This is a genomic window from Kitasatospora sp. NPDC059146 (genome assembly GCF_042786665.1).
Taxonomy (GTDB): domain Bacteria; phylum Actinomycetota; class Actinomycetes; order Streptomycetales; family Streptomycetaceae; genus Kitasatospora.
Map to the genome: position 1 here is coordinate 1 of NZ_JBHZCY010000034.1, position 56,920 is coordinate 56,920.

Below are 56,920 nucleotides of genomic sequence, written 5' to 3' on the forward strand. Positions count from 1 at the left end.
GTCCACCCGAGGGACCGTCAGCGCTCCCCCGACGGCGTCGGCGGAGCCGAGCAGGGCGAGCTCCCCGGCGCAGCCGTCGGTCACCGCCACCCGGCCCGGCGCGTCGCGGACGACCGCCGCCCCGTCCCGCCCGGCGGCCCCGGTCGAGCCGTCCGCACCCCAGCCCGCGCAGCCCACCGCGGCGCCGCCCACCCGGCCCGCGCCCGGCCCGACCGCGCCCACGCCGACGCCGACCTCCACGCCGACACCGTCCTGCAAGCCGGTCCTGTTCTGGTGCGCCTGAGCCTTCGGGCCCGGTCGGCGGCCATCACGGCGGAGCGGGCCCGCCCCCGGACCGGACGGGCGGCCTGGTGCGCCCGGCCGGTCCGGCCCCACTGCCCCGTACGCCTCCCCGGGAGCCGGAATCCGTGATCGGCCCGCTCGCCGGTTCACGTGCCCCCGCTATAGTGCGAGCACCCCCGTATCCCTCCCGCCCGGGAAAGCTCCGGCGCGCAGGGATGACTTTCGTCATCTCGGGCCGGTGACACGGCGGCACTGCCGCGCGCGGTCACCGGACGGGAGTCTGGTGACCATGGCAACGACACAGGCGGTGCTGACGGCCGAAGGGCTGCGGTACCGGTACGGAGAGACGCTCGCGCTGGACGGCGTGGACCTGCGGGTCGGTCCGGGCGAGTGCGTCGCACTGCTCGGCCCCAACGGCGCCGGGAAGTCGACCCTGGTGGCACTCACGGTCGGCCTGCTCGCGCCGCAGCAGGGGACGGTGCGGATCATGGGCGGTGACCCGCGCCGCGCGGCGACCCGCCGCCGTCTGGGCGTGGCGCAGCAGACCCTGGGGTTCCCGAACACGCTGACCGTGGACGAGCTGGTGCGCGGCGCCGCCGTCCGCGGCGGGCTGCGGGCGACGGCCGCCGGTCCGGTCCTGGCGGAGCTCGGGCTGACCGAGCTGGCGCGCCGGCGGGTCTCCAAACTCTCCGGCGGCCAGCGGCAGCGGGTCCAGCTGGCGATGGCGCTGGTCACCGAGCCGGCGCTGCTGGTGCTGGACGAACCGACGGTCGGTCTGGACACCCGGGCCCGGCGGCACTTCTGGGAGGTCCTGGCGGAGCGCCGGGCGCAGGGCGCCGCAGTGCTGGTGACCACCCACCTGATCGAGGAGTCCGCGGCCCTGGCGGACCGGGTGGTGGTGCTCGACCGCGGCCGGATCCTGGCGGACGCGCCGCCGCAGGAGCTGGTGGCCCGGCTGCCGGACCGTACGGTGACCGTCCGGACCGGCCTCGACCAGGAGCAGCTGGAGCGGCTGCCGGGCGTGCTCCGGGTCGGCCGGGAGCACGAGCTGGTGACGATCCAGACCCGCTCGCCGGAGGACCTGTTGCGCGTGCTGCTGGATCTCGACCCGGAGCTGTCGGAGCTGCGCGTGCAGGACGCCGGCCTGGCGGAGGCCGTGGTCGCACTCACCGACGGCCGTGATGACGCCTCGGAACGTACTCGGGAAGGCAGGGCGGCGGCGTGAACGTGGTACTGGGGCGGGTCTTCCGGTCCGAGTTGAGGGACGAACTCCGGTCGATCGTGCGGGAGCCCACCTCGTTGTTCTTCGGCATCCTGATGCCGGTCGGCTTCTTCGTCCTGTTCAACCTGCTGTACGGGCAGGGCGCCGTGCAGGGCCTCTCGGCCGGTACGGCGATGGTGGCCACCTTCGGCACCTACGGCGTGATCACCGTCGCCTCCCTGCAACCCGGGGTCGGGGTCGCCCAGGACCGGGACCTCGGCTGGCTGCGGATGAAACGGGTCTCCGCGGTCCCGGTCTGGATCAGCCTGGCCGCCAAGGCCACCGCCGCGCTGCTCTACGGGGTGGGCGTGCTGGCGCTGATGGGGGTGGCGGCCGCAGCCTTCGGCACGCTGCACGCCTCGCCCTGGGCGCTGCTGCGGGTGGCGGTGGTACTGCTGCTGGGCACCGTCCCGTTCACGCTGTTCAGCGTGGCGGTCGGCTTCCGGTTCCGCCCGGGGGCGGCGGTCGCGCTGCTCAACGCGGTGCTGTTCCCGCTGGCGGTGCTGTCCGGGCTGTGGATCCCGATCCGGCTGCTGCCCTCGGTCGTGCGGCAGATCGCCGAGTTCCTGCCCACCTACCACCTCGCCCAGCTCGGGCTCGCCCAACTCGGTGACGGCACCGCGCTGATCCACGTGCTCGCCCTGCTGGTCACCACGGCGGTGGCGGCGGGTGCGGCGGCGCTCTCCTACCGGCACGCGCGGATCTGAGGCGGCGGTGAGCGACTTCGACGGCGCCGCCCCCCGGTCCGTGGCCGAACGGCTGCGGACCTGGGAGTGGGTCTACCTCGGCTACCTGCTGTTCATGCCGGCGCAGCCGTACTTCTCGCCGGCGCCCGACCGGTGGGAGTGGCCGCTGGCGATCACGGTGTGCGCGGCCACGGTGCTGCTGTACGCCTTGGCCCTGCTGCGCGGGCGGTCGGCGTGGAGTGTCTGGGCCTCCGTGGTGCCGATGGCCGTGCTGGGCGCGCTGGCCACGCCGTTCAACGCCGCCGCGAGCGTGCTGTTCATCTACGCGGCGGCGGCCGCGGGCAACGCGCTGCCCTGGCCCGTCGCCCGGCGGTGGTTCGCCGGCCTGACCGTGCTGGACTGCGGCACCGCGCTGCTGTCGCAGGTGCCGCTCCCCTACCGGCTGTTGGGCTTCGCGTCGGCGCTCGTGATGATCTGGGTGGTCGGGCTGCTCGAACTCCGGCAGCGCGACCGGCGGCAGGAGGCGGAGAACCAGCGGCTGCGCACCTCGCAGGTGGAACTGCTCGCCACGCTGGCGGAACGCGAACGGATCGCGCGCGACCTCCACGACCTGCTCGGGCACTCGCTGACCGCGGTGGTGATGCGCGCGCAGCTGACCAAGGAGCTGGTGCTCGCCGACCCGCAACGGGCGCGCGCCGAGGCCGAGGAGATCGAGCGCAACGCCCGGGAGGCGCTGGCCGCGGTGCGCAGTACCGTCACCGGTTGGCGGCGGACCACCGTCCGCGCGGAGCTGGAGGTGGCACGGCGTACGCTGGCCGGGACCGGGGTGACCTTGCGGGTGCGCTGTGCCGAGGAACCGGCCCTGCTCGCGGCGACCGACCACGAACTGGGGCTGGCACTCCGGGAGGCGGTGACGAACGTGGCCCGGCACGCGCGGGCCGCCACCTGCCGCATCGGACTGGACACGGACGAGGAACGGGTGCGCTTGGTGATCGCGGACGACGGCATCGGCGGCGATGCCCCGGAGGGCACCGGGTTGACCGGGCTCCGGGAGCGGATCGCGAAACTCGGCGGCGCGGTGCAGCGCTCCGGCTCGGCCGGTACGACGCTGGTCATCACGGTGCCGGTGGCGGTGAACGGATGATCCGGGTGGTGCTGGCCGAGGACCAGGGCATGGTGCTGGGCGCGTTCGCGTCCCTGCTGGACCTCCAGGCGGACATCACCGTGGTGGCGACGGCGACCAACGGCGACGACGCGCTGGCCGCGGTGCGCGAGCACCGGCCGGACGTGCTGGTGACCGACATCGAGATGCCCGGCCGCACCGGTCTGGACCTGGCCGTGGAGCTGAACCGCCTGGGCGACCCGACCCGGGTGCTGATCGTGACCACCTTCGCGCGCAGCGGCTACCTGCGGCGCGCGGTGGACGCCGGGGTGTCCGGGTACCTGCTCAAGGACGCGCCGATCGGTGAGCTGGCGGCCGCGCTGCGCCGGGTGCACGCGGGCGAGCGGGTGGTCGCGCCGGAGTTGGCGGTGGCCGCGTGGGACGCCGCCGATCCGCTGACGGAGCGGGAGCGGGAGCTGCTGCGGGCGGTCGCGGACGGGGCCGGCAACGCCGCGATCGCGGCGCGCCTGTGCCTGGCCGAGGGGACCGTCCGCAACTACCTGTCCAGTGCGATGGCCAAGTTGGGCGCGCGCAACCGGACCGACGCGGCCAAGATCGCGCGCACCCGCGGCTGGCTCTGACCGGCGCCCGCCACCGGTGGCGGACGCGGTTCCGGCCGTCCCCCTACCGGTCGTCGTCCCTCCGGTCACGCCTCCGGTCGCGGCCACCGCCGTTGGTGGTCACGTACAGGGCGCCGAGCAGCATCCCGCCCACCACGCAGACGCCGACGCCGATCGGGGAGCTGATCATGAAGCCGCCGACCACGAGCGCCGCGTAGACCATCGGCGCGGCGGCCCTGAGGTTCCTGTTCATCCGTCATCCTCCTTGGTTGCCATCTGGTTTCCTACCCCGGGCCGCCTCAGCCGAGCGCCCGGGCCATGAATCCCCTGATCCCGACCGCCACGGTGACCGCCAGGGCGAGCAGCAGCACCGCCAGGTCCGTCCACAGCGGGATCGCCGACGGGGGTCCGGCCTGGGCCGCGGCCCGTAGGCCCTCGCTGACGTAGGTCAGCGGGTTGAGCGCGGAGACCACCTGGAACCACCTCAGCTGGTCGAGGGAGGACCAGGAGTACTGGACGGACCCGGTGAACGTCAGCGGGGCGAGGACGATCGCGAAGGTGACGCCGATGCGGTCCGGCGACACGACCGTGCCGAGCGCCAGGCCGAGGGCGGCACCGGTCGCCGCGCCGAGGACCAGGACCAGCAGCACCCCCGGCCACCTCGTGGGCGGCCAGCCGGTGGTGCCCAGCACCAGGAACCCGACCGGCGCCATGACCAGTCCGGCGAACAGTCCGCACAGCGTGCCGTAGGCCAGCTTGGCGACCGCGACCAGCTCGCCCGGGATCGGTGCGAGCAGCCGGTCCTCGATCTCGCCGGACCACGAGAAGTCCATGATCAGCGGCATCGCGGTGTTCTCCAGGGCGACGAGCAGCGCGTTGAGCGCCATCACCCCGGGCAGCAGCGTCGCCCCGAAGTCGCCTTTGGTGTAACCGGCTTCGCCGAGCACCTTGCCGAAGACGAAGAACAGCAGCAGCGGCTGGACGATCACCTGGAGCAGGAAGGCGGTCGGTCGGCGGGTGGTGGTGTAGACGTCGCGCCAGAGCACCGCCAGGAAGGTCCGCGTCACGGGACCGACGCCGTCCCGGGGAAGCCGGTCGGCGCCTTCGGTCGCAGTGGTCACCGCAGTTCCCTTCCGGTCAGGCTGATGAACACGTCCTGGAGGCTCGGCCGGGCGATCGACAGGTCGACCAGCTCGGCCCCCCGGTCGGCGACCGCGCGCAGCACGTCCGGCAGCAGGGCCGACGGGTCCTTCTCGGTCCGCACCCGGAAGTACTGGCTGCCGCCGCTCCCCTGCGGCGCGTCGTGCTCGACGCCGTCGGCGCCGGGCAGCCCGGTCAGCGCCTCCAGGATCCCGGCGCTCGGCACCTGCTCACCGCGGACCTGCGCGGTGACGGTGGTGCCGCCCGGGAGGGCCCCGGTCAGTGCCCGCGGGGTGTCCAGGGCGAGCAGCCGGCCGTGGTCGACGATGCCGATCCGGTCGGACAGGCTCTCGGCCTCGTCCATGTCGTGGGTGGTGAGCACCACGGTGACGCCCCGCTCGCGCAGGTCGCGGATGCGCTCGTGCAGGAACAGCCGGGACTGCGGGTCCAGGCCGGTCGACGGCTCGTCCAGGAACAGCACCTCGGGCGCGTGCATCAGGGCCCGCGCGATGACGACCCGCTGCGCCTGGCCGCCGGAGAGCCGCTCGACCCGCTGGCCGGCCTGCTCGGTGAGCCCCATCAGGTCGAGCAACTCCTCGGCGCGGCCGGTCCGTTCGTCCCGGCCGACGCCGTGGTAGCGCGCGTGGAAGAGCAGGTTCTGCCGCACGTCGAGGGAGCGGTCCAGGTTCTGCCGCTGCGGTACGACGGCGAGCAGCCGCTTGGCGGCGGCCGGCCGGGCCACCACGTCGGTGCCGAGGACCAGGCACCGACCGGAGGTCGGGCGGATCCGGGTGGTCAGCACGCCGACGATGGTGGACTTCCCGGCCCCGTTCGGGCCGAGCAGGCCGAAGACCTCGCCCCGCTCGACGGTGAAGCTCAGGCCGTCCACGGCCGCCGGGGCGTGCGGGTGGTAGCGCTTGACGAGTTCGCTGACGGTGACGGCGTGCGTCATCGCGTCGTCCTTCCTCGGGTGCCCGGACCGGTCACAGCCGACCGCCGCCGTCGACGAACCCGATCAGGTCCTCGATGCGGTCCATCGCGGTGACTCCGTGGACGTCCTCCACGGCCCGGGAGACCACGTGGCAGATCAGGTTGCGTTCCAGCTCGCCGATGCCGAGCCGGTACATGTTGAGGTACATCCAGTTGAGGACGACCCGGTACCGCTTGAAGGTGTGCCAGCCGCCGAGCTGCTCGGCCGCCGGGCGGTGACCGCCGAGCACCCGGTGGAACGGGCTGCGGTCGGACCAGGCGCTCCAGGTGGCGCCCCAGGCCTCCGGGTCGCCGTTCGGGTCGGTGTCGAGCGCCAGCTCGCCGGTGCCGATCAGCCCGTCGGCCCGGTCGCGGTAGCGCAGCAGGACGTCGAGGAGTTCGCCGAAGCGCACCGCGTCGTGGTGGTCCGCGGCCGCGGTGATCTCGACGACCCGCTGCCGGAAGGCGCCGGCGTTGGCCTCGTAGACCTGGTCGAAGCGGGCGCGCAGGCCGTCGGGGTTCTTCGCCAGGAAGGCGTCGGCGTGTCCGCGGTAGGACATGTACCCGTACGTCACCGGCGGGAGGAAGCGGTGCGCCGCCGCGATGAAGAGGTCCACCGCGAGGGCCGTCTTCGAGCCGCCGTCGCGGATCCGGTCGAGGATCCCGAACACCAGGTCGTTGCTGTCGACGTAGTAGTCGGCGAGCAGGTCGGCGGCGGCCGGTCCGCCGAGCACGTGCTCGCGCCGGTCGTACGGCTCCGTCCCGACGCTGTTGTCGGGCGCCCAGGGGGTCAGCGGGCCGCGTTCGCGCTCCACCGCGGCGAGCCGGACGTGCTCGGCGTGCGAGGCCCGCTCGTCCAGGACCACGGTCGACGGGTGCGCCCGCAGGTAGGGCTCCAGCACGTCGGCCACGGCGGGTGCGACGACGCCGTCGAAGACCTCTGCGCTCGCCTGGACCACGATCCGCACGTGCGGCCCGCGCCGCCAGTGCGGCTGGAAGTACACCCGCCGCGCCGCGGGGGCCACCTCCGCGACGAACGGGCGCACCGCGTCGAGCAGCAGATCGGTGCGGTCGGGCTCGTGGTGGAACACGTTCACCGTGCGCCACACGGTCTCTGTCATTCCCGGTCTCCTCGGCAGTTGAGCTCGATGACGTATTCGGTGACTCTGGGCACCCCCTGGTGGTCGAGGAGCGCGGCCTCGGGCCTCGGCGCGACCTCCTGGAACACCGCCGCGTTCGCCGGGTCCCTGGCCAGTCGCTCGAAGGCCAGGACGAGGGGTGGTGAACCGATGTCGACGTACACCGGCTTGCGGCTGCGGTCGCTCGCGACCGACCCGTCCGCGACGACGCCGGTCGGCAGCACGGACACGAAGAACCTCGGGGGCATTCCGAGTTCGGTCAGCCAGGTGGTCAGCAGGAGCAGGAAGTCCGGGTCGGACTGCCCGGCCGCGCGACACGGCAGCGTCCCCGGCTGGGCCACCCAGGTCGCCCGGCGGAGCACCACCCGGCCGATGCTCAGCCGCGGCGCGTGCAGCACCCGGCCCTGCCCGCTGCCGGCTGCCGCGTCGTGCTGGAGCGGCTGGTCGGGGCGCAGCAGCAGCGGGTTCTCGCCGAACGCCTCGACCAGCAGGGCCATGACCGGCGGGAACTGCCGCTCGTAGGAGAGTCCGCCGTGGACCGGCCTGACGGCCGCGCCGTCGTCGAACAGGGCCGGCAGTCCGTCGCCGTCCAGGCCGACGGTCAGCCGGGCGGGCGGCGGGTAGTCGAGCCGGTCCGGCAGGGCGGGCTCGCGCTGGTTGAGCGAGGTGGCCAGGGTCTGGGTGAACTCCGCGTAGGTCGGCGCGTCCGGGTACACCGCGTCGACCGGGAGCGGGTCGTCCCCGAGGTGGCGCAGCAGCCGGCGCACCTGCGACCGGGCCCGGCCGAAACCGGAGTTGACCGCGTTGACGATCAACTCGTCGGCGTCGCCCTGGGCGTAGACGGCGACCGAGCCGACCGGACGCACCCAGGCGGGCAGCGCGTCGAGCACCTCCTCGATCCGCCGCCGGTCCGGCAGCGCGCGCCGGAGGTCGGCGACCAGGTCCACCAGCCGGCGCACTTCCGCGACCGGGCTGGCGGCCAGGGTCGCGGTCAGCCCGGTCGGGTCGAAGGCGACGGCGGCGGGGTGCAGTCGCCTGGCCTCGTGGCCGTCGCGGAGGAGTTCGGCGTAGAACCGGTCGAACGGCACCGTCGCCCCGTCGCCGAAGCGCTCCCGGATGAACGCGGCGACGGCCAGTTTGAACGGCAGTGCGGAGTCGAAGACGGCGAGCAGTCGGCAGGCGAGCGCCAGGTCGTCCAGGGCCTCCTGCCAGGACGGCAGGCCCGCCTCGACCACGACGCCGGGAATGACCGACTGCTCGGTCAGCACGTCCCGCAGCTTGCCGGTGACGCCGACGCCGCGCAGCCGCTCGTGGAGCGCCTTCCCGAGGACGACCCGGTCGGCTCCCCCGGCATCGCCGTAGGCGCGCAGCTCTTCCCGGAGGGGAGCCAGTGCGGGGACGGTCCCGGCCAACTGCCCCAGCGGGTCGATCCCTTGGTCGTCGAAGTCCGGTTGGAGCAGGAGCAGTCCGCCGGCCACGAGGGAGCGCAGGTATCCGGCCGTCCGCTCCGGCGGCGCGGGGAAGCCCGCCGCCAGCGCGGCGAGGGTCGGGCGGGCGACCGCGGCGCGCAGGCAGTGGCGCAGCGCCGGGGTCAGCGGCAGGGTGAGGAGGTCCTCCGCCGGCGCCGGGCCGAGGAAGCGGACGGTGTCGCCCTCCAGGCGCGCACTGGGGTTGATCCGGACGGTCGGCTCGGTCGCGCCGGCGGCCAGCGGGGTGAGGACCGACAGGTCGAGATCGACGATCGACCGCGCCCGCTCGGTCGCGGCCCAGCGCAGGGCGGGCCCGTCCGGGACGAACCGGCCGAGGCCGCTGGCGGTGAAGGTGCTGAACGGGCTGGTCTTGACGGCGGCGCGGGCCGCGTAGGCGGCCAGCCGGATCAGCTCCTGCCGCCCGGGCCTGCGGCCGAGCACCTGGTGCAGGGTGGGGCTGGCGTGGGCGAGGCCCTGGTCGAAGCGGGGGTCCGCGCCGAGTTCGCGCAGCGCGGCGTCGACGGCTCGGCCCGCCTCGGCGTACACCGTCGGCAGCTGCGCCCGGTCGGCCCGGTAGCGGCCCAGCGCTCGACCGAACTCGGCGATGTCCGAGGCGAGTTCGGGGCCGAGGGCGGCGGCGGTCCGGGGGTCGGCGAGCAGTCGGGCGGGGTCGCGCAGCTGGTGCACGGTGCGGCGCAGCGCGACCAGCCTGGGCTTGGCCGCGGGGTCGCGCAGCTCCCCGATCACGGTGTGGCAGCGCTCGGACAGCGCCCCGGCGCCGCTGCGCAGTTCGGCGGCCGTACGGGAGAGCGCGAGCAGTTCGCGCCGCAGTCGCCGGTCGGCGAGCTGCTCGACCACGTCGGCGGGCAGGCCCGCGACACGTACTCCGAGGGTGGTGGCGTGGGTGGTCACGGGAAGGGGTGGGGGTGGGGGTTGAGGTCGGCCTCGGTCAGCGGGTGCGGGGCGTGGCCGAGCCGGTACGGCACCTCCAGCGGCCGGGACAGCCCGGTGGTGCGGCGGTTGCGGTGGCCGAAGGTCATGGACAGGGCGCCGGGCGCGATCACCTTGACGCAGGTCAGGCCGGCGGCCTCGTGCAGGGGCGAGGTCTGGTCGACGACCACGACGTCCATGCCGCCCGCCAGCATCCGGTCGACGGCCTCGGTGAGGTCGTCCCGCAGGTCGGTGTGGAGCGGCCAGGGGTTGCGGGCGATCACCTCGTCCCAGCCGGTCAGGCGGTCGCCGTCGAGCAGGAAGGACCAGCGGTCGAGGGCCTCGGGCGTCGCGTTGCCCAGCGAGTGGTCGGTCATGATCCGCACCAGTTCGGGATCGGCGGCCATCCGGCGGGCCCGTTCGGCCTCGGCCGGGTACCTGGCCTGCTCCTGTTCGACGATGGGTGCCAGTTCGCCGAGGGCCGTGAGCACGGCGGCGACCGGGTCCAGGGCCGAGCCGCTGGTGCAGACGACCTTCGGCCGGGTGTCGTCGCCGGTGGTGTCCTGGGCGAGCACCCAGAACGCGCGGATCCCCTCGGTCAGGGTGATGTCGAAGGCCCGCACCCGGCAGCCGGTGCGCTCGATGCGTTCCGCGAGGACCCGGATGCGCGGATCGGGCGCCCGGGCGAGGTCCACCTCGGGCACCGGCATCCGGGCGTACCAGGTCATCAGGAAGGCGTCGCGCTCGACGACTTCGAGGATCCCGTGCAGGATCGCCTCCTCGACGCAGCCGCCGAGCGCGCAGCCGTTGGAGATCTCGAAGGTGAAGGGCTTGTCCCTGCGGTCGTCGGGGCGGGCCCTCGGCTGGAACCGCGTCCGGTAGTACGCGTGGGTCTCCGGCACGAGCACCGGGCGGGCCCGGACGAAGGAGTACGCCCACACCCAGTCCACCACCGCGTCCTCGGTGAACGGCTGGTAGGCGCAGTCCGGCTCCCGGTAGCGCTCGGGAGCCAGCAGGCCGAGCGACCGCGGGTCCAGGGCGTCCCCGGCCAGGTCCGCGTAACTGCCGCGCACGGTGGTGCGCTTGCCCCAGGGCCACTGGCCGCCGAGCCGCTCCAGTGCCTCGGCGACGGCGGTGGCCCGGCTGGAGGCGAAGTCACGGGTGCGCCCGAACCCCGCCTCGCCCCGGTAGCCGTACTCGGCCAGGACGGATTCGGTCAGCGGGACCATCGAGTCGCGCATGCCGCGCGGCGGGGCGACCACCCCGGTCTCGGCGTCCACGTAGAGCTCGGTGAGCCGGGCCTCGGAGAGTTCGCCGATCCGGCTGGCGCGGGCCCGCGGCTTGGGCCGGGGGACGGGGGCGATCACGGCCCGTTCCGCGGTGTCCTCGGGCAGCGCGCCGCAGACCGCGCACAGCGGGTCCGGGAGGAACGCGTGCCGGGTCAGCGACAGGTCGCGCAGGTCGAGGTACCAGCAGCGGTCCGTGGCGACGCCCGAGTGCAGCAGCTCGCGCACGGCCTCGGCGGCGAAGCCGGACAGCCAGGCCGACGGGCTGGTCGCGATCCGCCCGTCCGCGCGCAGTTCGGCCGTCCAGGGCGCGCGTTCGGGTGCGACGGAGCGCCAGGTCTCCAGGCACCGGGCGCAGCCGGGTTCGCCGGGCCGCACCAGCGGGCCGATCACGACCCGGTCGAGTTCGGTCCACACCGGCAGCCAGGGCTCGCCCCGTTCGTGCGCCTCGGTCCAGCCGCCGGTGTCCCAGCCGTCGCGCGCCACCACCAGCATCGACGGCGGGCGCCGGGCGATGGCGGCGGCCAACAGGCCCTCGCCCAGTACGGTGTCGCTCACGAGCCGTTCCTCCTCACCAGGTCAGCCGGAACTCGGGGCGCGGCCCGGCCGGGTGCTCGGTGCCCAGCTGCGCCACCAGCAGACTGCGCCTGCGCCCCTCCAGACCGAACCAGGCGTCCAGCAGGTGGGTGAGCACGTCGTTCTGGATCCGGCCGGCCACGCCCACGGACGCGGCGGCCAGGCAGGCCCGGTGCAGGGCGGCGCCGGCCGCGGCCTGCTGCAGGCGGTACCAGCGCGCACCGAAGCGCTCCTCGGCGGCCTCGGCGTCGCCCACCGGCAGCAGCCAGAGGTTCGCCGTGCGGGCGCCCTGCTGGGTCAGGGCTGCCAGCGCGGCCTCGCGGAGCCGCTGCCGGGGGTTGCCCTCGCCGACCAACTCCAGCCGGTGCTCGTCGGGGAGGTAGCGGTAGGCGCCGTCCGGGACTCCGGCCACGTCGGCGACGACGCAGTAGAACTCGACCAGACCGGCCGGCAGGTCCCAGTTCTCCTGCCGCCCGTAGGCGGTGAGGACGGTGGCCAGGGTGCCGATCGCCATGGTGTCGGCCTTGAAGCCGCGCACGGCCGCCCGGCGGTTGCGGGTGCCGGCCCGCAGGTCCGGCTCCGCGTGCGGGAGGCTGATCCACTCGCGCTCGGCCTCGGTCCCGCGCCCACCCTCTCCCTCTGCCTCGGTCCCGCCCTCGCCCCCGCCCTCGCCGGGGGGCGCGGTCAGCAGCGGCTCGGGGGCGGGGCGGCTCTGCCGGAGCACGGACGCGTGCGCGGCGAAGGCGCGTGGGAAGGCCGCCAGCGAGGGGCCCTCGAACGCGGTGGGCACCGGGGCGACCAGCTCGACCACGGCGTGCACCCCCTCCGCCCTCGGGTCCAGCCCCAGCAGCTCGGTGAGGTCGGCGTCGGGGAAGCACAGCCGGGCCGAGGCACCGTCGTCGGCCCCGACCACCAGGGCCTGGGCCACCTGGATGCCCGCCTCCAGGCAGGCGAGGCGGTAGTACATCTCGCCGTACTTGGCGGCCAGCCGCCAGAACACGTTGGTGTGCACCAGGACGGTGCCGGCCGGGCGGGCGGCCACCCAGCCGCGGTAGTCGCCCGAGCGCAGCCGCACCAGGTCGTGCCGGGCCGGGTCGTAGTAGTGGACGCCGGTCGGGACCTCCGAGTCGGGCCCGGCGATCACGTACCACTCGGCGCTGTACCGGGCGCCGCCCGATGGCGTCGGGCGGCGGGTCACCAGCCATTGCAGCGGGTCGTCGTCCGGGATGGCCTCGAAGCTGTCGGTGAAGGGCAGCATGTCCAGCGGGGTCAGCCACTGGGCGCGGGTGATGCCGCCGAGCTCGGCCAGCAGCCGGCCGAGCCGGTGCTCGGACTTCTCGGGCGGCCAGGGCAGCGGATGCCTCGGCGCGCCCGGGTAGCTCTTGACCAGCCGGGGCGGGAACGCCTGCGGGTCCGCCACCTCCGTCGGCGTGTGCACGGTGTCCTGGTAGCGGGTCGCCTCGTCGCTCATGGGCTTCACACCGCGCACAGGTCGAAGGCGGCCCTGGTCAGGAGCAGTCGCAGGTGGGACTCCTGGGCCAGGCTGATGCCGAGCCGGTTGCACATCAGGTGGGTGCAGCGCTCCACGATCAGCTGCGGGACCAGGTGGTTGATGTGCTGGAGCACGTCGGCCGGGGCCTCGAAGTCGGGGTAGGCGTCGAGGCGGCCGAGCAGCTCCAGTTCGACCAGGGTGTCGTTGGCCTCCCGTACGGTCCTGAGCCAGCTGCCGGTCACCGACCCGGCGGGCAGGGCCGTTCCCCTGGTCACGGCCCAGACCGTCTCCAGGGAGGCGCGCAGCTGGGCCTTGTTGGCCTCGAAGTGCTTCTCGAAGTCCGGCGATCCCAGCACCTCCGCCGCTGCTCCGCCGCTCTCCACCAGGAACCGCGCCTGGTAGGCGAGTTCGGGCAGGATGCCGGTGAAGACCGTACGGTTGGCGGCCATCATGGCGAAGGCGTCCATGGCGCGCTGCCCCGCGGTCCGGCCGCGGGCGATCAGTTGGAGCGCCAGCACGCTGGACGCCATGAACTGCTTCTCGACGGCCTCCAGGGAGCGGCCGGTGCCGAACGCCCCGGTCTCGGGCACGTAGTCGACGAACGCGACCGAGTTGTCCGGGTGCAGCACCGTGTCGTGGTCGGCCATCCGCTCCAGGGCGGCGAGTTCGGCCGCGGACTCGGCATAGGCCCGCTCCGTCAGCCCGGAGGTCGACGGCGTCGTCCGGTAGAACTCCGCCGCGGTCTCCTCGACGGCCGAGCGCGCCTCCTGGACGTGCTCCGGCCGGGTCCGCAGCCGCAGCCGCACGTGCGGGCCGCCCTCCCAGTAGCGGAGGAAGAAGAAGCCGTCGACCAGTCCGGCCCGGCCCAGCCGCTCGACGACGGGCTTGACGACACCGGTGATCACGGCGTCCTGGTCGCCGTGGTAGAAGAGGTGGGCGCTGACCCAACGGTGCGCTGAGGTCTCAGACATAAGTGACTCCGGGCTCGTTCAGTTCCACGATGTACTCCGCCACGTGCTCGCCGCGGACCTGGCCGGGGTCCGGCAGCATCTCGCTGATCTGCACGATCGCGTCCGGCTCGGTGAGCCGGCGTTCCAGCCCGAGCAGCAGCAGCATGCTCGCGAAGTCCACGTAGTTCGGTTTGGTGTCGTTCCCCGGCCGCGGGCCGTTCCCGCCCGCCACCAGCGAGGCCGGGTCGAGGACGGTGACGAAGCACCGCTCCGGGATGCCGTGTTCGGCCAGCCAGTCGGCGACCTTCAACATCCAGGCCGCGCCGGTCGCGGCGTCGGCCCGCCGGGGCAGCCGGTCCGCGCGGGTCATCCACATGGCGCGGCGCAGCACCACGTCTCCGACCGTCAACCGGGGCAGGCGCAGGACGCCGTCGTCGGCGCGCGGGTCGGAGGTCATCCTGAGCTCGGTGTGCGCGCCGAACCAGGTGTTGGACTCGCCGAACGCCTCGATCATGAACCGTGCGGCGGGCGGCAGCAGCCGGTCGGCGCCGAGGCCCGGGTGCACCGGGCGGATCCGCCGGCCGAGCCGCCGCGACACCAGCGCGAGCAGCCCGTCGTCGCCGCACTCCACGTGGAGGTCGTTGACCGGCAGCCGGTCGTCGGCCGCGCGCGTGCTGCGGACCCCGGGGTAGTCGACGACCAGTCCGACGCCAGGTCTGCGGACGTTGACGGCGGACCGGGCCACCGCCTCGAACTCGGCGAACAGCACGTCGTCGTGGGACGCCGCCAGGCCCGGTTCGTCCGGGACGTCGGCGCGCAGGTCGAGGACGTCCAGGATCTGCCGCACCCGGTTGCGGCCGCGGCCGAAGCCGCAGGCGATGCTGTTGACCACCAGGGCCGGGCCGTGCTCGGCGTCGGCCAGCTGGCAGTAGACCGCGAGCGAGGTCGGGGTGCGGACCCAGTCCGGCCACTCCTCGGCCAGCTTGCGCACCTCCTCGGGGTCGACCCTGACCACGCCGTCCCGGTCGGGCGTCCGCTCGCCCAGCAGCCGCTTGGCGGCGGTGCGCAGGCGGTACAGCTCGCGCACGGCCGCCACCGGGCTGTCGGCGTCGGCGAACCGGCTGTGCGCCGGACGGGAGCGGCGTCCGGCCGGGCCCGGGGCGGCATCGGCGGACTGCTCGGCCAGGACGTCGCGGTAGAACACCACCAGCGGGACCCGCGCGCCGGCCGGGTACCTGCGCCGGAACCACGAGTCGAGGGTGAGCTTGAACGGCAGGTCGGGGCCGATCAGTCCGAGCAGGGTGCGCACCGCGTCGAGGTCGTCCAGCAGCGGACGCCAGCGCGCGCGGTCCAGCACAGCCGTCGTGCCGGGGTGCACCGCGTTCTCGTAGAAGCTGTACCGGGCGAACTCCTGGGCCAGCTTCGGGCTCTGGACGTGGGCGTGGTCGCCGACCTCGCGCAGCGCGGTGTCCAGCGCGCGGACCACCGTGTCGCGGACGGCGACCCGGTCTGCGGGCTCGGCGACCGCGGGGTAACTCGACAGCGCCTCGGCCATCTCCTGCAAGGTCCGGTCCAGCCGCTCCAGGCCGGGCTGCCGACACCGCTGGAGCCACTCGCGCAGGTCGCCGACCGGGTCCGCGGACTGGTCGGCGAGCGGCGGGACCAGTTCCAGCAGGCCCAGCGTCACCAGGCGGCGCAGGAACACGTCGACCTGGCGCCCGTCGGCCGCGCGGGCCAGGAGGGTGCCCCGCAGCTCGTCGAAGGTGAGGTCGCCCGTGGTCAGCTCCAGCACCCCGCGCAGGGTCGGGGTGAGCGCGAGGCTGTGCACGTACTCGTCCGGCCGACGGCCCAGGAACAGCAGGGCGCCGTCCTGGACGGTGGCGCTGGGGTTGGTCCGGATCCGGCAGCCGCCGAGCAGCTCGGGGCGTTCGCTGACGGCGCGGGCGATCCGGTGCAGCGATCCGACGCTGACCTCGGTGGAGGTCAGCGAGGCGCTCCGCGGCCCGGCCGGCTCGACGATCTCCCGGCCGGTGCCCCAGGCGGCCAGGCCGCTGCTGGTGAAGGTGGAGTACGGGCTGGTCTTGGAAGCGCAACGGGCCAGGTACTGCGCCAGCCGGAGCACGGTCTGGCGCTGCGGTGGGCGGCCGGTGTCGAACCACTTCCGCAGGGCCAGGAACAGGTCCGGATTGGCGTGCACGAGGCCGAGTTGGAAGGCGGGCAGCCGGGCGGCGGCGAGCAGGGCTTCGTAGCTCGCGGCCCAATCCTGGTCGAGGTGCTCCGGCAGGGCCGCCAGCAGGCGGTCGCGTTCGTCGATCCGTGCCGTCCAGGAGCGGACCGGCTCCGCCAGCTCGGCGGGGACCTCGGCCAGCCGGGCCGGGTCGACGTGGCGGCCGCGGTGCACGGCCCGGCGCACCGCGACCAGCCGGGCCTTGAGCTCGCCGTCCCCGGTGGCGCCGATCGCCGCGTGCAGCAACGTCGACAACTCGTCGGCCCCGGCGGCGATCTCGGCGCGCAGTGCCAGCAGGGCGGTGGCGGTGCGCCAGCTCTCCGCGCAGCGCAGCCCGTCCAGCACGGCGACCGGGCTGCCGGCGAGGCGGACCACGGTGGCCGGGCCGGGCAGGTACCGCACCGGCTCGGGGCCGGCCTCCCAGTGTCCGTCCGTCATCTCGTCCGTCGTCCCGTCCGTCACTCCGCCGCCTCCGGCTCCACCGGCACGATCACGCGGCCGCCCGGTCCGGTCCGGGCCAGCAGGATCTGGAAGACCGGGGCGTAGCGCTCCTCGGTCAGTCCGAGCACCGCGCGCACCCCCTCGGCGTGGTAGGCGTTGACGATCCGGCCGGAGAGGCCCTGCGCGGCGGCCGCGACGCAGACCCGGTGGGCGAGCAGGCCCGCCTCCTGGTTGAGCACCCGGTAGCCGCGGTCCCCGAAGGTGTCGAACGCCCAGTCACGGTCGACGACCAGGTGGACGACGGCGTTCATGTGCTGGAAGACCGGTCCGGGGATGGTGACGCGTTCGATCGCGGTGAGGGCGTCCGTGCCGGGGCCCGTCGGGCTTCCCGGGCCGACCGGGTGCAGGGCGCCGGTGGCCGGGTCGAGCCAGTAGCAGCCGGCCGGTACGCCGATGAGGTCGGCGACGGTCAGGTAGACCTCCACCGGCACCGGCGCTCCCGCCGGGACGGCATCGCTGCCGACCCCGGTACGGGTGCGGGCCAGCCGCGCCCACAGTGCGAGGCCGTCGACCCGCGAGGCGACCGGGCGGAAGATGCCGGGGCCGGAATCACGGCTCCGCAGCACCTGTGCCAGGTCCGGGTCCGGGACCTCGGTCGCGGGCAGGGCCAGCGGCTCGCGGCCCGACCCGACGGCCACGGCGGGCCGGACGGGCGGGGCCGGCTCGGCGGCGGCGAAGCCCGCGGTGTCGGTGCGGAAGGAGGCGCGGTTGACGGCCGTGAGCCTCGGGCAGGCCCGCGCCACCGCGAGCCCGCTGCGGACTACCTGCGGCTCGATCGGGTCGACGGTCGCGGACAGGGCCGCCGCCGTCTCCGTCTCCGTGCGGCGGGGGTCTCCGGCGCCCGCACCGGCGAGGTGGAGGGGCAGCACCACGAGGGCCGGCTCCTCGTCGGGGTCGAGTCCGAGCAGCTTGTTGACCGGCTCGTCGAGGAACTGGTGGTGCACCCGGGCCCGCAGTCCCATGGCCCGCGCGACCAGGTCGAGGTTGCCGGTGAGCAGCCCGGCCTCCTGGGTGCACAGCCGGTAGGCGTAGTCGCGGTAGATGTAGGCGGCCTTGGCGAACAGTCCGGAGAGCACGAACACGGCCTCCGGCGGCGCGCCGGCGGTTCCGGTCGCCCTGGCCAGCAGCGGCCGGTGGTCCCCCTCGCGCAGCAGCACCAGCGCGTGGTGCGGGGCGTCGTAGTGGTAGACGCCGTCGGCCAGGCACACGTACAGCTGGACGGCGAACAGGCAGCGGGCGGAGGCGACCATCCGGTGGTAGGGCCAGGTCCCGTTGGTGTCGAACTCCTGCCGGGAGATGCCGTAGCCGTAGCGCAGCAGCGTCGACAGCGCCGGGTCGTCGAGCGCCTCGACCGCGCCGAGCACCCCGGGCACCCGGGTGGTCAGGGGGCGTCGGGGCAGACCCCGGTAGATCTTGAACTTCAACGGCTCGTCCGGGTTGGCGTACTCGGACTGCCGGGTCTCCATCGCCTCGGCGAGGTCCTCCAGGCTGACCCGCAGGAACTCCCGCCCCACGCCGGCCTCCTGCGCGGCCGCGGCCCCCTCGGTCATGGTCTCCTCGTCACTCACGGTCGGATCGGTCACGGCCGGATCGGTCACGGCCGCGTCGCTCACGGGAAGGGATGCGGGTGCGGGTTGCGCACCTCGGGCAGCCGGGGCAGTCCGGTCACCCGCCGGGCCGCGTGCCCGAAGGTCATCGGCACCGAGCCCGGTGCCAGCACCTTGACGCATCTGAATCCTCCCGCTGTGTGTTCCATGGAGGTGGTGTCGACGGCGACGACGTCCATCCCGGCCGCCGCGAAGCGCCGGACGGCCTCGTCGAGGTCCGCGCCGATGTCGGTGTGGCTCGGCCACCGCCAGCGTTCGAGCCCCTGCTGCCAGGTCGACGTGACCGGGTCGTCGAGCAGGAAGGCGTACCGGTCGAACGAGCCCGGATCGGCCGCGCAGAGCAGGTGGTCGGCCATCGACACGACCTCGTCCGGGTGCTCGGCCAGGTGCCGGGCCCGCTCGCCCCACCCCGGGTCGAGCGCGAGGACGCCCACGTACTCGACGGTCTGGCTCAGTTCGTGCAGCGCGGCCAGGATCGCCTCCGCCGGGCTCAGTCCGCTGCCGCCGGTCGACACCGCCCTCGGCCGTCCGGTGCCGCTGACGTCCTCGGCGAGCGTCCAGAACGACGGGATCCCGTGCTCCCGGGTGCTGTCGAGGACGTGCACCCGGTAGCCCTGGCGCTCGATCCGCTCGGCCACCAGCGGGATCCGGCGGTCGGGCACCGTGGCGAGGTCGATCCGGGGCAGCGGCGTCCGCCCGTACCAGGCCATCAGGAAGGCGTCGCGTTCGGCGACTTCGAGGATCCCGTGCAGCACGGCCTCCTCGTAGCAGCCCCCGAGCGCGTTGCCGCTGGAGATCTCACTGGCGAACCTGCGCTCCCCGGCGGGCAGCGGCAGGCGGTAGTGGACGAAGCCCTGCGGCACCAGCACCGGTCGGCCTCGGCCGAAGGAGTAGCCCCACACCCAGTCGGTCTCCGCGTCCTCGGTGAACCTCCGGTACGGGAAGTCCGGGAGCTGGAACCGCTCCTCGGGGTACAGGCCGAGCGTGCGGGGGTCGATCGCGGCCTCGGCCACGTCGGCGTAGCCGGCCCGGACCCCGGTCCGCTTGGCGGGCGCGTACGCGGCCAGCCGTTCCAGCGACTCCGCCACCGCGATGGACCACGCGGAGGCGAAGTCGCGGGTGCGGCCGTAGCCGGCCGGTTCCGTGGCGGTGGCGCCGGGCACGGCCAGGACGGCCCCGGTGAACGGGAACGCGTGCTCGGTGTACGAGGTGACCGAGGGGACCAGGCCGCTCCGCTCGTCCACGTAGGCCGCCCGGAGCGCCTCCCGGTCCAGCGGGCGGACCCGGCTGGACCCGGGTGACGGCTTGGGCCGCACCTCGCGGACGGGTTTCGCGCCCTGCTCGGTGTCGGCCACCGGCACCGAACAGGCCGGGCAGTGCGGATCGTCGAGGAAGGCGTGCCGGGACAGCGCCAGCGTGGCGGTGTCGACGGTCCGGAACCGCCGCGCCCCGGAGTGCGCCGAGGCCAGCCCGGCGACGGTATCGGCCAGGAAGCTCGGCAGCTCCCGGTCGGGCGCCCCGACGGCCGCTCCGGCGGCCAGCTCGGCGGCCTGTTCGGCGGAGGCCGCCGCGGTGCGTCGGGTGCGCAGGCACTCCGGGCAGCCCGGTGCCCACGGCCCGACGACCACCTGTCGCGGTTCGCGGAGCACCTGCGGCGGTTCGAGCAGCGCCTGCGGCTGGTCAGCCATGGAGGACCACGGCGCGCACCACGAACGGACACGCGCCGGCCACGGCGGCGTCGTGGTCCAGCGGGACGGCGACCACCCGGCCGCCCTCCCGGGTCAGCCCGGCCACGGCCTCCTCCAGCGTCACCGAGCGGGGCGCCGCGGCCCGCTCCGGCGCGGCGGTTGCGCGCAGGTGCGGGGGCAGCTCGGGCACGGGTGCCGGCGCGTAGGCGGGCTGCTCGGTGGCCCGGGCCTGGTAGGCGAGCAGCGTCCGCTCCAGGCCCTGTTCCAGTGCCGCGGCGACGTCCAGGTCGCTCACGTGGGCGACCGTGCCCGCCGGGGTGGTGAAGGCGAAGGTGGGCAGCCCGAGCAGACCGGACAGGTCGTGGACCTCGAAGGACTCCTCGACGATCGCCAGCAGCTTCCGGTAGCGCTCGGCGCGCGGGGTGAGCTCGGCCGTGTCCAGGTCCAGCAGGGGCAGCGGTCCGGTCGCGGTCGACAGGGCCGCGACCACCGCGTCGTTGGCAGCGGCCACCACGGCGGCGCGCACGGCGGCGGCCCAGTCGTCGCCGGAGGCCACGGTCCGCGCGGGGAAGACCTGCGCGGCGTCCACCGCGACCGGCTCGCCGGTCAGCACGTCCAGGCCGTGCAGCCGGTCGCCCTTGCGGGCGTCGACCATGACGGCCGCGTAGCGCTCGAACGCCCGCCGGACGGCGCGTTGGCGCGACTCGACCACGGTCTCGCCGCAGCCGTGGACGGCGAACGGGCCGCCGGCCAGGCCGACCGGGTCCGAGACCACGACCTCGCTGACGAACAGCGGCAGTTGCTCGTGGTCGCGCTCGGTGACCTCGGCGAGGACGCCGGTCCGGGGGTCGACGAAGTCGACCGCGCGCCGGGCCAGTTCCTCGTCGCCGACGGGCGCCGCGGTCGTCAGGGCGGCCAGCCGGGCCGGGTCGTCCGGCACCACGGGCCGGGCGAGCGGGTGCGGCAGGAACGCGTGCTTCGAGGTCTCCAGGCTCTCCAGGTCGAACCGGACCAGGTGGTCGGACCGCCGGCCGGCGTCGGCACCGGTGCCACCGTCGTTGCCGGGGCCCCCGTCGATGCCGGTGAGCTGGCGGAACGCCGCGAAACAGAGCTGGTTGGCGACCAGCGCGACGGTGGGGCCGCGCAGGAACCCGCTCGGGGCCACCTCCGGGTGGTCCCGCAGATCCGCGCCGACCAGGTCGGGTGCGAGCGCGGACAGTCGACGCCACGCGGACTCCCAGGCGGTGGGATCACCGTTCCCCGCGATCACCGGGCCGATCCACGCCTCGTCCCCCGCCACGACGGTCTGGGCGAACGCGGCACCCGCGGCGACCGCGGCCCCGGGGAGCCGGCGGGCACGCTCGACCATGGGTCGGTCGGCGACGTGCAGCACCATGGTGGCGTCGGCGGCCAGCAGGTCGAGGCGCTCGACGTCCGCCTCCAGGTCGACGATCCGCTGCTCCGGGTCCAGCGCCCGGGACGCCTCCAGGTGCTCCTGGACGCGGTCGCGGTCGAACGGCGACTCACCGAACGGAGCGAGCGGGACGGTCCGCACACCCGCGCGCAGCTGGGAGTTGGCCAGCGCCTGCAGCAGCGGGCCGGAGCCGGTCAGCACCACGGGGCCGTCGCGGTAGGTCTCGAAGCGCAGTTCGGGTGAGTCGGTGAAGTACTCGATGAAGGAGATGTTGGCCGCGTAGGTGGCGGCCAGCTCGCCGGACAGGGTGTGCGGACGGTCGTCCAGCACGTTCTTGACGTACCCCTTGGCGAGCAGCAGCATGATCATCTTCGCCACCGCGGCACGGCTGGACTCCGGTACGACGGCGCACAGTTCGCCGAGCGTCCTGGTGCCGTCCAGCATCGGCGCGATCCGCTGGACGAACTCGTAGGTCGAGGCGCCCTTCAGAATCGACCCGCCCAGGTTGCTGCGGATGTACGCACCCTCCGGAACGCGCATGACGTAGACGTCCCCGCGCAGTCGTGGCCGTACCCGCTCGACATCGACTCCCATGACCACCGCTTCTTCACTCACTCATTGATGACTGGCCAGCAGGAAGGACCGAGAGCCACCCGGTCCTCTTTGATGAACACGCACCGGCTAGAGCACATGTGCCAGGAGATCAGCACCGGATCAGGTGCAGGAGCAGCACGGGCAACAGCAGCAGCAGCTGCTCGCCCCGCCGGACGCGGACAGCTCGGTCAGGCCGTAGCCGGCGGTCACCGAAGCGGGGACCACCTCGCCCAGGTCCACCAGCTCGAAGGCGCTCTCGTCCAGCACCAGGTCGAAGTCCTCCATGTCGTTCACCTCCTTTCCCGTCGTCGGGCCGGTGCGACCCCACCCACATCGGGAGCCGGCACCGGCGGTCAGAGTGCTTTCACCTCCGGCAGCACCTGGTCGCAGAAGAGCTCCAGGGTCTGCCGAGCTTCGGGGAGCGGCATCGCGCCGAAATCGATCTGCCAGAGGATCTGGTCGACGCCGCCGATGTGGTCGTTGAAAGCACGGATGCGGTCGATGACGGTGGCCGGAGATCCGACTATCGCGCCGCCTTCGGTGTAGAGCTTTTCGGGCCGCAGATTGCGCAACATCCAGCCGAATCCGGAATAGCCGCGATAGGCGGAGGATTCCCGCCGGTCCCACGGGTTCACGGCCTCCGCCCACACGTCCAGATAGCGCCGCAGATAGGTCTCGGCGATCTCGGTCGCGCGCTCGTCGGTCTCCGCGACCACCAGGGGCAGGCTGGCCGCGACCCGGGGCCGCAGCCCGGAGCCGCCGTGCGCCGCCCGGAAGGCGTCGCGGTAGAGGGTCAGCTGGGCGCGGAACTCGTGGGGCGAGATCATCGGCGTGATCAGGAGCCCCAGCCCTTCGGTGCCCAGCCAGGTGAAGCTCTCCGGCGTGCGCACCGCGGCCCCCCACATCGGCGGGTGCGGCTGCTGGGTGGGCCGGGGCAGTCCGGTCACGTCGCGGTAGGAGAAGAACGGCGTCTCCTCGCTGACCTTCTCCTCGGTCCAGATCCGCCGGACCGCCCGGATGGTCTCGCGGTACCGGTCGACGCTCTCGTCCATGTCGACGCCCAGCGCGTCGAACTCGTCCGGCAGGTACGCCCGGGCGAATCCCACGTCGAGCCGGCCGCCGCTGATCGCGTCCACCTGCGCGGCCTCCGCCGCCAGCTGGATCGGGTGGTGGAAGACCGGGAGGACGCAGCCGGTGATGAGCCTGACCGAGCTCGTCCGGGCGGCGACCGCGGAGAGGAAACCCAGCGGGCTGGGGCAGTAGCCGCCGTAGTGGTGGAGGTAGTGCTCGGTCATCTTCACCGAATCCAGACCGCCCGCCTCCGCCCGGACCGACAACTCCAGCGCGTCGCTGAAATAGTCCTGCGGAGATTTCGTCTCCGGCGTGCAGTCCGGAAGAAATGAAAGCCCGAAGCGCACCGATACCACACTCCCTTTAACAGCCGGATTTCCACCGGATGAATCTCGGGGGTTCGTCACCCGAGCACTCCGGGCCCAGTCGGCACGCCACCGGGTGTTTCGCCGCTGACGCTACATCGGGCCATCAGGACCGTCAATAACGACCGGCATTCCGGGCCGTAACTCAAATTAAGCTCAAATCTTCCCGGTATCCCCGGAGATACCTACGGTCCTGGGAGTGCGTTATTGACGCCGGTGCAATGCGCTGGAAATGTTGGCAGCCGCCGGCATCCCGTACAGCCGGGCATTGCGCCGGGGCGGACGACGGCGGAGACGGAACCCGGGCGATGTCGCGCATGCGGGTGTCACGGCGCTGTGAGCGATCACGAGGAGCGTGCGCGAGGCGCCGCGGCCACGTGCGAACTGTCCGAGCTTGCCCTACTTCGCCGGGAAGTGCAGTCATGACCTCCACCATCGACTCCCACCACGTCACCGACGGCGCGGCCGACGCCGGCCGGCGGCCGGCACCGGTGCCCGAGCGGCGGAAGACCGTCCAGCTCGTCGAGTTCACCGCGATGCAGGGGGTCCGGTACAGCGTCACCCTCGGGTACCTCAAGGCGACGGCGACCGCCGACCCCGCCCTCGACGCGGCCTGCGACTTCCGGATCAGCGTGCGCGAGCAGAGCGGTGGCGAGCAGGCCACCAAGGAACTTCTCGACACCTGGGACGAGCCGTTCGCCGTCGCTCTCACCGTGTTCTTCTGGAACCGCGCCCAGTCCCTGGAGCTGGCCCGCCAGGTCAAGGAGCGCTGGCCGGACTGCCGCGTCGTGGTCGGGGGCAACGACGTCAGCTACCAGCAGGAGCCGCTGTTCGCCGAGGCGCCCTGGCTGGACGTGCTGGTGCACGGTGAGGGCGAACTGCGCTTCCGCGACCTGCTGCACGCCTTCCTGACCGACGGGGACCTCGCCGCGATCCCCGGCATCAGCCACTGGCGGGACGGAACCGTCGTCACCAATCCGGACGCGGACCGCATCACCGACCTCGACCAGGTCGTCTCGCCGATCCTCACCCCGGTGTACTCCGACGAGGAGATCACCGGCTCGTCCATGATCGTCTACGAGACCAACCGGGGCTGCCCCTACGGGTGCGCGTTCTGCTACTGGGGCGGGGCGACCAACTCCAAGGTCCGCCAGTTCGACCTGGAGCGGATCTTCGCCGAACTGGACCGGCTGATCCGGCTGATGCCCCAGGACGCCACGCTGTTCATCGCGGACGCCAACTTCGGCATCCTCGGCCGCGACCGGCAGATCGCCGAGCACATCGTGGAGCTCAGCCGGCGCCACGGGAAGCGGCTGATCGTCAGCACCAACTGGGCGAAGAACGGCAACGAGCGCATCGTGGAGATCGCGAGCATGCTGCACGCCGCCGAGCTGACCGGCGCGATCACGCTCTCCGCGCAGTCCTTCGACGCGAACGTGCTCAAGATCGCCAACCGCGCCAACATCCGCACCGACCACTACCGCCGGCTGCTGGCCCGCTTCCGCGAACTCGACGTGCCCACCTACACCGACCTGATCTGGGGCCTGCCCGGCGAAACCTTCGACTCCTACCTCGACGGGATCGAGGAGGTGCTGACCGCGGGCGGATCCCCGGTGATCTACCCACTGCTGCTGCTGAACAACACCGACTACTCGCGCGAGGCCTTCAAGGACGAGCAGGGGCTGCGGACCCGCTGGATGCCCGCCGACATCACCAATCCCGAACTCATCGCCGACGTGGTCGTCGAGCACGGCTCGATGACCGCCGAGGAGTGGGTGCGGGGCATGGAGTTCCGGGTCTCCATGACGCTGTTCCAGAAGATCCTGCTGCGCTGCGCGCTCCGGGTGCTCCACACGACTACCGGCGTCCGCATGGTCGAACTGTGCCGGCAGCTGTGGTCGTTCCTCCTGGACGACTGCGCCGACCCGTTCCTGCGCGCCGTCGCCCGCGACGTCGCCGCCGTCTACCGGGACCCGTCCAGCCTGGACATGGGACTGCTGAGGACGGTCATCGGCGACCAGGTCGTCGTACCCGAGGAGGTGCACTACCAGGCGCTGCTGTGCCGCGCGGTGCGCTCCGAACGCGCCACCGCGGACCTGCTCGGCGCGGCCGTCGACCACCTGTCCACCTGGCTGGCCGACTCCGGCTTCGAGGTCGACCGCGTGCTGGTCGACAGCGCGTTGAGCCTCGACATCGCGGCGACGACGATCCTGCGCGCCAGCCTGCGCGGCGACCTCGCCGAGGCCTCGTTCGCCGTCCCGCGCCGGGGCTGGGAGCTGCTCGTCGAGGCCGGCGACGTGCCGTCGAGCCTCGACGCCGGCGGGCAGGGGGACGTCGTCCGCGGCACGGTGTGGGCGCCGCCGCGCTGGGTCGACTACCCGATCAGCGTCTACGCGCTGTCCATCTGGCACGGCACCGGGCGACCCTTGTACGACCTGCTGTTCGCGCTCCCGGACGGGCTCCCGGACGGCCTGCCGGACGGGCTGCCCGCAGCCGCGTGACCGCTCTGCGGTGACCGGAGTTCGTCACTTCCCGGTAAGGGCCCGCGGGATTGACAGCCCTTCACTGACACGAACATGATGGTCACATCACGTGCATCACGCACCTTGCGCACATCACGCGCATCACACGCATCACGCACAACTTGGGGCACCCGCACCCCGCCCGAGGCCGCCGCCGTGCCCCGTGAACGTTGGGGGATCATGACCACCGAACACCCCGTCCAGTGCTCCGACATACGCCGTTCGATTCTCGACCAGATCACCGACAAGTGGTCGATGACGGTCCTGGCGGTCCTTGACGAGCCCAGGCGGTTCAACGAGATCAAACGCCGCGTCGACGGCGTCACCCAGCGGGTCCTGACCCAGACCCTGCGCCGGCTGGAGCGCAACGGGATGATCATGCGCCAGGTCCTGCCGACCTCTCCGGTCGGAGTCGAGTACTCCCTCACTCCGCTCGGCGTGTCCCTGCGGGAGCCGTTCAACCGCTTGTGCGCCTGGACCGCCGCCAATTCGGAGGAGATCCGGGCGCACCAACTGGAGTACGACCGGCGCGCGCACCACTTCCTGGACCAGAAGGCCACCGTGCCACGACAGTTGGAGGAGGCGGAACACGCCTGACGCAGCGTGCGGCGTGGTGCCCTGCCCACCGGCGGACGGCGCCGCGACGGCGGGGCGAGGTGCCGGGCGCCCGCCTCCGGCATAGCGTGACCCACGGCGCCCCGCTCACCCCGGGCGGCGGTGCGCGAGACCGCAACCCCGGCTCCCTGGAGGTCGACTCATGCGCGCGGTGACCTACGACTCGTACGCCCCGGACAACTCCCGGCTCGAGTACGGCGAGGTGCCCGACCCGAAGGTCGGCCCCGGCCAGGTACTGATCGAGGTCCGGGCGGCCTCCGTCAACCCGGTCGACTGGAAGGTCATGGCGGGCGGCCTGGACGGCATGATGGACACGGTCTTCCCCGTCATCCCCGGCTGGGACGTGGCCGGGGTGGTCACCCGCACCGGCCCGGACACCCCCGAGTTCTCCCCCGGGGACGAGGTGATGGCCTACGCCCGCAAGGACGCGGTGCAGGCCGGCACCTTCGCCGAGTACGTCGCGGTCGCCGCACCCGCGGTGGCGCGCAAGCCCGCCGGGCTCGACTGGGCGCAGGCGGCCGGGCTGCCGCTGGCCGGGCTCACCGCCCTGCGCAGCCTGGACCGGCTCGCGGTCGGCCCCGCCGACGTGCTCCTGGTGCACGGCGCCGCGGGCGGCGTGGGCAGCCTCGCGGTGCAGCTCGGCCGCGACCGCGGGGCCCGGGTGATCGGCACCGCCTCGGAGCGCAACCACGCGTACCTGCGCGAGCTGGGCGCCGAACCGGTGGCGTACGGCGACGGCCTGGTCGAGCGGGTGCGCGCGCTGGTGCCCGGCGGTGCGACGGCCGTCGCGGACTTCGTCGGCGGCCAGCTGGACACCACCCTGGCCGTGCTCGCCGACGGCGGGCGGCACGTCTCGATCGCCGACCCGGGAGTGACGCAGCACGGCGGCCACTGGATCTGGGTGCGCCCGGACGGCGCGAAGCTCGCCGAACTCGCCGCGGCGGTCGACCGCGGCGCGCTCACCGTGGAGGTCGCCGGGACCTTCCCGCTGGAGCGGACGGGCGAGGCCTTCGACGCCAGCCGCACCGGGCGCACCCGCGGAAAGCTGGTCGTCGTGCCGTGACCCCCGCCCGCCGCGGCCGGGAGCACGGGCCGCGGGGGCCCGGCCCATCCTGGTGCGGAGCGCCGGCCTCACCCGTCCGGCGTACCCGGGCGCCCGGACGGAGGCACGCGTGGAGACGGCCGCCGCGCCGGGCGCGCACCGTCGACCCGCCGCAACCGCCCCGCCCCTGCCGGACGACAGGATGGCTTGCCGATGCGCATCGCGCTGTTCATCACCTGCTTCAACGACACCATGTTCCCCGGGACCGGCCGCGCCGTGCTGACCGTCCTCGAACGGCTCGGCCACACCGTGGAGTTCCCACCGGAGCAGACCTGCTGCGGGCAGCTGCACCTCAACACCGGCTACCGTGCGGACGCCGTCCCGCTGACGGCCCGGTTCACCCGCACCTTCGCCGACTACGACGCGGTGGTCACCCCGTCCGCGTCCTGCGCCGGGCTGGTCCGGGAGCACCACCCCGCTCTCGCCGAGCGGTACGGCACCCCGGATCTGCACCGACAGGCCACCGAACTGGCGCCCCGGGTCCACGAGTTCACCGAGTTCCTGACCGACGTCCTCGACGTCGAGGACGTCGGTGCCCGATTCCCGCACCGCGTCACCTACCACCCCACCTGCCACTCCTTGCGCGGACTGCGGCTCGGCGACCGACCGCAGCGGCTGCTGCGCGCCGTCGAGGGGCTCGACCTGGTCGAACTCCCGGCCGCCGACTCCTGCTGCGGCTTCGGCGGCACCTTCGCCGTCAAGAACGCCGCGACCTCCGGCGCGATGCTCGCCGACAAGGTCGGGGCGGTGCGGGAGACGGGAGCCGAGGTGCTGTGCACCGTCGACAACTCCTGTCTGATGCACATCGGCGGCGGGCTGTCCCGGCAGGCCGCCGGGGTGCGGACCATGCACCTGGCCGAGATCCTGGCCGCGACCGAAGGCGGACGCCCGTGACCGCCCCCGGCGACCGCGGAGTGGTCTGGCTGGGCTCGCCGTCCTTCCCCGACGCCGCCCGCGAGGCCCTCGCGAACGCCCGGCAGCGGGCCAACCTGAAACACGCCACGACCGTCATCCGCGACAAACGCCTCGCCGTCGCCTCGGAGTTGGACGACTGGGAGGAGCTGCGCACCGCCGCCGACGCGATCAAGACCCGGACGCTGCGCCATCTCGACCACCATCTGGTGCGGTTGGAGGAGTCGGTCACCGCGGCCGGCGGGACCGTCCACTGGGCCGCCGACGCCGCCGAGGCCAACCGGATCGTCACCGAACTGGTCCGGGCCACCGGCGGCAGTGACGAGGAAAAGCTTGAGGTCGTCAAGGTCAAGTCCATGGCGACCCAGGAGATCGGCCTCAACGAGGCGCTGGCCGAGGCCGGCATCACCGCCTACGAGACCGACCTCGCCGAGCTCATCGTCCAGCTCGGCGACGACCGGCCCTCGCACATCCTCGTCCCGGCGATCCACCGCAACCGGACCGAGGTCCGGGACCTGTTCGCCGAGCGGATGGGCGCGTGGGGGCAGCCGGCCCCCGAGGGGCTGAGCGACGAGCCCGCCGAACTCGCCGAGGCCGCCCGCCGGCACCTGCGGGAGAAGTTCCTGCGTGCCAAGGTCGCCGTCTCCGGCGCCAACTTCGCCGTCGCCGACACCGGCACCGTCGTCGTGGTGGAGTCCGAGGGCAACGGCCGGATGTGCCTCACCCTGCCCGAGACCCTGATCACCGTGATGGGCATCGAGAAGGTCGTCCCCACCTGGGCGGACCTGGAGGTGTTCCTCCAACTGCTCCCGCGCTCCTCCACCGGCGAGCGGATGAACCCGTACACCTCCACCTGGAGCGGCACCACGGAGGCCGACGGCCCGCAGGACTTCCATCTCGTCCTGCTCGACAACGGCCGCACCGACACCCTGGCCGACACCGTTGGCCGGCAGGCCCTGGCCTGCATCCGCTGCTCCGCCTGCCTCAACGTCTGCCCGGTCTTCGAGCGGACGGGCGGGCACGCCTACGGCTCGGTCTACCCCGGGCCGATCGGCGCCGTGCTCACCCCGCAGCTCGTCGGTGTCCGCAGTGACATCAAAAGCAGTGCGGCCTCCCTTCCCTTCGCCTCCACCCTGTGCGGGGCCTGCTACGACGCCTGCCCGGTGAAGATCGACATCCCGAAGCTGCTGGTGCACCTGCGGGCCGAGGTCGTCGAGGCCGAGCGCGGAGCCGGCGGCCTGCCCACCGGTGAGGCGCTGGCGATGAAGGCGGCCGCCGCCGTCCTCGGCTCCCCCGCACTGCTGGGCGCCGCCCAGAAGGCGGCCTCGCTCGGCGGCCGGGCGCTGGCCCGCAACGGCCGGATCGGCCGGCTGCCCGGCCCGTTCAGCGGCTGGTCCGCCGACCGGGACACCCCTGCGCCGCCCGCCGAGTCGTTCCGCGCCTGGTGGCGCAAGAACCGGGAGGGAAAGTGACGACCACCCGAGAGGCCGTGCTCGGACGCATCCGCGCCGCGCTCGCCGACGTCCCCACGGACGAGGGCCCGCAGGACGTGCCCGTCCCGCGCGACTACCGGCGCGGTCACACCGCCGACGGCCAGGACCTGGTGGCCCTGTTCGCCGAGCGGGTCGCCGACTACCGCGCCACCGTCACCCGGACTGCCCCGGCCGGGCTGCCCGGGGCGATCGCCGCCGCCCTCACCGCGCGCGGCGCTACCCGCCTGGCGGTGCCCGACGGCTTCCCGGACGACCTCCTGCCGTCCGGCGGCTGGGAGTGGCACCGGGAGCCGCTGGACGTCCCCGCGCTGGACGCCCTCGACGGCGCCGTCACGCTGGCCGCCGTCGGCATCGCCGTCACCGGCACCGTCGTCCTGGACACCGGCCCGGGGCAGGGCCGGCGCGCCCTGACCCTCGTCCCCGACTACCACCTGTGCGTGGTCCGGGCCGAGCAGATCGTCGACGACGTCCCCGGGGCGCTCGCCCGCCTCGACCCGCACCTGCCGCTGACCTTCATCTCCGGCCCGTCCGCGACCAGCGACATCGAACTCACCCGGGTCGAAGGCGTGCACGGGCCCCGGACCCTGGTCGTGATCATCGTCGACGACCTGGAGGTCCACCGCAGGATCGTGCCCGGCTCGAACAACGCCGGGCACTCCTGGCAACCTCCCGGAGGTCAACACTGACGTGCCGTCGGGCCCGGGCGGATCCGCTCGGGCCCCCTCGGCTCAGGCGCCGACCAGCGCCTTCTCCTCGACCGGGAATCCCGGAGCCGCCGGGGCGGCGTCCTTCCGCATCCCCTTGAGCAGGACGACCACCGCCGTGGTGACCACCGTGCCCGCCGCGACCGCGAGCAGGTACAGGAACGGGCTGCCGATCAGCGGCAGCACCCAGATCCCGCCGTGCGGCGCGCGCAGGGTGGAGCCGAAGGCCATCACCAGGCCGCCGGCCGTCATGCTGCCGACGATGTTCGCCGGGATGACCCGCAGCGGGTCCGCCGCGGCGAACGGGATCGCGCCCTCGGTGATGAACGAGGCGCCGAGCACCCAGGCCGCCTTGCCGTTCTCCCGCTCCTCGGGGGTGAACAGCCTGCGCCGGACGACGGTGGCCAGGGCCATGCCCAGCGGCGGGGTCATGCCGGCGGCCATCACCGCGGCCATCACCTTGAGGCTGCCGGCGTCCGGGGTGGTGCCCGCGGTGGTGAGCGCACCGGCCGCGAAGGTGTAGGCGACCTTGTTGAGCGGGCCGCCCATGTCGAAGGCCATCATCGCGCCGAGCAGCACGCCGAGCAGGATCGCGTTGGAGCCGGAGAGGCCGTTCAGCCAGTCGGTCAGGCCGTTCATCGCCGAGGCGATCGGCGAGCCGACCAGCACGAACATCAGGAAGCCGACCGCCGCCACCGACAGCAGCGGGATCACCACCACCGGCATGATGCCCCTGATCGCGCGCGGCACGTTCCAGCGGATCATCCACAGCACCAGGAAGCCCGCGGCCAGGCCGGAGACGATGCCGCCGAGGAAGCCCGCACCGACCGCCACCGAGACGGCGCCGCCCGCGATGCCGGCGGCCAGGGCCGCCCGGTCCGCGATCCCCCAGGCGATGTACCCGGAGAGGATCGGGACGAGGAAACCGAAGGAGGTCTTGCCGGTCTGGAACAGCATCGCCGCCCAGCTGTGCGAGGAGGTCCAGTCGAAGTGGCCCAGCACGGACGGCGCGGAGGCGATCTGGTACCCGCCGACGGCGAAGGCGAGGGCGATCAGCAGACCGCCCGCCGCGACGAACGGGATCATGTAACTGACGCCCGTCATCAGGTACTTGCGCAGCCGCTGGGCCCAGTGCTCGCCGGTCGGCGCGCTCGCCGCGGTGACCGGGGCGGCACTCGCTCCGCTGCCGGCCTCGGCGACCAGCCCGGCAGCCTGCGCGATCAGGTCGTCGGCGCGGTTGACGCCGGCCTTCACACCCACGTCGACGGTCGGCTTGCCGGCGAAGCGCGCGCGGTCCCGGACCTCGACGTCATGGGCGAGGATCACGGCGTCGGCGGCCGCGATCACCTCGGGGGCCAGCACCGTCGTCCCGGCCGACCCCTGGGTCTCGACCTGGATCTGCACGCCCGCCCGGGCGGCGGCCAGTTCGAGGGCCTTGGCGGCCATGTAGGTGTGGGCGATGCCGGTCGGGCAGGAGGTCACCGCGACGAGCCGCAGCCCGCCGCCGGCGACGTCCGCCTCCGGGGCGGCGGCCGTCTCCGGATCGACCGCCGCAACGGGAGCGGCAGCCGGTGCCTCCTCCCCGTTGACCAGGGCCGCGACCGCGGCCGGGCTCTCGGCCTCGCGCAGGGCGCCGGTGAACGCCGGGTCCATCAGCCGACCGGCCAGCGCGGCGAGGATCCGCAGGTGGGTGTCGTCCGCGCCGGCGGGTGCCGCGATCATGAAGACCAGGTCGGCGGGCCGACCGTCCGCGGCGTCGAAGTCCACGCCCCTGGTGCTCCGGCCGAAGGCCAGGCTGGGCCGCGTGACGTGGGGTGATCTGCAGTGCGGGATGCCGATCCCGTCGCCCATCCCGGTGGGGGCCTGGGCCTCGCGGGCGGCCACGTCGGCGAGGAAGCCGTCGAGGTCGGTCACCCGGCCCTCGGCGACCAGGCGCTGGGCGAGGGAGCGCAGCGCCTCGCTCTTGTCCGCGGGGGCGAGGTGGAGGTCAACGAGTGCGGGTGTGATCAGTCCGCTGGTGTCGCTCATCGTGTCGGTCCTTCGACTGGTGCCTGACAGTGTTCCCTTGCCCCCGGGAATGTCCGCCGTGCCCGTCCCACACGGTCCGGCGGGGTGCCTCCGGCAGGAGGCGGTGCTCAGCCGCGGAGCGGCCGTTCGAGCGGGAGGTCCGCCGTCACGACCACGGCGGCCGGGTCCAGATCGGCCGGGGTCGGCATGACGCTCCCCGGCAGTTGTACGGCGGCGGCGCCGTGCGCCAGGGCCGCCGCCAGTGCCTCAGGGCCGGTGCCGCCGGCTCCGAGGAAGCCCGCGAGCGAGGCGTCGCCCGCTCCCACGTCGCTGCGGACGGCGGCGACCGGCGCGCTGCCGTACCAGCTGCCCTCCTCGGCGATCAGCAGCATCCCGTCCGCACCGAGGCTGGCGAGGACCTGCTGGGCGCCGCGCTCGCGCAGTTGCCCCGCTGCCGCCACGGCGTCGCCGACGGTGGCGACCGGGCGGCCCACGGCCTCGGCGAGTTCCTCGCGGTTCGGCTTGACCACGTCGGGGCGGGCCGGGAGCGCGGCGAGCAGTGCGGGGCCGGAGGTGTCCAGGGCGATCCGGGCGCCGCCCGAGTGCACCTGCGCGACCAGGTCCGCGTACCACCCGGGCCGGAGGCCGCGCGGCAGACTGCCGCAGCAGGCCAGCCAGTCGACGCCGTCGCCGGTGCCCCGTCCGGCCTGCTGGGTGTCGCGGACGAGGGCGAGCAGTGCGGCCGACTCGGCGGCGCTGAGCTCGGGGCCGACCGCGTTGATCTTCGTGAGGCCGCCGCCGTCCTCGGCGATCGAGACGTTGATCCGGGTGTCGCCCGCGATGGTGACCGCCGCGACGTCGATGCCCTGGCGGCGCAGCAGGTCGCGGAGCAGTCCGCCGGACGGGCCGCCGAGCGGCAGGACCGCCGTCGTCCGGTGGCCCGCGGCGGTGAGCGCACGGGAGACGTTGACGCCCTTGCCGCCGGGGTCGAGCCGGTCCTGCCCGGCCCGGTTGACCTCGCCCACGGCGAGCGTTCCCAGCTCGTAGGTGCGGTCGAGACTGGGGTTGGGGGTGATGGTGACGATCATGCGCGGATGACTTCCGGTCCGTGGTTCTCGATCTGGGCGGTCTGCTCGTCGGTCAGTCCGGTGTCCGTGACCAGCACGTCGACCTGCTCCAGCGAGCCGAACCGGGCGAAGTGGCGGGCGCCGTACTTGGAGGAGTCGGCCACCAGGACGACGCGTCGCGCACCGGCGAGCATGGCCCGCTTGACGGCGGCCTCGGCGAGGTCGGGCGTCGACAGTGCGCCCTCCGGGGAGAAGCCGTTGGTGGCGACCACCGCGACGTCCGCGTGGACGTCGGCCAGGTCGCGCAGCGCCCAGGCGTCGACGGCGGCCTGGGTGCGGTGGCGCAGCCGCCCGCCGACGAGGTGCAGGGCGAGCGAAGGGTGGTCGGCCAGCCGGGCCGCGACCGGGAGGGCGTTGGTGACGACGGTGAGGGCGCAGTCCAGGGGCAGCAGTCCGGCCAGCCGGGAGACGGTCGTCCCGGCGTCCAGGATCACGCTGCCCTCGGTGGGCAGCAGGGCCAGCGCCGCCCTGGCGATGCGCTCCTTCTCGGCGGCGGCCGTGGAGTCCCGTTCGGCCAGGCCGGGTTCCAGGTGCAGGGCACCGACGGGCAGTGCGCCGCCGTGCACCCGGTGCAGCAGGCCGGCCTTGTCCAGGGCGCTCAGGTCACGCCGGATGGTCTCCTGGGTGACACCGAAGTCCTCGGCCAAGGTCGGCACGTCCACCCGGCCCCGCTCCTGGGCGAGGTGGAGGATCTGTTGCTGCCGCTCGGGTGCGTACATGTGGGATTGGGTCCGTTTCATGTCCGTTTACGCCTGGTGAAGCCCGACCATACGCGCTTCGGACGGAAATGCAAGGGGCCGCTCCGCCTCTCGCCGTCTCTCGTCGCCTCTCGTCGCCTCCCGTTCGGTCCGTGACGTACGCCCGAATGTGTTGACATCTGCTCGCAACCGGGCGTAGAACCAACCGAAACAACACGCCAACGGGCGTGAAACCAAAGACCGCCTGGCCCCCGCGACCGCCCCCGTACCGCGGGGGGCCGGGCACCACCGGGCCCGGATCCCACCCGGGCCGACCGTCGTCCCCTCCTTCTCCCCCTCTCCCCAAGGACTCCCATGCACTCGACCCAGGTCACCGTCGGCTCCAGCAGCGGCCTGCACGCCCGCCCGGCGTCACTGTTCGTCCAGGCCGCCACCGCCCGGCAGCCGGTCAAGGTCACCGTCGGACGCCCGGGCCAGACCCCCGTCGACGCCCGCAGCCTGCTCTCGGTGCTCGCCCTGGCCGCCCGCTCCGGCGACGTCCTGGAGCTCACCGCCTCCGGCGACGGGGCCGAGGACGCCCTCCGGGCTCTCGCCGACCTGCTCGCCTCCGACCTCGACGCGGCGGCCTGACCGCCCCCGCCGGAAGGTGCCCGCCCGGCGCCGGGCGGGCACCGGGCCGGGCTCCCCCGTGAGCCCTGCGGCCCCGGCCCAGCGGCACCGGCCCAGCGGCACCGGCCCTGCGCCTACTTGACCTCGACCCGTCCGACCGGGTCGGGGCCGGTTGCCAGCGCCTCGCACGCGGCCTGCCAGGCCCCGTCACCCGGCGCGAGCCGGCTGCGGAGGTAGGCGGCGGTGAGCCGTCCGAGGGCAGCGACCCGCCCGGGATTCTCGTCGGTGGTCTCGGCGGCGTCGTACCCGGCGATCCCGCCGAGTCCGTGCCCCGCGTCGAACAGGGTGAGCAGGTCCTTGGGGCCGGGGGCGAGGGTGTAGGGGTCGGCGTGCCAGTCCGGTCCCATGTCGGTGAAGTGCCGCGAGTCGTCCTTGTCGCCCGCGACGACCAGCGCGGGAGCGGTCATGGTGGAGAAGTCGACGGATCCGATGACGGGCCACTGCTCGGCCATCGGCCCGTTGAAGACGTCGCCGCCCCTGCCGGGCGCGGCGAGCAGGACGCCCGCCTTGATCCGCGGTTCGGCCAGCTGCACCACGTTCCCGGTGACGGGGTCGTTGAGTCCGGCGCCCAGCAGGAGGGCCACTGTGAAGCCGCCGAGCGAGTGCCCGGCGAGGGCGACCTTGGTGCGGTCGATCCGTCCCGCGAGCTGCGGCACGGTGCGCTCGATCTGGTCGAGCCGGTCGAGGACGTGGGTCATGTCCTCGGCGCGGGAGCGCCAGAAGTCCGGTGCGCCGGGGGCGTCGGCGACCAGGTGGCTCAGCGTCCGGGAGGTGAGGTGGGTGGGCTGGATGACGACGAAGCCCTGCTCCGCCCAGGCGTTGGCGAGCGGCGCGTAGCCGTGCAGCGAGGACAGGTGGTGCGAGGGGCCGTGGCCGTGGGAGAGCAGGATGACGGGCAGGCCGCTTCCGGTCCCGGGCGCGGAGACGCGCACCTGGAGGTCCACCGGCCGCCCGGGCACGGACAGGACCACCGGGCTGTACGACAGGACCGGGACGGGTGCGGTGCGGGTGGTTGCGCTCATGCTGAGCAGTGCTCCTTCTGCGATGGGCGTCGCCCTGCGACGGGTGTAGCCCTGCGATGGGTGTCGCCGCGGTCGGCCCAGGCCGGGCGGCGGCAGGCAGGCAGGCAGGGGTTCAGGGGCGCCCCGCTTCGGCTAAGCTGAAGCGGAACGCTGTCCCACTTACTATCCGGAACATGGTTCCGTTTTGTCAACGGATACTGGAGGAAGAGTCGTGCCCGGCGAGGACCCCACGGGAAGGACGTCGGCCCGGAGCAAGCGGGCCGACGCGATGCGCAATCAGCAGGCGCTGCTCGCGGCCGCGGCCGAGGTGTTCGTGACCTCGGGCGTCGACGCACCGATCCGCCGGATCGCGGCCGAGGCCGGCGTCGGAACGGGAACGATCTACCGGCACTTCCCGACCCGGGCCGATCTCATCACGGCCGTCTACCGCCACCAGATCGAGGAGTGCGCACAGGCCGGCCCGCGACTGCTGGCAGCCGCCGACTCCCCGTTCGACGCGCTCCGCCGGTGGATCGACCTGTTCGTCGACTTCCTGGTCACCAAACACGGGCTGGCCGACGCGATGCAGTCGGACAGCACCGGCTTCGCCGCCCTGCACGGCCTCTTCCTCGATCGCCTGCTGCCGGTCTGCGCGCAGCTGCTCGACGCCGCGGTCGAGGCCGGTGAGATCAGGGCGGGCACCCGGCCCTTCGAGCTGATGCGCGGCATCGGCAACCTGTGCATCGGAGGCAGCGGCCCGCAGTACGACCCACGGCGCCTGATCGACCTGCTCCTGCACGGGTTGCAGCACCCCCGGCCGGCGTGACGCCGACGGCGACCGGGCGACCGGGCGACCGGGCGGTCGGATCGCCTCCGGAACGGAGCAAGCCGACACTCCCGCCCCGAACGGTTCACCGCCTGCCCGCATTCCACCCCGTCAGTTCATGGACCATCACCGGTCGGCCGAACTGATTCACGGACTGTTCACGACAAAACCGGAACTCGCCCCCGCCCGTGGCCGTCGGAATTCATGACGGTTCGACACATCCCACGGGCAGGGAAAGGAACGGCAATGTCCTTGGTCAGGAGGGTGATCGGCGCCGCCGCCGTGGCCCTCGTGGCCGTGTTGGGGCTGGTGGTGCTGTCCCAGTCCGCATCCGCCCTCACCCGCGAGGAACGCTGCCCCCGAATGGTCGCGGAGGCGAAGCTCGCCGAGGAGGCGGTGGCTCCCAAGTGCCCGCCGGGGCTCGGCTGGACGCGTCCGCGGAGCGTCGAAGTCCCCTCGTGCCAGCGGGAGTTGCACCCGGCCCTCGCCGACGAGGCGTCCACCGGGGACGACCCGTCGGCGACCCGCGCCTCCGACCCGCCGCACGGGGCGCGCAGACAGCCCAGAGCCGCCGTCCTCCAGGTGTTCCGCTGCTGATCGGTCCCGACCGCGCACGCACGCTCGACGACGGTGGCGACACTCCCCACGGGTGACCCACCGCCCCACGTTCCGGCAGTCCACGACGGCCCGCGGCAGTGCTTCCGCCTGCCCGCGCCGCCGCGATCCGCGCTGCCCCCGTACCGAGCGAGCGGCACGGTCCCGAAGTCACCGTTCCCACAGGACTTCCGAAGGGCCCGAGGCACGACATGCAAGGATTCATCGACCACGCCCGCACCTTCCGCCGCCGCGCCGCGCAGGAGGCCGACGCCTTCGGGCGGCTGGCGGCGGGCCAGAGCCCGCAGGCACTGTTCATCACCTGCTCCGACTCCCGCATCATCCCCTCCGCCGTCACCGGCGCCCGGCCCGGGGACCTCTTCGAGCTGCGGACCGCCGGCAACATCGTCCCGCCGCACCGCCCGTCCGCCCCCTCGGCCGAGGCCGCGACCATCGAGTACGCGGTCGAGGTCCTGGGGGTCGCCGACATCGTGGTCTGCGGCCACTCCCACTGCGGCGCCGTGGGCGCCGTCGTCCGGGGCGAGGACCTCACCGGGGTGCCCGCCGTACGCGACTGGCTGGCCGACGGCACCGAACTGACACCCGCCGGGGAGCCCAGCCACGACCTGGCCGCCCCGGTGCAGCGGCACGTGCTGGACCAGCTGGCGAGGCTGCGCACCCACCCGAGCGTCGCCCGCCGGGCCGACCAGGGCCGGCTGGGCCTGCACGGCTGGTTCTACGAGGTCCACACCGGCGCGGTGCTCAGCCACCGCCCCGGCAGCGACGTCTTCCTGCCGCTGTGACCCGGCGGCCCGCCCCACCGCCGCCCACCACGCCATCGCCGGCCGCCCCGCGGCCGGCCACACCACAGCCGACCACGCCGCGGCCGACCACCCCCGGACTCCCACCGATGAGGGCTCCCATGCGCTTTCCCACGCTCAAATACGACCTGACCGCCTCGCTCGTCGTCTTCCTGGTCGCCCTCCCGCTGTGCGTCGGCGTCGCCGTCGCCTCGGGCGTGCCCGCCGAACTCGGCCTGATCACCGGCATCGTCGGCGGCCTGGTCACCGGCATGCTCCCCGGCAGCAGCCTCCAGGTCAGCGGCCCGGCCGCCGGACTGACCGTGCTGGTCGCCGAGACCGTGCAACGGTTCGGCCTGCCGGCCCTCGGCCTCGTGGTCGCCGCCACCGGCCTGCTCCAGCTGCTGCTGGGCGCGCTGCGCTGGGGCCGGTGGTTCCGCGCGATCTCCGTCGCCGTGGTGGAGGGCATGCTGGCCGGCATCGGCCTGGTCATCATCGCCGGCCAGCTCTACGCGATGGCCGACCGGCCGGCGCCCGCGAGCGGGGTCGACAAGCTCCTGGGCCTTCCCGGCCTGCTCGCCCGGCTCGTCTCCTCGCCCGCCGCCGGCTACTCCTTCGTGATCGGCGCCGGCACCATCGCGGTGATCCTGTTGTGGCAGCGGCTGCCCGCCCGGGTGCGGGTCGTCCCCGGCGCACTGGTGGCCGTGCTGCTCGCCACCGGCACCGTCTGGCTGCTCGACCGCCCGGTGAAGAAGGTCGAGGTCCAGGGCCTCCTGGACGCCGTCCAGCCACCAGGCAGCGGGGTGTTCGAGCAGCTCACCCCGGCGCTCGTCGTGACGGTCGTGGCCTTCACCCTCGTCGCCTCGGCCGAGAGCCTGTTCAGCGCGGCGGCCGTCGACCGGCTGCACGACGGACCGCGCACCGACTACGACAAGGAGCTGATGGCGCAGGGCGCGGGCAACGCGCTCTGCGGCGCCCTCGGCGCCCTGCCGATGACCGCGGTCATCGTCCGCAGCGCCGCCAACGTCCAGGCCGGTGCCCGGACCAAGGCGTCCCGCGTGCTGCACGGCGTGTGGCTGCTGCTCTTCGCCGCGCTGCTCCCCGCGGCCCTCGGCGTCATCCCCGTCGCCGCGCTGGCCGGGGTGCTGGTGCACGCCGGGTTCAAGCTGCTGCCGTTCAAGCAGTTCGGGCCGCTGTGGCGCGAGCACCGGGCGGAGGCGCTCGTCCTCGCGGCCACCGCCGTGGCCATCGTCACGGTCAACATGTTCGAGGGCGTGCTGATCGGCCTGGGCCTGTCGGTCGTCAAGTCGGCCTGGGAGACCTCCCGGCTGCACGTCGACACCGAGGAGCGGCCCGGCGGCCTGCTCCGGGTCCGGCTGACCGGCAACGCCACCTTCCTCCGGCTGCCCAAGCTCCTGGACGCCCTGGAGGCGCTGCCCGCCGACCGCGTCGTGGAGCTGGACCTCTCCGGGCTCCGGCACCTCGACCACGCCTGCCAGTCCGCGCTGACCACCTGGACCGAGCGCCACAACGCCCGGGCCCCGGAGGACGTGCGGCTGATCCCCGCGCTGGCCGGTCCGGCCTGACCCTGACCCCGTCCCGCGGAACGCGCGTCGCCGCACCGGAACTCCGGTGCGGCGACGCGTCGTTCGACGCGTTCGCCGTGCTCCGTGCTCCGCGCTTCGTTATCCGTGCTCCGCGTCAGGCCACCGGCGCGCCGGTGCCCGCGATCACCTCGGGCCGCAGCAGGGCGGCGAGCCGCTCGGCCGGGAGCAGCCCCTTCTCCAGGACGAGTTCGGCCACGCCCCGGCCGCTGGCCAGCGCCTCCTTGGCGATGTCGGTGGCGGCCGTGTACCCGATGTGCGGGTTGAGGGCGGTCACCAGGCCGATGGAGTTCTCGACCGTCGCGCGCAGCACCTCGGTGTTGGCGGTGATGCCGACGACGCACCGCTCGGCGAGGGTGAGGCAGGCGGCCCGCAGATGGGTGATCGACTCCGAGAGCGAGTGCAGGATGATCGGCTCGAAGGCGTTGAGCTGGAGCTGCCCGGCCTCGGCGGCCATCGTGACGGCGACGTCGTTGCCGATCACCTCGAAGGCGACCTGGTTGACGACCTCGGGGATCACCGGGTTCACCTTGCCCGGCATGATGCTCGAACCGGCCTGCACCGGCGGCAGGTTGATCTCGCCGAGGCCCGCGCGCGGCCCCGAGGACAGCAGGCGCAGGTCGTTGCAGCTCTTCGAGAGCTTGACGGCGACGCGCTTGAGCACCCCGGACATCTGGACGAACGCCCCGCAGTCCTGGGTGGCCTCGACCAGGTTCGCCGCCGTGACGAGGGGCAGCCCGGTGAGGTCCGCGAGGTGGCGGCGCGCGGACTCGGCGTACCCGGCGGGGGCGTTGAGGCCGGTGCCGATCGCGGTGGCACCGAGGTTGATCTCCAGGATCAGCTCGACGGCCTCCCCGAGCCGGCTGCGGTCCTCGTCGAGCATCACCGCGAACGTCGAGAACTCCTGCCCGAGCGTCATCGGCACGGCGTCCTGCAGCTGGGTGCGGCCCATCTTCAGCACGTCGCGGAACTCGACGGCCTTGCGGGCGAAGGCGTCCTGGAGCACGGCCATCGCGTCGAGCAGGCCGCGCACGGCGAAGACGGTCGCGATCCGGACGGCCGTCGGGTAGACGTCGTTGGTGGACTGGCCCAGGTTGACGTGCTCGTTGGGGTGCAGGTGCCGGTACTCCCCCTTGGCGTGCCCCAGCAGTTCCAGCGCCCGGTTGGCGATGACCTCGTTGGCGTTCATGTTGGTCGAGGTCCCGGCGCCGCCCTGGATGACGTCCACGACGAACTGCTCGTGCAGCCCGCCGCCCCGGATCTCACGGCAGGCGGCGACGATCGCGGCGGCCTTCGCGGGCTCCAACAGGCCGAGTTCCTCGTTGGCGAGGGCGGCGGCCTCCTTGACGGCGGCGAGGGCGTCGATCAGGTGCGGGTAGGTGGAGATGGGCGTGCCCGTGATCGGGAAGTTCTCGGTGGCGCGCAGCGTGTGGACGCCCCAGTAGGCGTCGGCGGGGACGTCGCGGTCTCCGAGCAGGTCGTGTTCGCTGCGGGTGGCGGCGGTCATGGGGGTCGCGGCGATCGTGGGTATGGCGGCGGTCATGGGTGTGCGGTCCTCTTCCTTCGTGGAACGGTGGATCGGGTCAGACGGGGGCGGGCAGCGCCGACGGGTCGAGCGCCGCCACCGGCCGGACGCCGCCGACGAGCCTGCCGCCACCGGTCGTCGGCGCCCCCGCGAACGCGGTGAGCAGCCGCGGCTCGACCCCCGCCAGGGCCAGCGCGGCCGCCGCCACCGGGACGCGCGCCCGGTTCGCCCCGTCGGCGATCTTCACGGCCACGGCGCGGCCGTCCGGCAGCGCGGCGATCTGCACACCCTCGAAGCCGTCCTTGGCCAGCAGTCCGGGCACGGCGCGCATCAGCGCGGCCGTGTCCCGGCCCGCGCCGGAGGCCATCTCCGGGTGCCCGCGCAGCGCGTCCGCCACCCGGGACTCGGGGGTCCCCGGCGCGCCGGTGGCGATGCGGGCGGCGGCGCGGGCGAGGCCGTGCAGCGAGACGGCGAACAGCGGGGTGCCGCAGCCGTCGACGCTGACCCGCGCGATGCGTTGGCCGGTGAACTCCTCGACGACCCCGGCGATCAGCCGCTGGAGCGGGTGGGCCGGGTCGTCGTAGTCGGCCGACGACCAGCCGTTGAGCCTGCAGAGGTAGAGCATCGCGGCGTGCTTGCCCGAACAGTTCTGGGCGAGCCGGGAGGCCGGGCGGCCCTCCCGGATCCAGGTGTCGCGGACAGCCGGGTCGTACGGCAGGTCCGGGACGTTGCGCAGGTCGTCCTCGGAGAGGCCGGCGAGCTCCAGGATCCGCCGGGCACCGGCGAGGTGGCGCTCCTCACCGGAGTGGCTGCCCATCGCGAGGGAGAGCAGTTCGCCGTCGAGCGGCAGGCCCGCCCGGACCATGGCGACGGCCTGGAGCGGCTTGAGGGCCGATCGCGGGTAGCAGGCGGCTTCGACGTCGCCGAGCCGGAACCGGACCTCGCCGTTGCCGCCGCCGTCCTCACCGAGGACGACGACGGAACCGTAGTGGACGCCCTCGACCACTTCGCCACGGATCACGTGGGCGACGGGCTCGTGGCGGGGCTCGCGGATCGCGGGGGCGTCCGCGAGGGGACTGTTGAACATGAGACGTGCCTCGATCGGTGGTGGTTGTGCCGGCGGCCTGCGGGAGCCCGGCGTGTGGGATCCCTCGGGCCGCCGGCGGGTTCAGTCGCCGGCCCCGGCGGCGACACGGGCGATCCGGCCGCGGATCGCGTACCAGCCCGCAACCAGCGCCCCGGCGATCAGCGGCAGGCACAGCACGGTGGTGCGCCCGGCGCCGCCGTCGGCGTACATCAGGACCAGGACGGAGACGAGGAAGGCCAGCGTCACGAGCTCGGTCCACGGCGAGCCGGGGAGGCGGTAGCCGGGCCGGGTCAGTTCGCCGGCCCGGGTCTTCCGCCAGAAGAGGAGGTGGCAGACCATGATCATGCCCCAGGTGGCGAGGATGCCGATCGCCGCGAAGTTCAGCACGATCTCGAACGCGTCGGCGGGGACCACGAAGTTGAGGCCGACGCCGAGCACGCACATGCCGCTGGTCAGCAGGATGCCGCCGTACGGCACCTGGGTGCGGCTCATCCGGGCGGTGAACCGGGGGGCCGAGCCGCTCACGGCCATGGAGCGCAGGATGCGGCCGGTGGAGTAGAGGCCAGAGTTGAGCGAGGACATGGCCGCGGTGAGGACGACCAGGTTCATCACGCTGCCGGCCGCCGGGACGCCGATGTGGGACAGCACGGTCACGAACGGGCTCTGGCCGGAGCTGTACCTGTTCCAGGGCAGCAGCATCGACAGCAGGACGACCGAGCCGACGTAGAACAGGCCCACCCGCCACATGATCGAGTTGATCGCCTTCGGCATGATCTTCTCGGGATTCTCGGTCTCCCCTGCCGTGACGCCGACGAGTTCCACCGAGGCGTAGGCGAAGACGACTCCTTGGATGATCAGCAGCATCGGCATCAGGCCGTTGGGGAAGATCCCGCCGTTGTCGGTGATCAGGGACGGGCCGGGGACGGCGCCGTCGACCGGGTGCCGGGTGACCAGCAGGAAGATCGCGATGCCCATGAAGACCAGCAGCGCGCCGACCTTGACGATGGCGAACCAGAACTCCAGTTCACCGAAGATCCGCACCGAGATGAGGTTCACCGTCAGCACCGCGGCCAGGGCCACCAGCGCGATCACCCACTGCGGGATGTCGGAGAACAGGTGCCAGTAGTGGGTGTAGGTGGCGACGGCGGTGATGTCGGCGATACCCGTGGTCGCCCAGTTGAGGAAGTACATCCAGCCCGCGGTGTACGCGCCCTTCTCCCCCAGGAACTCCCGGGCGTACGACACGAAGGCGCCGGAGGACGGGCGGTACAGGACGAGTTCGCCGAGCGCGCGCACGACCAGGAAGGCGAAGGCGCCGCAGACGGCGTAGGCGACGAACAGGGAGGGCCCGGCGTCGGCGAGCCGACCGCCCGCGCCGAGGAACAGGCCGGTGCCGATGGCGCCGCCGATGGCGATCATGTTGACGTGCCGGGGCTTCAAGGACTTGCTGTAACCGGCGTCACCGGCGTCGACGTGACGGGTCGTGGAGGTGGTGGGGGCGGTGAGGTTCGTGGGGCTCTCAGGGCTTGTGGGGGCAGTCGGGATAGTGGAGGTGGTGGGGGTCGTGCGGCGCTTCTCGTCGTCGAGGAACTGCTCGCTCACGCCTCGGCTCTGCCTTCCGTGGGGGTCTCCGTGCGTCCTGGGTGCACGATGTGGGTGAGGGTCGCCTCGACGCGGTGGAGGTGGTGCGACATCGCCGCGACCGCGTCGGGCTCGGAACCGTCGACCAGCGCCTCGACGATCGCCCGGTGCTCGCAGTTGGACTGCTCGCGGCGATCGCCCAGCTCGTTGAGGAAGGCCGACTGACGCGCCAGTGCGTCGCGGATCTCCTCGATGACCCGGCGGAAGACCGGGTTGCGGGAGGCCTCGGCCACCGCCAGGTGGAAGACCGTGTCCAGCGCGACCCATGCGGTGGTGTCGGTCTCCCGGTCCATCCGGTCGAGCAGGTGGGCCAGCTGGTCCAGGTCCTCCGGGGTCCGGCGCAGCGCCGCGTACCCGGCGACCGGGATCTCGACGTGCCGACGCACCTCCAGCAGGTCGCTGGCCGCGTAGTCGCCGAAGGTCGGGTCGTCGACCGTGTTCGCCACGACGAAGGTGCCCTTGCCGGTCTTCGAGACGGTCAGGCCCATGGTCTGGAGCGCCCGGAGCGCCTCCCGCAGCACGGGCCGGCTGACCTCCAGCGTGCGGCACAGCTCCGCTTCGGAGGGGAGCTTGTCCCCCACGGCGTACTCGCCGCGCTCGATGGCGCCGCGCAGGTGGCCGAACACCGCTTCCATCGCGCTCACGCGTCGGGGGACCGATCCGGCTGTCTGGCTGTCTGACAGGTTCACAGGACGATCCTGGGCCGACGGGGCGGACGGTGTCAAGACATCGGGAGCGCTCACCTCAGAGACCGCATGAGGGACCGCTTGAGAACGTCCACGGGCCCGTCGGTGCCCGACGGCTCACCCGCCGGGCACCTCGGGGCCCGAGGTCAGCGGGCGATCGGCAGGACGGACGTGGGCTCACTGACCGCCAGCGGCTCCCCGGCCGGGCTCAGGAGGCCGGTCGACGGGTCGCGGTGGAAGACCGTGACCGTGTCCGAGCGCTGATTGGCGCAGAACAGCAGCCGGCCGTCCGGTGTGAGCGCGATGTCGCGCGGCCAAGTCCCGCCGCAGGGCACGGTGGTGAGCAGCTCCACGGACGCGCCGTCCTCGTGCAGGGCGTACACCGAGATCGCGTCGTCGCCGCGGTTGGTCGTGTAGAGGAAACGGCCGTCGCCCGACACGCGGACCGCGGCGGCGGAGTTGGCGTTCGGCGCACCCGGATCCCGTCGGGTCTCGACCTCGGCGACCGGGTCGAGGCGGCCGGAGAGCGCGTCCCAGGTGCAGACGGTGAGGGTGGAGGAGAGTTCGTTCAGGACGTAGGCGTACCGGGCCGACGGGTGGAACACCAGGTGCCGGGGGCCACGGCCCGACGGCAGTTGCACCGTCCGGTGGGCGCTGAGCGGGCCGTCGTCCGGATCGAAGGCGTAGACGTACACCCGGTCGGTGCCGAGATCGGTGCACAGCAGGAAGCGCCCGTCCGGCGAGGGGGCCGCCATGTGGGCGTGCGGGGAGGTGAGCCGGTCCCCGGAGGCCTCCCGGCCCGGGTGCCGGACGGTCTGCACCGGCTCGGCGGTGGCGACCGCGCCGTCGGCACCGGTCGCGACGACCGAGAGGACGCCGTCGCCGTAGTGGGCCGCGAAGACGTGCGACCCGCTGGGGTGGACCGCGAGGTGGCAGGGGCCCGCACCGCCGCTGACGGCGTCGGCGACCACGGCACCAGCAGCGACAGCGGCACCGGTCTCGGCACCGGTATCCACCCGCACCGAGACGATCCGTCCGACCGCCTGTTCCAGGACGGCGTGGACGACCGCGCGCGTCGGGTCGACCGCCGCGTAGGAGGGGTGGTCCAGCGGGAGTGTGCGGACGGGACTCATGGCGCCGGTTCCGTCGTAACCGACCGTGCACAACCCCGCTCCGGGAACGTCGGCCGGGGCGGCACTGCCGATGACCAGCAGTCCGCCGGGCGACGTGGTCGGAGGATGGTTCACGAAAGACCTGCTCTCTGCTCTCCGGGTGGCGCGCGATCCGCGACGCCGGTCTCACCCGGCATCGGCCGTACGGGATCGGCCGTACGCGCTCGCGCCGGGCTGTCGAGGTGGTCACCCCACGAGCGGGCGGACCCGTCGATCGTCCCGGTGGCACCGGGCCGTGAGGTGGGGGGTGGGGTGAGGGGGGGCGGGAAGTGCCGAAGTCTATCCGGCGGCCGAGCGCGCGGGAACCGGCATCGGGCGGGTGGTACGGCGCGGCAACTGCGCCTCCCGGTCGGCCGTTTGACGACCACCCGGGAAGGCCCGGCACCGGCCCCGTTCCGCTGCTACGACCGGGCCGCCCGAGCCGGTGACGCCCCTGCTCCCAGCGCTTGTGATGATGGGCTCGTCAACCCGGATCGTCCGCATCACCGCAGGTGAACGGCCGTGTGCTGACCGTCGAGGTGATCGGTCGGGCGCGGACGGACAGTCCCGGCGTTGACACGGCTGCGCTCGGCCGCCGACGCGCCCCCGGCCCCGGCTCCCCGACGAGCGGACCGGCAGGTGCGTACCCCCACGCGCCCTGAGCAGCCGGTCCCGCCCACCCCGGCCCCTTGGAGCGCTCCCCCATGTCCCTGCTCGCCTACTTCGCCCCCACACTCGCCCCGACCCCGACCCCGACCCCGACCCCGGCCCCCGCCCCGGCCGGCGGGCCCCTCGGCACACCCCCCGCGCCGATCCGCCCGGCCGCTCCGGCACCCCGACTGACCAGCACCGTCGCCAAGGAGTACGTCCACCGGGCCTGCCACGCCGAGGTCTTCATCACCGGCAGCGAGCCGCTCGGCGACACCGCGTTCACCGTCACCGCCCAGTGGCCGCGGGCGCACACCTTCTTCAGCACCCCGGACGGGACCAGGTACGACCCGATGCTCGCCGCCGAAACGGTTCGCCAAGCCGGGCTCTACCTCGCCCACACCCGGTACGGCGTCCCGCTCGACCACAGGTTCCTGATGTGGAACCTCGACTACACCGCCCGCGCCCGCCGGCTGTCCATCGGGGAGACACCCACCGACCTCACCATCGAGGCCAGACTCCTCCCGCGCCCTCGGCGCACCCGCAGCACGGTCGACTTCACCTTCACCGCGACCGTCCGCCGCGGCCCCCACCTGGCCGCGACCGGCGAGGCCCGCTTCACCACCGTGCCGGACTCCACCTACCGCCGGCTGCGCGGCGCCCGCCCCGTGAGCAGCCCGATACCGGTCGCAACCGAGGCAGGGTCCGGCCGCCCCCTGCCGCCCGCCCTGGTCGGGCGGGTCCGGCCCTGCGACGTCGTGCTGACCCCGACCGACACCCCCGGCACCTGGCTCCTCACCCCCGACCTCCGGCACCCGATCCTCTTCGACCACGCCGGCGACCACATCCCCGGCATGGTGCTGCTGGAGGCCGCCCGCCAGGCCGCCAACGCCCTCGGCGCCCCGGCCACCATCGCCCCGACCGCCGCGGCCACCGCCTTCCACCGCTACGCCGAACACGACGCGCCCACCACCGTCACCGCCCGGCACACCCCCGGCGAGGAGCCGGACACCGTCACCACCACGGTGACCGGACACCAGCACGGCGAGCCGGTCTTCACCACGGTCCTCACCGGCCGACCCGACCGGGGCTGACCCGCACGCCCCCGTGCGGGCCCGTCCGGCCCCGGGTCGGACGGGCCCGCACCGCTGACTGACGGTCCGTCATGTCCCTTGATCAGGAAGCACTCCCGAGTCGGCCGAGCGAGCGGTCGGGGAGGACGAGGAGGAAGAGCAGGGCCGCGCCGCCGAACATGAACAGCGCGAGGTGGTGCAGTCCGGCCGTGGTGGCGCCGTGCGGGAAGAAGGCCGCGTTCGCGGCCGAGGCGGCCATCGCCCCGAGGTACATGAAGGTCCGCAGCAGCCCGGCCGCGGAGGCGATGGCGGCCGGGTCGGCCTGGTGGTAGAGCGCGGTCTGGTTGCCGAGGCCGATCAGCCCCTGCGGGATGCCCGCCAGCACCCCGACGGCGATCAGCAGCACCGGCGGACTCGCCGACCCCGCCGTCAACAGGGCCGCGCAGGCGGCCATCTGGACCGCCGCGCCGACCACCAGCTTGCCCCGCACCGCCGCACGGCGACCGGTCGCACCGGAGACCGCGAGGGCGGTCAGCGAGAGCGGCAGCAGCACCAGCCCGGCGGAGGCGGCGCTCAGGCCGCGCCCCTGCTCCAGCCACTGGGTGTAGCCGTAGAGGAAGGCGTAACCCGCCGTGCAGCCGAGCACCTGGCGCAGATAGGTGGCGACCAACGGACGGTTGCCAGCCAGGGCCCGCAGGTCGATGAACGGGCTGCGGGCCCTGGTCTCCCGGAGCACGAATCCGACGCCGGCCAGGACCGCGAGCACCGGCAGGTACCAGCGCTCCGCCCCGGGCCGCATCACGAACAGCATCAGTGCCAGCAGGAGGACGGCGAACAGCGCGATCCCGGACCGGTCCAGCCGCCCCCCGCCGTCCCGGCCGTCCCGCCGCGGCCCGGCGACGGGCAGCCGGGCGGACCCGAGCACCAGACAGGCCAGCGACAGCGGGACGTTGACCGCGAAGATCGTCCGCCAGCCGCCCAGCCCGATCAGCAGGCCGCCGAGCGTCGGCCCGATCACGGCGATGGTCTGGTTGGCGACGGCGAGCACCGTCAGCACCCCGGTGGGGCTGGTCCGCCCGGTCCGCCCGGTCCGCTCGGCCTCGCTGCGGGTGAGGTACATCGCGGCCGGGTACGCGGCGGAGGTGCCGATCCCGAGCAGCACCCGGGCGACGACCAGCAGCCCGAGCGTGGGCGCCAGCACACCGACCAGTCCCGCCAGGCCGACCAGCGCCGTCCCGGCCAGGTAGAGCCGGCGCGGCCCGTAGCTGTCCACCAGCCGGCCGATCACCGGCTGGCCGACGGCAGTGGCGAGGTAGAGCCCGCTCACCAGCCAGGCCGTCTCGGCGGGCGGCGCACCGAAGGCGGTGCCGACGGGCACCAGGGCCACCGCGATCATCGAGGAGTTGATCGGGTTGAGCACCGAACCCAGCACCATCGGGGCGAGCAGCCGACGGTTGAACCCGTCCCCGGGCCCGGGCCCAGCCGGCCCGTCGGCTCCGGTCGGGGCCAGCGGGGCCGGGACGGACGAGGCGGGGACGGACTGGGCCGGGATGGACGGGGCCGCTGCCCGGTCCGCGCCCTGGCGTCGGGAGCGCAGCCGCGCCAGCAGCGTCGACGGGCCGGTCATGGCTGGTTCAGCCGGCTCGGTCGGCTCAGCCGACTCGCCCGGTTGAGCCGGTCCAGCAGGGGCAGCGCCGCCAGCACGGTGGCGCGCTCGGCCTCGCTGAACTCCTCTCCCAGGGCCCTGGCCAGCCACTCCTCACGGGCCCGGCGGCTGTCCGCGATCCACTCCAGCCCGGTCGCGCTGAGGTCCACCACCTGGCGGCGCCCGTCCTCGGGGTCGGGGCGGCGGGCGACCAGCCCGTGCGCCTCCAGCGCGGCCAGCGTGGCGGCCATCGACTGCGGCCGGACCCGCTCCGCAGCGGCCAGCGCGCTCGCGGCGGCCGGCCCGTCGGTGATCAGGCGGTTCAGCACCGCGGTCTGCGAGGGGGTGAGCCCGCTGGAACCCTGTCCCTTCTCCTGGAGGGTCCGGCGCAACCTGCTGAACACGGCCCGGAGCTCCCGGGCGGCCAGCGCGGCCGTGTCGGCATGGGACTCCGAGGCAGGCGGTGCCTCCGGAACGGCTGGGGCGGTTCGCTTCTCGGTCACCGCTCCACGGTAATTTCATCAGTCCAAACTGTCCAGCCTTGCTGTAGACCTACACCGCCAGGACGAACCGGACCCGGCACCACCGCCCACCCGGACGGTCCGGATAATGGCGTCATGATCGACAAGCAGCTCCGCGTCGTCCTCGCCGAGGACTCGGTGATCCTCCGCGAGGGGATGGTCGAGCTCCTGACCGCCCGTGGGTGCGCGGTGGTCGCCACCGCCGGCACGGCCCCCGAACTGGTCGCCGCCGTCACCGAGCACCGGCCCGACGTGGCCGTGGTGGACATCCGGATGCCGCCCACCCACACCGACGAGGGGATCCGGGCCGCGGTCGAGATCCGGGCCACCGCACCCGGGACCGGCATCCTGGTCTTCTCCCAGCACGTGGAGACCGCCTGGGCCGCCCGGCTGCTGGCCGGCGGCGCCGCGGGCATCGGCTACCTGCTCAAGGAACGGGTGGCCCGCACCGCCGAGTTCGTGGACGCCCTGCACCGGGTCGCGGCGGGCGGCACGGCGCTCGACCCGGAGATCGTCAACGGGCTGATGCACGGCGGGCGGCGCAACCGGGTGGACTCGCTCACCGCCCGCGAGCGCGAGGTACTGGAGCTGATGGCCCAGGGCCACTCCAACCGCTCGATCGCGGGACGGCTGGTGGTCTCCGAGCGAGCGGTGGAGAAGCACGTGGCCGCTGTGTTCACCAAGTTCGACCTGCCCGCAACGGACGCCGACAACCGCCGGGTCAAGGCCGTCCTGGCCTACCTCGCGGAGACCGGGGCCTGAGCGGCCCGGCCCCCTGCCCGTCCGGGGCGACACGGCCCAACGGCCTCACAGCCTGCTCGGCAGTTCCGCCGTGACCAGCGTCGGCCCACCGGGCGGGCTGTCCACCCGCAGCCTCCCGTCCACCGCCGCCAGGCGCTCGGCCAACCCCGTCAGCCCCGTCCCCGTACCGATCCCGGCGCCCCCGCGCCCGTCGTCGCGCACCGTCAGCCGGACCCGGCCGTCGACCGCGCTCGCCGTCAGGTCGACCGCCCGGGCGCCGCTGTGCTTGGCCACGTTGGTGAGCAGTTCGGCCGCGCAGAAGTACACCGCGCGCTCGATCACCTCCGCCGGCCGCTCCCGCAGGTCCAGCCGGAGCGTCACCGGCACCGGCGAGGTGGCGGTCAGTGCGGGCAGCGCCTCGGCCAGGCCGCCGTCCAGCGCCACCGGGTGGATGCCCCGGGTCAGCCGCCGCAGCCCGGTGATGGTGTCATCGGTCTGCCCACGCGCCCGGTCGACTAGGGCGCGCAGCCGCCCCAGGTCGGCACCGCTCCCGGCGTCGCTCCCGGCACCGGCACCGGCCCCGGACGCCGCCGCCCCACCGAAGGCCACTGCCCCGCCGGGCGCCGCCTCGCCGAGCGCGTCGTCCGCCAGCGAGAGGGTGATGGCGAGCGCGACCAACTGCGCCTGGGTGCCGTCGTGGAGGTCGCGTTCGAGCCGCCGCAGCCGGTCCGTGTTCTCGGCGAGCAGGGTGGCGCGGGCGTGCTCCAGCTCCCGCACCCGCTGCTGCGACCGCACCGGCCCGAGCAGCGCCCGGGCCAGCGCGCGATTGGCCCGGCTCAGGGCCCGCAGTACGGCCGGTACGGCGGCCAGCACCGCGAGCCCCACCGGCGGCCCGGCGACGTCCAGCCAGTCGACCGCTCGCGGCCCCGGCTCCAACAGCCGTACCCAGAGCGGGAAGCCCGCCAGCCACACCGAGCCGAGCGGCAGTCCGACCACGGCCAGGAAGCCGAGCGCGCCGAGCGGCAGCCGGAGGAGCAGGTAGAGCAGCGCCCGCCAGGCGACCGGGTCGGTCAGTACGACCCGCCCCCGGGCCAGCAGCCCCGAGGGGCGTGCCGACGCCGGTGGCGCGGCCACCCGTTCGCCCAGCAGCCGCCCGACCAGCCGCCGGTGCAGCCCGCCGATCCCGCGTGCCCCGACCAGGGCGGCCGCGACGAACGGCAGCCCCAGGACGGTGAGCGAGAGCAGGGCCCCCGCGTAGAGCACGGCGACCGCGTAGACGCCGCCCAGCACTCCGAGTGGCAGTCCGAGGAGGGCGAACGCCACCTCACCGCCCCGCACCGACAGTCCGCGCCGCCACCGAGTCACCACGTGCCCCACCGTTCACCGATCAACCGACCCCCAGCATCCCCCAGCCACCACCAGGTCCGCCGCTCGCCCGGACCCTCCGTCACCGCAGGCCACCTCACGGCCCGAGGCCGCCCCGAACCTCCTCTCACCTCCGCAGTCCTCATCCGCCCTCATCCCTCCTCAGCTGTCCAAGGCCGCCCGCAGCCGCCATCCTCCCGCTCACCCCCACTCACCCCCGCTCCCCGCCCACCTCCTCCACCGCGCGCCCGCCGATCGCCCAGAGCCCCGTGCCGACGATCCCCGGCACCGTCAGCACCGCCGCGCCCGCCACCACCCAGCCGCAGGCGGCTCCCGGCACCACCGGCAGCAGCGACCCGGTGACCGCCCGGCTGAACGCCCCGGTCGCCGCGGCCGCCACCGCCGCACCGAGCAGCACGCCCACCGCCGTGGTCAGGACGGCCTCGACGAGGAGCATCCGCAGCAGCTGCCGCCGCGTCGCCCCGACCAGCCGGAGCAGTGCGAACTCCCGCCGCCGGTCGGCGGTCAGCGCGACCAGGGTGTTGACCGTGGAGACCGCCGCGAAGCCGGCCAGCAGGCCGAGCTCCGCCTGCCGCAGCCAGACGTCGCTGGCCTTGGTGACGCTGGTCGTGGCCCCGGTCGCCAGCGCCGCCCGCTGCGCCGTGCCGGTCATGATCAACATGGTGGCCGAGAGCCCGACCAGCAGCGCGACCGGGACCACCGCCGAGGAGAGCCGGACGGCGTAGCCGCGCAGGTTGGCGTCCGCCAGCCAGCCGACCCGGGGCAGCAGCGCCCGGACCGGGGCACCGAGCACCGCCATCGGCGGCCGGGCCACCACCGGCCCCAGCAGGGCGACGGCGACCAGCAGCACCAGGGCACCGAGCAGGGCCGCCTGCCCCGCCTTGTCCAGTTCCCCGGCCGGTCGGGTGCCGGCCAGCCGCAGCAGCAGACCGCCGCCCGCCAACACCGCCCCGCCGATCAGCAGCCGCACCACGCCCGTCCACCGTTGCCCGACCGCGCTGTCGGTCAGCGCGGCCGCCGGGGCGGGCCGGGTGATCCGCCGGACCGTGAGCGCGGTGGCCGCCAGGCCGACCAGCAGCGCCACCGCGAGCGCGATCAGCACCGGCACCGGTGTCCCGGGTATCCGCAGCCCCGGTGCGGCCATCCCGCGCCGCTGCAGCGCGGTGAGAAAGGCCCGGGCGGCGAAGTGGCCCGCCGCACCGCCCGGAACGGCCGCCGCCAGCACCGTCGCCGTGACCTGGAGGCGCACCAGCCGCCGGATCTGGCGGGGCGTCGCCGCGACCGTGCGCAGCAGGGCGAGGTCGCGGTGCTGCTGACGGAGGGTGAACCCGAGCGCGTTCACCACCACGAACAGCGCGACCAGGACGGCGATCTCACCGAAGGCCCCCGCGATCACCAGCAGCCCGGGCCCGGCCACCGCCGCCCGCGCCACCGGGGCCGGCGCCGTGACCTGGGCGGCGACCAGGGAACCGAACAGCGTCACCGCCGCCACCGCCAGGAACAGCGCCGCCGCGAGCCCGGCGAAGGCCGCCGGCCGGCGCCTGATCTGACCGACCGCCAGGGTCGGCACGGAACCGCCACGCATCGCCCTCACCCGCCCAACCTGCTGAGCCGCTCGCCGACCTGCGCCGCCGTCGGCCGGTCCAGTTCGTCCACCAGCAGGCCGTCCGCCAGCAGCAGCACCCGGTCCGCGTAGCCGGCGGCCACCGGATCGTGGGTGACCATCACACACGTCCGCCCGTCCTCGTCCACGCCCGCGCGCAGCAGGTCCAGGACGTCGCGCCCGGTCGCCCGGTCCAGCGCGCCGGTGGGCTCGTCGGCGAACAGCACCTCGGGCCGGGCGGCCAGGGCGCGGGCGATGGCCACCCGCTGCTGCTGGCCGCCGGAGAGCCGGCCCGGCCGGTCCCGCTCCCGCCCGGCCAGCCCGACCCGGGCCAGCGCCTCCCGCACCCGGGCCCGCTCCGGCGGGTTCCCGGCCAGCCGCCCGGGCAGTTCGACGTTCTGCGCGACCGTCATCGCGGGCATCAGGTTGAAGGCCTGGAAGACGAACCCCACCCTGGTGCGCCGCAGCTCGGCGAGCCGCCGTTCGGGCAGGCCGGACACCTCCGTACCGCCCCAGCGGACGGTGCCCCGGGTGGGGCGGTCCATCCCGGCCAGGCAGTGCAGCAGGGTGGTCTTGCCGGAGCCCGAGGGCCCCATCACCGCCGTGAAGGTGCCCGGCGCGAAGGCCACGGACACCCCTCGCAGCGCCCGGACGGCGGCCGCGCCGCGCCCGTACTCGCGGTGCAGCCCCTCACCGCTGAGGGCCGCCCCCGTCACCTCGCCGTGCGCCGCCCGGTCGGCGGCTGTCGTGATCCCGTTCATGCCCCCAATCCTGGACATCCGGGACGACCGGGTCGATTGTGCTGGCACCCCAATCCGGGGTTCGGAAAACCGAACCCCGCAGGTGGTGCCAGGGGGTGTCTTGTGGCTCAGGTCGGATGAGCCCGCGGCGTCAGGGTGCGTGCATCGCAAGGCGGAGGAGGGAGTCCATGCAGCGCATTGGCGACCGACGACAACGCGGCGAGGTGCGTGCCCCGGCGTCGCACGCCCGGCCTGAGCCACAAGACACCCCCTACGTCCCCTCGGCCCCGCCGCGTGTCCGCCAGGCCCAGATCGCCTCCGCCCGGTGGTCGTAGCGGTACTCGTGCCAGGGGAGGGCCCCGACCCGGTCGACCGCCTCCGCCGCCCGCCGGTCGCCCCGCACCACGAGCCCGTACGCGCCGACCACCCGCGCCCGCTGGTCCTCCTCGTCCGACAGCGCGGCCAGGGCGTCGGCGACCTCGCCCGTCCGGTCGTCCGACGCGTCCGACTCCGCCAGGGCGCACCCGGCCGAGAGCCGCACCCGGGCGTCCTCGTCCCCGGCGAGCGCGAGCAGCACCGCCCTGAACTCCTCCGTCAGCGGACCGTTCTCAAGCCTCCAGGCCACTCCGGCCCGGACCGGCGGCCACTCGTCCCGCGCCAGCCGCAGCAGGCAGGCGGTGACCTCCGCCGAGAAGGGCTGACCGCCCGCCCCCAGACAGTGCGTCGCCACGGTGCGCACCTCCCGGTCCGGGTGGTCGGCGTGGCGCAGCGCCAGGCCCTCCGTCCCCGGGTGGTCGCGCATCAGCAGCGCCTGGAGGACCTCCGCGAGCACCTCGCCGTCGGTCTCCTCCGCCGCCCAGACGGCGAGCAGCTCGTCCTCCTTCTCCTCCTCGAAGGAGGGGACCAGGGCGGGCGGCACCATTCGGTTGGTCGTCAGGAAGGAGGCCGTGAAGCGGCGGTGGCGCGGGTCGGGGTGCCGGCGGTACGCCATCACCGCCTCCCAGGTCGCCCTGTCGGGGCGCTGTGCGAGGACGTACTGGCACGCCGCCCCGTCGACGTGGCGGTCGTCGGGCTGCCGCACGGCCCGGGCCACCAGCTCGTCGACCGGGGTGGCGATCCGGAAGGTCCACTCCAGCGTCGTCAGCACGGCCCCGTGCCCGGCCCGGACGGTGAGCCCGCCGAGGGAGACCTGCTCGACCTGGCAGAACTCCTCCTCGATCAGCAGGGTCTCGCCCGGCCGCTCCGCGCCCGTCCGGCGGCGCAGCTCGGCCCGCGCACCCGTCGCGTACCAGGACCGGGCCAACCCGAGCAGCCGCTCCCGCTCCGCCGGCCCCAGCCGCAGCGCGGGGTCCTCGCCGAGGACGGCTCCGAAGACGGCGTACGAGCCCAGGTCGACGGCGCGCAGCAGCGGGGTCGTCCCGTCCGGCAGCGGGAGGTCGGGGTCGGCGCCCATGGTGACCAGCGCGTTGGCCACCGCGTGGTCGAACCCGGCCACGGCCGCGCACAGCACCGGCAACCCGTCCCCGCCCCGCACGTCGGGGTCCGCCCCAGCGCCGAGCGCCGCCCACACCGCGTCCTCGTCCCGGGCCCGCACCGCCTCGACGAGCCGGGCGTCCGCCGGTACCTGATCCGCCGCCATCCGCTCCCCCTCTGGTTCCGCCTCCGCGCCACCCCGCACCGAGCCTACGGCGGCTCGCGCTCCGTGACGCCTGCCACGGCAGCACGGACTCCCGTCGGCGGGCCCGAGGAGGAATCATGATCGGGTGACCATCGACCTGCTGCCCGGCCGAGGCGTTCGCCTGCCGGCCCCGCTGCCCGAACTGCGCTTCGGCCTCACCGAGGAGGCCGTGCGCGCGCTGCTGGCCCCGCACGGCGAGCTGCTGCCGGACGGGGTGCGCCCGACCTTCGTCTGCGGCACCAGCTGGGCCCTGGGCTTCGGACTCCCCGGGGTGGGCGTCACGCTGTCCGGGGGCGAGGACGGCGGCCTGGAGGGGGTCTCGGTGGGCCTGAACCGGTACGACGACCGGCCCGCCTGCCCGGTCGGCCACCTCGGGATCGACGTCTTCGGCTGGCCGGCCCGGGAGTTGGCCGAGGCCCTGCGCGCCGAGGGCCTGCCGGTCCCGGACCCGGAGCACGGCACGCTGCGCCACCAGGGGCTCTACCTCCATGCCAGCACCGGACGCCCGCCCCGCCCGGCCCCCGGCCGCAAGGCCCGCCACGAGGCGCCCTACCACTTCGACTTCGTCTCCCTCCACCGCACCATCGCCACCACCGAGGCCACCCGATGAACCACCCCCACCGTCGCCCCCGCGCCCCACCGGCACCGCCGCCGGCCCGTACGACGCCGCCTTCCTCCCCCGCCTCGCGCTCTCCGCGCGCCCCGCCGAGCGGCCGATCACCGAGCCGGTCGCCAAGCTCGGCGGCGAGCCC

The 56,920-nt window shown here is 74.0% G+C and carries 47 protein-coding genes and 1 pseudogene; 18 read left to right on the plus strand and 30 right to left on the minus strand.

All coding sequences use genetic code 11. The annotated features are described in order from the left end of the window. Positions 1-258 (minus strand): annotated as a pseudogene (locus ACFXPX_RS17165) (hypothetical protein); the annotation flags it as partial. Positions 259-571: 313 nt separating this feature from the next. On the opposite strand from ACFXPX_RS17165, the gene ACFXPX_RS17170 reads away from it, so the two are divergent. From ACFXPX_RS17170 to ACFXPX_RS17185, 4 genes are read left to right on the plus strand one after another with little or no spacing between them, the layout of a single operon-like run. Next, on the plus strand, positions 572-1,507 hold the full coding sequence (locus tag ACFXPX_RS17170) for an ABC transporter ATP-binding protein (RefSeq protein WP_380523061.1): 936 nt from the start codon (positions 572-574) through the stop codon (positions 1,505-1,507). Next, on the plus strand, positions 1,504-2,250 hold the full coding sequence (locus ACFXPX_RS17175; RefSeq protein WP_380589257.1) for an ABC transporter permease: 747 nt from the start codon (positions 1,504-1,506) through the stop codon (positions 2,248-2,250). The genes ACFXPX_RS17170 and ACFXPX_RS17175 overlap by 4 nt, the downstream gene beginning before the upstream one ends. Before the next feature lie 7 nt (positions 2,251-2,257). Continuing rightward, on the plus strand, positions 2,258-3,373 hold the full coding sequence (locus ACFXPX_RS17180; RefSeq protein ID WP_380641985.1) for a sensor histidine kinase: 1,116 nt from the start codon (positions 2,258-2,260) through the stop codon (positions 3,371-3,373). Beyond that, complete coding sequence (locus tag ACFXPX_RS17185) at positions 3,370-3,972, plus strand: response regulator transcription factor (protein ID WP_375891055.1); 603 nt, start codon at positions 3,370-3,372, stop codon at positions 3,970-3,972. Before ACFXPX_RS17180 ends, ACFXPX_RS17185 begins: the two co-directional genes overlap by 4 nt. A 43-nt stretch (positions 3,973-4,015) precedes the next feature. Here ACFXPX_RS17185 and ACFXPX_RS17190 read toward each other — a convergent pair whose 3' ends face one another. The 14 genes from ACFXPX_RS17190 to ACFXPX_RS17255 form a co-directional block, all read right to left on the minus strand. Further along, positions 4,016-4,204 (minus strand): hypothetical protein, encoded by a 189-nt coding sequence (locus tag ACFXPX_RS17190; protein WP_375891053.1) that lies wholly within the window; start codon positions 4,202-4,204, stop codon positions 4,016-4,018. A 46-nt stretch (positions 4,205-4,250) separates the two neighbouring features. Then, on the minus strand, positions 4,251-5,072 hold the full coding sequence (locus ACFXPX_RS17195) for an ABC transporter permease (RefSeq protein WP_375891051.1): 822 nt from the start codon (positions 5,070-5,072) through the stop codon (positions 4,251-4,253). Then, the gene (locus ACFXPX_RS17200) at positions 5,069-6,043 is read right to left on the minus strand and encodes an ATP-binding cassette domain-containing protein (protein WP_380641987.1); all 975 of its coding nucleotides are present in this window, start codon (positions 6,041-6,043) and stop codon (positions 5,069-5,071) included. The genes ACFXPX_RS17195 and ACFXPX_RS17200 overlap by 4 nt, the downstream gene beginning before the upstream one ends. A gap of 31 nt (positions 6,044-6,074) precedes the next feature. Continuing rightward, positions 6,075-7,181: a thiopeptide maturation pyridine synthase gene (locus ACFXPX_RS17205; protein WP_380523056.1), complete on the minus strand. Its 1,107-nt coding sequence runs from the start codon at positions 7,179-7,181 to the stop codon at positions 6,075-6,077. Beyond that, positions 7,178-9,580: a lantibiotic dehydratase gene (locus ACFXPX_RS17210; RefSeq protein WP_380641990.1), complete on the minus strand. Its 2,403-nt coding sequence runs from the start codon at positions 9,578-9,580 to the stop codon at positions 7,178-7,180. Before ACFXPX_RS17210 ends, ACFXPX_RS17205 begins: the two co-directional genes overlap by 4 nt. Next, positions 9,577-11,442 (minus strand): TOMM precursor leader peptide-binding protein, encoded by a 1,866-nt coding sequence (locus tag ACFXPX_RS17215; RefSeq protein WP_380641992.1) that lies wholly within the window; start codon positions 11,440-11,442, stop codon positions 9,577-9,579. Before ACFXPX_RS17215 ends, ACFXPX_RS17210 begins: the two co-directional genes overlap by 4 nt. Before the next feature lie 13 nt (positions 11,443-11,455). Beyond that, a complete protein-coding gene (locus tag ACFXPX_RS17220; RefSeq protein ID WP_380589240.1) occupies positions 11,456-12,931 on the minus strand; it encodes a nitroreductase family protein in 1,476 nt (491 codons plus the stop codon). A 5-nt stretch (positions 12,932-12,936) separates the two neighbouring features. Beyond that, positions 12,937-13,923 (minus strand): thiopeptide-type bacteriocin biosynthesis protein, encoded by a 987-nt coding sequence (locus ACFXPX_RS17225; protein ID WP_380523052.1) that lies wholly within the window; start codon positions 13,921-13,923, stop codon positions 12,937-12,939. Further along, complete coding sequence (locus ACFXPX_RS17230) at positions 13,916-16,567, minus strand: lantibiotic dehydratase (RefSeq protein ID WP_380641995.1); 2,652 nt, start codon at positions 16,565-16,567, stop codon at positions 13,916-13,918. The genes ACFXPX_RS17225 and ACFXPX_RS17230 overlap by 8 nt, the downstream gene beginning before the upstream one ends. A 20-nt stretch (positions 16,568-16,587) precedes the next feature. Next, positions 16,588-18,213 (minus strand): SagB family peptide dehydrogenase, encoded by a 1,626-nt coding sequence (locus ACFXPX_RS17235; RefSeq protein ID WP_380641998.1) that lies wholly within the window; start codon positions 18,211-18,213, stop codon positions 16,588-16,590. Positions 18,214-18,239: 26 nt separating this feature from the next. Then, positions 18,240-19,925, minus strand: a complete 1,686-nt coding sequence (locus ACFXPX_RS17240; RefSeq protein ID WP_380589231.1) for a TOMM precursor leader peptide-binding protein — start codon at positions 19,923-19,925, stop codon at positions 18,240-18,242. After that, entirely contained in the window at positions 19,918-21,933 is a 2,016-nt protein-coding gene (locus tag ACFXPX_RS17245; RefSeq protein WP_380523048.1) for a hypothetical protein, read from the minus strand. The genes ACFXPX_RS17240 and ACFXPX_RS17245 overlap by 8 nt, the downstream gene beginning before the upstream one ends. 120 nt (positions 21,934-22,053) lie before the next feature. Beyond that, positions 22,054-22,218: a thiomuracin/GE37468 family thiazolyl RiPP peptide gene (locus tag ACFXPX_RS17250; protein WP_375891032.1), complete on the minus strand. Its 165-nt coding sequence runs from the start codon at positions 22,216-22,218 to the stop codon at positions 22,054-22,056. A gap of 68 nt (positions 22,219-22,286) precedes the next feature. Beyond that, entirely contained in the window at positions 22,287-23,351 is a 1,065-nt protein-coding gene (locus tag ACFXPX_RS17255; protein WP_375891031.1) for an LLM class flavin-dependent oxidoreductase, read from the minus strand. Between the two features lie 440 nt (positions 23,352-23,791). Here ACFXPX_RS17255 and ACFXPX_RS17260 point away from each other — a divergent pair, with 440 nt between their 5' ends. The 6 genes from ACFXPX_RS17260 to ACFXPX_RS17285 all read left to right on the plus strand — a co-directional run bounded on the left by ACFXPX_RS17260 (position 23,792) and on the right by ACFXPX_RS17285 (position 30,699). Then, a complete protein-coding gene (locus tag ACFXPX_RS17260; RefSeq protein WP_380642000.1) occupies positions 23,792-25,870 on the plus strand; it encodes a radical SAM protein in 2,079 nt (692 codons plus the stop codon). A 201-nt stretch (positions 25,871-26,071) separates the two neighbouring features. Further along, complete coding sequence (locus tag ACFXPX_RS17265; RefSeq protein WP_375891027.1) at positions 26,072-26,488, plus strand: winged helix-turn-helix transcriptional regulator; 417 nt, start codon at positions 26,072-26,074, stop codon at positions 26,486-26,488. A 160-nt stretch (positions 26,489-26,648) separates the two neighbouring features. Beyond that, entirely contained in the window at positions 26,649-27,569 is a 921-nt protein-coding gene (locus ACFXPX_RS17270) for an NADP-dependent oxidoreductase (RefSeq protein ID WP_380523044.1), read from the plus strand. A 192-nt stretch (positions 27,570-27,761) separates the two neighbouring features. Next, positions 27,762-28,502, plus strand: a complete 741-nt coding sequence (locus ACFXPX_RS17275; protein ID WP_380642002.1) for a (Fe-S)-binding protein — start codon at positions 27,762-27,764, stop codon at positions 28,500-28,502. Beyond that, complete coding sequence (locus ACFXPX_RS17280; protein WP_380642005.1) at positions 28,499-29,992, plus strand: lactate utilization protein B; 1,494 nt, start codon at positions 28,499-28,501, stop codon at positions 29,990-29,992. The genes ACFXPX_RS17275 and ACFXPX_RS17280 overlap by 4 nt, the downstream gene beginning before the upstream one ends. Next, positions 29,989-30,699 carry a lactate utilization protein C gene (locus ACFXPX_RS17285; protein WP_380523042.1) on the plus strand — a complete coding sequence of 237 codons (711 nt, stop codon included), beginning with the start codon at positions 29,989-29,991 and terminating at the stop codon, positions 30,697-30,699. Before ACFXPX_RS17280 ends, ACFXPX_RS17285 begins: the two co-directional genes overlap by 4 nt. A 42-nt stretch (positions 30,700-30,741) precedes the next feature. On the opposite strand, the gene ACFXPX_RS17290 is transcribed toward ACFXPX_RS17285, so the two are convergent. The 3 genes from ACFXPX_RS17290 to ACFXPX_RS17300 form a co-directional block, all read right to left on the minus strand. Then, positions 30,742-32,745, minus strand: coding sequence for a fructose-specific PTS transporter subunit EIIC (locus tag ACFXPX_RS17290; protein ID WP_380642007.1), 2,004 nt, complete (start codon positions 32,743-32,745; stop codon positions 30,742-30,744). A 107-nt stretch (positions 32,746-32,852) separates the two neighbouring features. After that, the gene (gene pfkB, locus ACFXPX_RS17295) at positions 32,853-33,812 is read right to left on the minus strand and encodes a 1-phosphofructokinase (protein WP_375891018.1); all 960 of its coding nucleotides are present in this window, start codon (positions 33,810-33,812) and stop codon (positions 32,853-32,855) included. Continuing rightward, the gene (locus ACFXPX_RS17300; protein ID WP_380642010.1) at positions 33,809-34,570 is read right to left on the minus strand and encodes a DeoR/GlpR family DNA-binding transcription regulator; all 762 of its coding nucleotides are present in this window, start codon (positions 34,568-34,570) and stop codon (positions 33,809-33,811) included. The genes pfkB and ACFXPX_RS17300 overlap by 4 nt, the downstream gene beginning before the upstream one ends. A 333-nt stretch (positions 34,571-34,903) precedes the next feature. On the opposite strand from ACFXPX_RS17300, the gene ACFXPX_RS17305 reads away from it, so the two are divergent. After that, a complete protein-coding gene (locus ACFXPX_RS17305; protein WP_380405335.1) occupies positions 34,904-35,179 on the plus strand; it encodes an HPr family phosphocarrier protein in 276 nt (91 codons plus the stop codon). Positions 35,180-35,292: 113 nt separating this feature from the next. Here ACFXPX_RS17305 and ACFXPX_RS17310 read toward each other — a convergent pair whose 3' ends face one another. Continuing rightward, positions 35,293-36,240, minus strand: coding sequence for an alpha/beta hydrolase family protein (locus ACFXPX_RS17310; protein ID WP_380642012.1), 948 nt, complete (start codon positions 36,238-36,240; stop codon positions 35,293-35,295). Positions 36,241-36,508: 268 nt separating this feature from the next. Between ACFXPX_RS17310 and ACFXPX_RS17315 the strand changes: the two genes are divergently transcribed. The 4 genes from ACFXPX_RS17315 to ACFXPX_RS17330 all read left to right on the plus strand — a co-directional run bounded on the left by ACFXPX_RS17315 (position 36,509) and on the right by ACFXPX_RS17330 (position 40,025). Continuing rightward, on the plus strand, positions 36,509-37,045 hold the full coding sequence (locus tag ACFXPX_RS17315) for a TetR/AcrR family transcriptional regulator (protein WP_375891011.1): 537 nt from the start codon (positions 36,509-36,511) through the stop codon (positions 37,043-37,045). Positions 37,046-37,291: 246 nt separating this feature from the next. Further along, positions 37,292-37,642 carry a hypothetical protein gene (locus tag ACFXPX_RS17320; protein ID WP_380589202.1) on the plus strand — a complete coding sequence of 117 codons (351 nt, stop codon included), beginning with the start codon at positions 37,292-37,294 and terminating at the stop codon, positions 37,640-37,642. A 209-nt stretch (positions 37,643-37,851) separates the two neighbouring features. After that, positions 37,852-38,442, plus strand: coding sequence for a carbonic anhydrase (locus ACFXPX_RS17325; protein ID WP_375891007.1), 591 nt, complete (start codon positions 37,852-37,854; stop codon positions 38,440-38,442). A 119-nt stretch (positions 38,443-38,561) separates the two neighbouring features. Further along, the gene (locus tag ACFXPX_RS17330) at positions 38,562-40,025 is read left to right on the plus strand and encodes a SulP family inorganic anion transporter (RefSeq protein WP_380523035.1); all 1,464 of its coding nucleotides are present in this window, start codon (positions 38,562-38,564) and stop codon (positions 40,023-40,025) included. A gap of 115 nt (positions 40,026-40,140) precedes the next feature. Here ACFXPX_RS17330 and aspA read toward each other — a convergent pair whose 3' ends face one another. The 5 genes from aspA to ACFXPX_RS17355 form a co-directional block, all read right to left on the minus strand. Beyond that, a complete protein-coding gene (gene aspA, locus ACFXPX_RS17335) occupies positions 40,141-41,550 on the minus strand; it encodes an aspartate ammonia-lyase (RefSeq protein ID WP_380642064.1) in 1,410 nt (469 codons plus the stop codon). A 76-nt stretch (positions 41,551-41,626) separates the two neighbouring features. Next, positions 41,627-42,655 (minus strand): asparaginase, encoded by a 1,029-nt coding sequence (locus ACFXPX_RS17340; RefSeq protein ID WP_380589199.1) that lies wholly within the window; start codon positions 42,653-42,655, stop codon positions 41,627-41,629. An 81-nt stretch (positions 42,656-42,736) separates the two neighbouring features. Beyond that, positions 42,737-44,257 carry an amino acid permease gene (locus ACFXPX_RS17345; RefSeq protein ID WP_380523033.1) on the minus strand — a complete coding sequence of 507 codons (1,521 nt, stop codon included), beginning with the start codon at positions 44,255-44,257 and terminating at the stop codon, positions 42,737-42,739. Next, entirely contained in the window at positions 44,254-44,931 is a 678-nt protein-coding gene (locus tag ACFXPX_RS17350) for a FadR/GntR family transcriptional regulator (RefSeq protein ID WP_380523089.1), read from the minus strand. Before ACFXPX_RS17350 ends, ACFXPX_RS17345 begins: the two co-directional genes overlap by 4 nt. 197 nt (positions 44,932-45,128) lie before the next feature. After that, on the minus strand, positions 45,129-46,229 hold the full coding sequence (locus ACFXPX_RS17355; RefSeq protein WP_380642014.1) for a lactonase family protein: 1,101 nt from the start codon (positions 46,227-46,229) through the stop codon (positions 45,129-45,131). Positions 46,230-46,837: 608 nt separating this feature from the next. Here ACFXPX_RS17355 and ACFXPX_RS17360 point away from each other — a divergent pair. Then, positions 46,838-47,875, plus strand: a complete 1,038-nt coding sequence (locus ACFXPX_RS17360) for a ScbA/BarX family gamma-butyrolactone biosynthesis protein (RefSeq protein WP_380642017.1) — start codon at positions 46,838-46,840, stop codon at positions 47,873-47,875. A gap of 82 nt (positions 47,876-47,957) precedes the next feature. Here ACFXPX_RS17360 and ACFXPX_RS17365 read toward each other — a convergent pair whose 3' ends face one another. Both ACFXPX_RS17365 and ACFXPX_RS17370 read right to left on the minus strand, forming a co-directional pair. Then, positions 47,958-49,481: an MFS transporter gene (locus ACFXPX_RS17365; protein ID WP_380642020.1), complete on the minus strand. Its 1,524-nt coding sequence runs from the start codon at positions 49,479-49,481 to the stop codon at positions 47,958-47,960. Further along, positions 49,478-50,002 (minus strand): MarR family winged helix-turn-helix transcriptional regulator, encoded by a 525-nt coding sequence (locus ACFXPX_RS17370; RefSeq protein WP_380642023.1) that lies wholly within the window; start codon positions 50,000-50,002, stop codon positions 49,478-49,480. The genes ACFXPX_RS17365 and ACFXPX_RS17370 overlap by 4 nt, the downstream gene beginning before the upstream one ends. A gap of 114 nt (positions 50,003-50,116) precedes the next feature. Between ACFXPX_RS17370 and ACFXPX_RS17375 the strand changes: the two genes are divergently transcribed. Further along, positions 50,117-50,782, plus strand: coding sequence for a response regulator transcription factor (locus ACFXPX_RS17375; protein WP_380405365.1), 666 nt, complete (start codon positions 50,117-50,119; stop codon positions 50,780-50,782). Positions 50,783-50,827: 45 nt separating this feature from the next. On the opposite strand, the gene ACFXPX_RS17380 is transcribed toward ACFXPX_RS17375, so the two are convergent. From ACFXPX_RS17380 to ACFXPX_RS17395, 4 genes are all read right to left on the minus strand, one after another. Further along, positions 50,828-52,126 (minus strand): sensor histidine kinase, encoded by a 1,299-nt coding sequence (locus ACFXPX_RS17380; RefSeq protein ID WP_380642066.1) that lies wholly within the window; start codon positions 52,124-52,126, stop codon positions 50,828-50,830. A 211-nt stretch (positions 52,127-52,337) separates the two neighbouring features. After that, on the minus strand, positions 52,338-53,732 hold the full coding sequence (locus ACFXPX_RS17385; protein ID WP_380642026.1) for an FtsX-like permease family protein: 1,395 nt from the start codon (positions 53,730-53,732) through the stop codon (positions 52,338-52,340). Between the two features lie 5 nt (positions 53,733-53,737). Continuing rightward, complete coding sequence (locus ACFXPX_RS17390) at positions 53,738-54,511, minus strand: ABC transporter ATP-binding protein (RefSeq protein ID WP_380523027.1); 774 nt, start codon at positions 54,509-54,511, stop codon at positions 53,738-53,740. Between the two features lie 250 nt (positions 54,512-54,761). Next, positions 54,762-56,129, minus strand: a complete 1,368-nt coding sequence (locus ACFXPX_RS17395) for a HEAT repeat domain-containing protein (protein WP_380642029.1) — start codon at positions 56,127-56,129, stop codon at positions 54,762-54,764. Positions 56,130-56,253: 124 nt separating this feature from the next. Here ACFXPX_RS17395 and ACFXPX_RS17400 point away from each other — a divergent pair, with 124 nt between their 5' ends. Continuing rightward, positions 56,254-56,778 (plus strand): hypothetical protein, encoded by a 525-nt coding sequence (locus tag ACFXPX_RS17400; protein WP_380642032.1) that lies wholly within the window; start codon positions 56,254-56,256, stop codon positions 56,776-56,778. The last annotated feature ends 142 nt before the right edge of the window (positions 56,779-56,920 follow it).

Coding starts and splice junctions, on each gene's coding strand:
- ACFXPX_RS17170 (WP_380523061.1), top strand. CDS start 572: ATGGCAACGACACAGGCGGTGCTGACGGCCGAAGGGCTGCGGTACCGG.
- ACFXPX_RS17185 (WP_375891055.1), top strand. CDS start 3,370: ATGATCCGGGTGGTGCTGGCCGAGGACCAGGGCATGGTGCTGGGCGCG.
- ACFXPX_RS17190 (WP_375891053.1), bottom strand. CDS start 4,204: ATGAACAGGAACCTCAGGGCCGCCGCGCCGATGGTCTACGCGGCGCTC.
- ACFXPX_RS17200 (WP_380641987.1), bottom strand. CDS start 6,043: ATGACGCACGCCGTCACCGTCAGCGAACTCGTCAAGCGCTACCACCCG.
- ACFXPX_RS17205 (WP_380523056.1), bottom strand. CDS start 7,181: ATGACAGAGACCGTGTGGCGCACGGTGAACGTGTTCCACCACGAGCCC.
- ACFXPX_RS17220 (WP_380589240.1), bottom strand. CDS start 12,931: ATGAGCGACGAGGCGACCCGCTACCAGGACACCGTGCACACGCCGACG.
- ACFXPX_RS17225 (WP_380523052.1), bottom strand. CDS start 13,923: ATGTCTGAGACCTCAGCGCACCGTTGGGTCAGCGCCCACCTCTTCTAC.
- ACFXPX_RS17230 (WP_380641995.1), bottom strand. CDS start 16,567: ATGACGGACGGACACTGGGAGGCCGGCCCCGAGCCGGTGCGGTACCTG.
- ACFXPX_RS17240 (WP_380589231.1), bottom strand. CDS start 19,925: ATGGCTGACCAGCCGCAGGCGCTGCTCGAACCGCCGCAGGTGCTCCGC.
- ACFXPX_RS17245 (WP_380523048.1), bottom strand. CDS start 21,933: ATGGGAGTCGATGTCGAGCGGGTACGGCCACGACTGCGCGGGGACGTC.
- ACFXPX_RS17250 (WP_375891032.1), bottom strand. CDS start 22,218: ATGGAGGACTTCGACCTGGTGCTGGACGAGAGCGCCTTCGAGCTGGTG.
- ACFXPX_RS17260 (WP_380642000.1), top strand. CDS start 23,792: ATGACCTCCACCATCGACTCCCACCACGTCACCGACGGCGCGGCCGAC.
- ACFXPX_RS17265 (WP_375891027.1), top strand. CDS start 26,072: ATGACCACCGAACACCCCGTCCAGTGCTCCGACATACGCCGTTCGATT.
- ACFXPX_RS17270 (WP_380523044.1), top strand. CDS start 26,649: ATGCGCGCGGTGACCTACGACTCGTACGCCCCGGACAACTCCCGGCTC.
- ACFXPX_RS17275 (WP_380642002.1), top strand. CDS start 27,762: ATGCGCATCGCGCTGTTCATCACCTGCTTCAACGACACCATGTTCCCC.
- ACFXPX_RS17290 (WP_380642007.1), bottom strand. CDS start 32,745: ATGAGCGACACCAGCGGACTGATCACACCCGCACTCGTTGACCTCCAC.
- pfkB (WP_375891018.1), bottom strand. CDS start 33,812: ATGATCGTCACCATCACCCCCAACCCCAGTCTCGACCGCACCTACGAG.
- ACFXPX_RS17300 (WP_380642010.1), bottom strand. CDS start 34,570: ATGTACGCACCCGAGCGGCAGCAACAGATCCTCCACCTCGCCCAGGAG.
- ACFXPX_RS17305 (WP_380405335.1), top strand. CDS start 34,904: ATGCACTCGACCCAGGTCACCGTCGGCTCCAGCAGCGGCCTGCACGCC.
- ACFXPX_RS17310 (WP_380642012.1), bottom strand. CDS start 36,240: ATGAGCGCAACCACCCGCACCGCACCCGTCCCGGTCCTGTCGTACAGC.
- ACFXPX_RS17315 (WP_375891011.1), top strand. CDS start 36,509: ATGCGCAATCAGCAGGCGCTGCTCGCGGCCGCGGCCGAGGTGTTCGTG.
- ACFXPX_RS17320 (WP_380589202.1), top strand. CDS start 37,292: ATGTCCTTGGTCAGGAGGGTGATCGGCGCCGCCGCCGTGGCCCTCGTG.
- ACFXPX_RS17325 (WP_375891007.1), top strand. CDS start 37,852: ATGCAAGGATTCATCGACCACGCCCGCACCTTCCGCCGCCGCGCCGCG.
- ACFXPX_RS17330 (WP_380523035.1), top strand. CDS start 38,562: ATGCGCTTTCCCACGCTCAAATACGACCTGACCGCCTCGCTCGTCGTC.
- aspA (WP_380642064.1), bottom strand. CDS start 41,550: ATGACCGCCGCCACCCGCAGCGAACACGACCTGCTCGGAGACCGCGAC.
- ACFXPX_RS17340 (WP_380589199.1), bottom strand. CDS start 42,655: ATGTTCAACAGTCCCCTCGCGGACGCCCCCGCGATCCGCGAGCCCCGC.
- ACFXPX_RS17350 (WP_380523089.1), bottom strand. CDS start 44,931: ATGGAAGCGGTGTTCGGCCACCTGCGCGGCGCCATCGAGCGCGGCGAG.
- ACFXPX_RS17360 (WP_380642017.1), top strand. CDS start 46,838: ATGTCCCTGCTCGCCTACTTCGCCCCCACACTCGCCCCGACCCCGACC.
- ACFXPX_RS17365 (WP_380642020.1), bottom strand. CDS start 49,481: ATGACCGGCCCGTCGACGCTGCTGGCGCGGCTGCGCTCCCGACGCCAG.
- ACFXPX_RS17375 (WP_380405365.1), top strand. CDS start 50,117: ATGATCGACAAGCAGCTCCGCGTCGTCCTCGCCGAGGACTCGGTGATC.
- ACFXPX_RS17385 (WP_380642026.1), bottom strand. CDS start 53,732: ATGCGTGGCGGTTCCGTGCCGACCCTGGCGGTCGGTCAGATCAGGCGC.
- ACFXPX_RS17390 (WP_380523027.1), bottom strand. CDS start 54,511: ATGAACGGGATCACGACAGCCGCCGACCGGGCGGCGCACGGCGAGGTG.
- ACFXPX_RS17395 (WP_380642029.1), bottom strand. CDS start 56,129: ATGGCGGCGGATCAGGTACCGGCGGACGCCCGGCTCGTCGAGGCGGTG.